Consider the following 57,671-nt stretch of genomic DNA (forward strand, 5'->3'; position numbering starts at 1 on the left):
AGCTTCTTTTGTGATCGTTGTCGTTCCTAAGGTCGGATCTGTTGTTGTTGGTTGTTCTACAGTTGCTCCAACAGTCATTCCCGTTTGACTTTCTATTGTTGATTCATTTGTTTGGTTTGATTTAGATTCTGTGGTACCTGCTGTTGTTAACATTTGTTGGTGTACCGATGTTCCTTCATCTTGCACTTGTATTTGAACTAATTCGTTCGGTTTGTCTGAGTCAGGTTCCTTTAGTTCAGGGTAATATGATGAGCTTTGTATTGATTCTAATGAATCGGAGACGATCTTGCCGTATTCTCTTGTTTCATCATTGAACCAGACATTGCCGTCCTTAGACCATCTATCTCCCTTATCATCAACTGCTCGGCTTTCACTTAAACGTGTAACATGATGACCATTGATTGTATCCGCATGAGCTTCCGCTGCAAACACTAGAATAAATCCCGCAGCTAAAGTAGTAGTTATAACTCTCTTTTTCATTATTTACTCTCCTATAAATTTCTAAATAAATGTTTCAGCTGAGCATCATTGTGATAAAAAACACAACCGAAAACATTTTTAAATTCATTCCTAATTTTCTGAAACTAATCTTGCAGTTTTCATTATAGTCTCCTTTAAATAAAATTTGCATTAGGTCTTATATTTGAGACCATCTTATTGGCCATATTTAAAATATCTTAAATATAGATCTTTTATAAATAATTCTGTTTATAAGTTATCCGTAAAAAGGGTCATAAACTATTAAGTTTCTGACCCCTTCCAAGATTTATCCTAATACTCATAAATCTAAATTTTCATTGAACAATGATTTAGTTACGAGTTTATGAACACAAAAATAGAGTGATACATATAAATTATAGTATTAAAAAAGAGTGTCCAGAAATTAGTCATTTTCTGAACACTCTTCTTAGCAGTTCAATAATGAATATTCTATCTATTCAAAGACTAATTTTGCTCAACATATCCGACCATCCAGAATGATTTATACATCACCTAAAAGAAAGGTCAACAATGTATACTCTGATGTCCTTTAAATGGAGATACTTTCTGACCTAATTAATTGAGCTGCTAAAAGAGCTATGAAATGAGGAATCAAAAAAGGATCAAAAACTTAAAAGTTTTTGATCATAGTTAAATTTCTAAATATACTTGCTTGTCCTTTTTTTGAATTAAATGGCACAAGTTTCATTTCGCTAATTTTATGTTCTGTTTTATTAAATCGGCTAATAAAGGCAGAGATCTACAGTACTTGCTCTAGGTCTCTTATTTGGCGTTTAAAGCAAATATCGTGGCGTAATATGATATTCTTTTTCTAATAAGTTTTTTATATACTAGATTCAAGATATATGAGGAGGAGATAGTATGACTAACCAAGTTGTTTTAATTACGGGAGCAACAAGTGGGATTGGATTTCAAACTGCAAAATTTTTAGCTGACCAAGGACATACAGTATATGGTGCTGGGCGAAGAGCTGACAAATTGGAGGTATTACAAAATTTAGGAGTCAAAAGTATAAATATGGATGTCACTAATGAAGAATCTATGCAAAATGTGGTGCACTACATTTTTAAACAAGAAGGAAAAATCGATGTATTGATTAATAATGCTGGTTATGGATCATATGGAGCAGTAGAAGATGTTACAATTGAAGAGGCAAAAAAACAATTTGAAGTTAATCTTTTCGGATTGGCCAGACTAACTCAACTTGTATTGCCTCATATGAGGTCTCAGAATTATGGGCGAATTATAAATGTTTCTTCAATGGGCGGACGTCTTACAAGCTTTATGGGCGCTTGGTATCATGCAACTAAATATGCACTCGAGGGATTTAGTGATGCGTTACGAATGGAAGTGAAACAATTCGGTATTGATGTTGTTCTAATTGAACCAGGAGGAATCAAAACGGATTGGGGATTTATTGCAGCAGATCATTTAGAGGAATCTGCAAAAAGTGGAGCTTACGCTGAAATAGCGAAAAAGACAGCTAAGGGAATGAGAAAGCAATATAGTGGGAATATGATGTCAAATCCGATAGTTATTTCAAAAGCAATTTCAAAAGCAATCAATAGTAACAAACCAAGAACAAGATATCTCATAGGATTTGGTGCTAAACCATTGGTTTTTCTGCACACCATTCTACCAGACCGAGTATTTGACTACATCATGATGCATGCGAGTTGATATCAAAAAGAAGGAATTTATATGAAACTAACAATCACAAAGCAGTTCCAGAATTTTATTAGTAGTCAAGGTTTATCTTTAGAGCATTTACTTCAACAAGCAAATATTCCAAATTTGTTATGGAGAGAAGAGTTGGCGGTAAATGAACAGCAGTATTACGATCTCTTACAAGTATTCAATCAATACATGTCAGATCAACAAATTTTGGCATTCAGTGAGATTGAGAATATAAATATGTTCATGCCACCCATCTATGCCGCGTTATCAGCTGAAAATGGAATGGAGGCTTTCAAGCGATTTATAAGCTATAAAAAATTGATCGGGCCAATCACTATAGGGATGGAGATAAGAGAAAATACGGTACAAATACGATTTTCCTTTGTCTTCCCAAATCAGGAATTGCCTCGTTTTGCGCTATTGAATGAACAATTACTTCTATTAAGTCTACTGAGAAGAGGAAGTGAAAAAGAAATCACTCCCTTGCTGATAGAGGGGCCTTTTGAATATGGAGAATCTATTAAAAAGTATTTGAATTGCAATCCAAGAAAAAGTCGAGAAAATTTATTGATTTTTAAACTTGAAGATTTAAAGTATCCATTTTACACACAAAATAATATTATGTGGGAATTTATTGAACCGGAGTTAAAAAATAGATTAGTAGCTGCTTCGACTCCGAAAACATTTGTAGAGACTATTCAAAAGGTACTATTTCAAGTAATTCCCAGTGGTAATTTTTCTTTACAAGATGTGTCTTTAAAAATTGGAATCAGTACACGAACCTTGCAGAGAAACCTACAAGCTGAAAATACAACATTTAATCGGCAACTCCAAGAAGTACAAAAGGTTTTAAGCTTAAACTTTCTTCAAAATAAGAATTTGAGAACTTCTGAAATAGCTTATTTAGTTGGATTTTCAGAAGTTAGTTCATTCTCACGAGCATTTAAAAAGTGGACAGGGAAAAATATCTCTCAATATAAACAAGATTTAGATAAAAATTATTAACTGGAAAGATTAACTTCTAATTCGAAGGGGCAAGTCCTCTAAGTAGCTTAAGCAGAAAAGTATTTTCACTTTAACATAATAAATAAAAAACAGTGTCCTTAAAATGACTCTGATATGCTCTCTATAAAGTAGACAAAGAAAAAACAAAAATTCCAAATCTACTTTATAGGGAGCACTTCATGACGAATTCTGGACACTCTTTTTAGATACTATAATTTATATGTATCACTCTATTTTTGTGTTCATAAACTCGTAAACAAATCATTGTTCATTTAAAATTTAGGTTTATGAATATTAGGAAAATTCTTAGAAAGGGTCAGAAACTTAAAAGTTTCTGACCCCTTCCATTATGAATTAAATCAATTTCAAAATTCGCTGGTAATATCTCTTGCTACGGCTGATAGTAGAATTCAAAATTATTTTAGATATTTCTAAAGTCTTGAAAATTCTCTGGTTTTCTATCTTTTAACATGTATAGCTCATCGCAAATATTTGCTACGGAAGCATCATGTATCACCATTACAAAGCTCGTATTATTCCATTCAATTCTTTGAAAAATATCTAATACCATTAATTCTGTCTCTGAGTCTAGTGAACCAGTTGGTTCATCTGCCAAAATAAGTTTTGGATCAGTAATCAGTGCTCGAGCAATTCCTACTCTTTGTTTTTCACCGCCAGATAAATAGCTAGGGTTCTCAAATAGTAATTGTGAAATATCTAACAAGCAGGATTATACATTGTGTTCGACAAAACAGGCACGCAATTATCATGTTACATCCCTGAAAACATGCTATTCTACCGTATTCGTCTTTCTATTTGTTGCCCCTCATCTTTTCATGGGAGGGACCCACTCTTCTAAAGATTCGACTTTTCCACCAGCCTCTTCGATCTATCTTTTTTGCTTTTGCACGATAAGGTTAACTATTTTAGTAATCCCTTGAAAATAAAAGGTCAGTATTCTGGTAATCTTCTTGATTTATAGGCTGATCGATTTCATCGTAAATTTTACCATAACTTAATACCGACTGAATAACTGAACTTAGATTTTGTTATGTGTTTCTGAACACAATAATTAAGACTAATGAATAAAACTGTAGTCTACGATAAATCACTTTCTTGATCAACTGGTAAACAAGTGATACGCCAAAGCGACCAATCGTTGCTCCCACCACTTAGGAGGACAAAAAAATAGACGTGCAATAGCACGTCTGTAGCGTCAATGATTGATATCTTACTGAAATCTTGCTATAATTACTGTGTAAAGAGGAGTTGCGTCAACAACTCCCCTACAGCACCGTTTAAGACGGTGGCAAGTTTTATATTATTTTAGTAATCAGTCAACTCGCCAAAGTTTAGTGACTGGTTACTTTTTTTTGTCGTTTTTTGCTGCAGTTAGGATGCCAAAGATAATCGTTGCGATTAAAGAACCGAAACTAATCATTAGCCCTAATGCTTCAGCTACAGACAAAAGGCTTCTCCTTTCTAAAGAGTTAGCACTTACTTTCATAAGCACCACCACCTTTCAAAAGATAGCCACCGTCACAAACTTTACTGTACTACTATTATACCAGAAACCCACGCTATAAACCGATAGTTATCAAGGTTTTTAGCGTTTTGTCATGCGATAAGAGCGGTCTAAGTAAAGGAAGCTTTTTCTCGTTTCATTGGTTAAAGGAACCATCCATTCGTCTTGTCCCGCATTGAAAGATCCCTTTTATTTCAACATCCGAAGAACACGCACCTGCACCATTTTTCTCTGACCTTACCTCAAGAAATCCCCACTCCTCACCTTTCCTCCTCCCAAGACAGCTCATCCAAGATCCTAATCAACTTTTGAACCTCTTGATTCAACATCGCACTCTTTAAATAGGCATATTGAATATAAAAAATTTCCTTATCTTCAGGGACTAGCGGTATTTTCACTAAGCCTTCCATTTCTTGAAACACAGGAAATTCCGTCATCAAGGTAATGCCGATATTGGAACTGACCAGCTGGCCAATCGTCTGGACGTCTGAAAAATAAAAGGGGACTTCCGGCTTCTTCTTTGATTTCTCACTTAAATTCTGAAAAGCGCGCATGTGGGTATAGCCTTTTTCCAATAGGATAAAGGGATATTCGGCAGCTTCTACAAATGAGATTTCCTTTTTCTTAGCTAATGGGTTTTCTTTTGACACAAAAATAAAGAATTCTTGCTGATGCAATAATTTCACCTGCAGATTCGGGTGGACGAGGGGATTGACACTGCCCAGCAAGCTAAAATCGATTTTTCCTGACAATAGTTTTGAAAGCAATTCATTGGATCCCCCAGATACCAAGTGAAATTTCGAAATAAAGCGGATGATCTCTTTTTCATCTAAGAGTTTTGAAAAGACTTTGGAACGAATGATCGGTGGCAGGCCGATGTGGGTGCGGTTGTTTTTGGCATGGTCGATGGCTCTGTCTAAGGTCACAAATTCATCTAAGATATATTGCGCATGAGCCTTCAAAATTTCCCCTTCCGTGGTCAATGAGATGGAGCGATGTGAGGCTTCTCGCACGATCAAATCACAGCCATAATGCTCTTCCAAGCGTTTGACAGCGTAGCTGACGGTTGGTTGACTGACCGCAAATTTATGCGCCACTTGGGTAAAAGAAAGCATATCTGCCAAAGCGTTAAAGTATTCTAAATCTCGTATATTCATCGTCTGATTCCTCCCTTAACCGGTTTAAACTAGCAGCGGTTTTGTTATAAATAATTTTTATTATACCACCGATAGTTGACTATAATTCTGTCCGAGGATTAAAGTAGCTAATGGAAATGAACGAGTACTCAAAATATATCCATTGGAGGAACATAATGAAAGCACATGACATTTTAAATAACCCATTTTTAAACAAAGGAACTGCGTTTACACAAGAAGAACGAAAAGAACTAGGGTTGATCGGTTTATTGCCCCCACACGTGCAAACGATCGAAGAACAAGCAGAACAAGCCTATTTGCAATATGTCACCAAAGAATCAGACATTGAAAAACGTCACTTTTTAATGGAGATCTTTAATACCAATCGGACATTGTTCTATTATTTGTTCAACCAACATATCGTTGAATTCAATCCGATCGTCTACGATCCAACGATTGCCGATACCATTGAAAATTACAGCCGCCTATTTGTGGATCCTCAATATGCAGCGTACTTAGATATCAATCATCCAGAGAATATCGAAGAAACGTTGAAAAATGCCGCTGGCGATCGAGACATTCGCTTGATCGTAGCCACTGACGCTGAAGGGATTCTTGGGATTGGTGACTGGGGTGTCCAAGGTGTCGATATTTCTGTCGGTAAATTGATGATTTATACAGCAGCTGCTGGGATCGACCCTGCTTCTGTTTTACCAATCGTGATCGATGCCGGTACCAACCGTAAAGAATTGTTAGAGGATCATTTGTATCTAGGCAATCGTCAAGAACGTGTCTACGGTGATGCCTACTACCAATTCATCGATCAATTTGTTCAAACGGCAGAATCATTGTTCCCTAAACTTTACTTGCATTGGGAAGACTTTGGCCGTTCAAATGCTGCAACGATTTTGGACAAATACAAACAAACAATTCCAACTTTTAACGATGACATCCAAGGAACGGGAATCGTTGTGCTGGGCGGTATCTTCGGTGCACTGGATATTACAGGTGAAAAATTAACGGATCAAGTCTACTTATGTTATGGCGGTGGTTCCGCTGGTGCCGGGATTGCCAGTCGAGTCCATTCGGAAATGGTCAGCGAAGGTCTTTCAGAAGAAGAAGCCTACAATCATTTCTTTATGGTTGACAAACAAGGGCTTTTGTTCGATGATATGTCCGATTTGACTCCTGCACAAAAACCATTTGCCAAAAAACGGGCTGACTTTGCCAATGCTGGCGATATGACGCAATTGATCAATGTCATTAAAGTCGCAAAACCAACGATTTTGGTCGGTACTTCAACCAATGCCGGTGCCTTTACCAAAGAAGTTGTGGAAGCGATGTGTGAAAACACTACTCGTCCAGTGATTTTCCCTATCTCGAATCCAACCAAAAAATTAGAAGCAACGGCTGAACAAGTAATCGAATGGTCTGATGGAAAAGCCTTTGTAGCAACCGGTGTCCCTTCAGGAACGATCCAATACAAAGGGGTCGACTACCAAATCGGTCAAGCAAACAACGCCTTGATCTATCCTGGTCTAGGGTTAGGTATGTTGGCTTCAGAAGCCTCTCTCTTGACCGACGAAATGATTGGTGCCGCTGCTCACTCATTAAGTGGTTTGGTTGATTTGAGCCAACCCGGTGCACCTGTTCTCCCACCATTTGAATACGTTGCGGACGTTTCTATCAAAGTGGCTGAAGCAGTTGCCAATAAAGCCAAAGAACAAGGACTAGCCCAAGCGCAAGAAACCGATATGGCAAAAGCTGTCCAAAATCTTAAATGGTATCCAACATACTAGGAAGGTCTGAAAAATGAATAAATTAAAAACGATGACGATTTCGGGAATTAGTCTTCCCTTGTATCTCTTTTTCATGGTTGTCATATTCAGTGCGATTGCCTTAGACAAGTTGCCATTAAATATGGTCGGGATCACCATTTTACTGGTTGCCTTAGGACACCTGCTGTATTTCATTGGGGAAAAACTCCCGATCATGAATTCTTATCTTGGCGGTGGGTCAGTTTTTACCCTGCTTGGTGCCACCCTTTTGGCCTCCTTCCATCTCGTTCCCACGAAAGTCATTGACGCGGTCAGTGACTTCATGGGGGGCGGTTTTGGTTTTCTTGATTTCTATATTGCTGCTTTGATTTGCGGCTCGATTTTAGGTATGAACCGCAATTTGTTGGTGAAGGCTTCTACGAAATTCATTCCTGTTGCTTTGATCACCATGGTAGTAGGCTTTTTCTCCGTCGGCCTTGTCGGTATGCTGCTAGGCAATGGCTTTGCTGATTCGGTGATGTATGTGTCTCTACCAATGATGTCTGGCGGGATGGGGGCGGGAATCACCCCACTTTCACAAATTTATGCTGATGGCTTGGCAAACGGCAATCAAGCCGCCATCTTTTCTCAATTAGCGCCAGCAGTTACTTTCGGGAATATTCTTGCCATTATTGGTGCTTTATTTATCGCAAAGGCCTTTGCTAAAACCAAATACAATGGCCATGGTACACTGATCAATGCCACGAAAGAAGAATTAGAAAAACCAAAAATAACGCTTGATGCCCAACAAATCGGGGTCGGGATGCTGTTTTCCTTCTCACTGTTGGTCGTTGGTGCGATTTTAAGCGACTTTTTCCCTAAAATTCACGAGTATGCCTTTATGATCGTGATTGTCTTTATTCTAAAAGCCTTGAACATTGTCCCTAAGAAACTCGAAGATTCTGTGGTGATGTTCAACAATGTTGTAATGACGAATTTGACCCACGCGGTTTTGGCGGGGATTGGTTTGGCATTGATCGATCTGTCAACACTGGCCTCTGCCTTTACTTGGCAATTTGTCGTGCTTTGCCTAACCAGTGTCGTATCTATGGGGGCTGCCAGCTGGTTCTTCGGGATGGTATTAGGGATGTATCCCGTTGAAACCGCAATTGGCGCCGGTATGATCAACAACTCGATGGGGGGAACAGGTAATATCGCTGTATTGTCTGCCTCTGATAGAATGGAAATGATTGCTTTTGCCCAAATGGCCAACCGTTTATGCGGTGCGATCGTGCTGATTCTAGGTGGAATCTTGATCCGTTTCTTCTATTCTTGATCTAAAACAAAAAACAGGTGCTGCTACGCATGATGCATAGCAGCACCTGTTTTTGCATTCCTCAAACGAATTCGTCCAATTGGTTGCACGAATCGAACAAAGATTCAGCCATTCACTCATAAAAGAGCCAAAAAGAGCAGTGCCTCCGCACTGCTCTTGCTTTCCTGATTCATTCAAGGGTTACAGCTTCTTAAACAAGGTTGGTGCTTGATCAGGAGACCAAGTGGTGTCTCCGTAATTTGAGTGGGTGTTAATCACGACATAATTGCTGCCTTTATGGCTCACGATTTCACCACTTGTATACACTTCTGGTGCAGAGAAAGTACCTAGTTTCCACACACGGTATTCTGACTCCCCGCCTCCAGGTGTTTCAGTTTCTTCTTTGGCATTGGTTTTCACGCTCAGCTGGTTACTGAAAGCGGATTGTTCGCCCGTTTTGCTGATTGCTTTGATTTGGTAATTGTAGGTTGTATCCGCTGCTAGATTCGTGTCTTCATAGGTTGTTCCTGTGGCCGTAGCAATTTTGACGCCATTGCGGTAAACATCATATCCAGCGATCCCATTTGTATGAGTCGATGCTTGCCACATTAAGGACACGCTGCTGTCTGTCACGCTCATTTGGTGCAGGTTGCCTGGTGTCGAAGGTGTTTCGACTTGATTGTCTGCTGAGGTAGTCACTTTCACTGCAGCACTTTTTTCTGAAACTAACGCAGTAAAGCCAACTGCTTCTACTTGATAGCTATAGGTTGTGTTGGCTTTTAATTGTGTGTCGGTAAAAGTTGGCTCAGTAGTCGTTGCCACTAAGGCACCATCGCGATACACGTTGTATTCTTTCGCATCGGTTTGACCGTTCCATGCTAAAGCCACCGTGCTGCTAGTCACTCGTTCTGAGCGGACATTTGCTGGTGCTGCTGGTTTTTCGGGAATGACCGTTGAGCCGGAAACGTTGACGTCGATCACGTTATAAAAGGCATTTGGCGTATCTGCAACATCCCAGACCGCTAAAATGACATGGTAACCGAGACGATTTTCTGGAATGGTAATGGTATGGCTTGGGCTATTGCTGGCAGCCGAACCATCGTGATTCACAGTAGCGATCAATTCCAAGCTATCTCTTGAAAGTGGCGCGTTTTGATCCCAACCTGGTTTCGTGATATAGTAATGCCATTTTGTGGTCTTGTGAGGCGCTGTATAATGCCAATTGACCCGCAATGGTCCTTGATTGATGTCTTGTTTGGTCCAACGATTGGTTCCTTGTTCATCAAGAACAAAGTCCCCGATTTGTCCGAGTCCACCATCTGCCGAAGCGATGCGACCATCTACTGGTCCTGCTTCTGGAAAGCCTTTTTTAGTTTCCAATGATTGTGGGTTTGAAATGACATTGCCATATTTCTCAAACGCAGCGCTCCACCCTAACGTATTGCGATCCAAAGACCCTTGATAGCCCCGACTGACCGGTGATTCCACATAACCATGAGCAAATACTTGTTTCCCTGTGAAGAACAAGGTCCCTCCAAGTAAGATTGCCACCCCGACCGACCATTTTACCAATGCGTTTTTCATACTCTGCCTCCTAAAATTTTTTATCATCGAATAAACCAATCCTATCCGTTTATTCCTTGATTCCGATTCATTGAAAAGCAAACCCTACATATATAAATAGTTTATTTATATATGTATGATAAACGACTTAATCATTATAAGATTATAATGACTAGTTTTCCGTCCTTTCAGTTAGAAATACAAAAAAACTTGAAACGATTCTCCTCCTAATCACTTAAGAGGATTCGTTCCAAGTTTCTTTCTTTATAGACGATCTTTTTTAGGAAAAAACAGCCGCTTATTTCCCATTTTCTTTCACATAGTCAGAGGATTGCGCGCCTGCTTGGCGACCAAAGACCATAATGTCGGCTACAGCATTGCCGCCGATTCGATTTTGTCCGTGGATACCGCCGGTCACTTCACCTGCTGCATACAAGCCAGTGATTGGTGTGCCATCTTCTTTCAACACTTGGGTCTTCGTATTGATCTTGACGCCGCCCATTGTATGGTGGATCCCAGGTGCAATTTGAATCGCATAGAATGGCCCTTCCGTCAAATCATAGTCCATCGCCGTTTCACGACCAAAATCTTTGTCGGCTTTGTCTGCCACTGCTTGGTTCCATGTATCTAAAGTTTTCTTCAAGGTTGCTGGATCGACATCGATTTTTTCAGCTAACGCTTCGATGGTGTCAGCTTCTACCACTACACCTTGTTCTTTGTAGTAATCGACTTGTTTGGCTCTACTTGCTAACGCATTGTCAAAAATCAAGTAGGCATAGCTTTCTGGCAGATCTGTGATGGCAGCTGAAACATTGTCGCGGGTTTCTAATTCATTGTAGAAACGTTCTCCTTGTTGGTTCACCAAAATGGCGCCTTCTCCACGAACGGTTTCACTGATCAACATACCTGTATCTTGAACCACTGTTGGATGGACTTGGATTTGATCCATATCAACCGTTGCGCCGCCTAATTCTTCGATCATCTTGATACCATCGCCTGTACTTCCTTCAGAAGTCGTGCTGACATAGCCTTTCAGATCTGGACGATATTTTTCGATCAGTTCTTTGTTGGAGCCAAAACCACCAGTAGTAACAACCACTGCATCACCAGCGATTTCTTTTTCTTCGCCATTGATTTTCACGTTGACGCCAGTGACTTTGCCGTCTGTTTCATTGATTTTTGTCACATCAGCATTTACAAATAAAGGAATTTCTTGCTCATGAATGTTTCTCAACAGGCCATCCACCAAATACGTACCGACTGCTGAACCGTCGTGAGGACGATGGATCCGTTTTACACTGGCACCGCCGCTGTAACTGATATTGTCTAAAGTGATCCCCATTGAATCCAACCAATCAATCGCTGAAGCAGAGTTGTCTACTAAATAATGTAGCAATGCTTGATCGTTGGTTCCTTTACCACCTTTAAGGGTATCTTCAAAAAATTGTTCATTCGAATCTTCAATGCCTTGGGCTTCTTGGAATTTGGTTTCTGATGCGTTCATTCCGCCAGAAGATTTCAAGGTATTTCCGCCTGCGATCGGCATTTTTTCTAAAATGACTGGATTCATTCCAGCATCTTTAGCCGACAAGGCTGCTGCCATCCCTGCACCGCCAGCACCAACGATGACGATATCATATTGATCTTTTAACTCTGCTGGATCGGTATACTCTTGTTGGGAAGCACCTGAAGTGACTTCACTTTCTGAAGAAGAGCTTGCCGCACTGCTGCTGGCTTTTGTTCCGCCATCGGCACCACATGCACTAAGCAACAATAATGAGGCTGCCCCAATCACCCATTTTGACCATCCACTTTTTTTCATTTGTTTCCCTCCGTTTTTCTTTTTGCCCTTTTCTCCTCACTGATCCCCGTCATAAATGATGAGAAAAGAAGCATTTTTCTTGCGAACCCCGCTTAACTTGTTACTTTATTAACAATGGTAAACATCTTGCGATCGGACTATTTTTCTATTCGATAGCGATAAAAACATTGTTTAAGCAACGTTTCAACAGCGTTCTATTTTATTTAACCATTGTAACAAAAAAAGAAACTAAGTGTCTCGTAATAATTTGTGTATATTTTAACTATCAATTCTCATCTTTTTCTAATTTTATCGGAAAAAGATACTATATTTTCCTCGCTACTTTCTGCTATTCAAAGCTGCCACAAAGGTCCCGCTCATAGAATGACCGTTAAGTTCGCGGTCAAAAAGATATTGCCGCGATTGTTCTTTCACTGTTCTTTTCCCTTTGTCCTGCGCCTTCTTTTGTATAATAAAAGAAAAAGCAGAAATGGAGTGACAAATGGAAAAATTGAACCGGATGTTCGAGCGAGTGATCAGTATCTGTATTGATAGCATGTTAGCGATCTTAGTCGTTGTCGTCTTGATTTTTATGGGAAAAGCGATTTTTATGATCAGCACGACGCTCTTTCCTTTAAGTGAAGCGCCCCACCTGTCCTTTTTGATTGAAGAAATTGCCACGTTATTCATTTTGTTAGAAATCATTTTGATGTTGCTGCGGTATATGAAGGACGGACACCATATTCCCGTCCGTTACTTGATTTTGATCAGTATTACTGCGATTTTGCGCGAGCTATTGTTAACGCAAGGCATGGCGAACGATGCCCTATTTTTTGCTCTAGCGATTTTTGTCTTGGTACTGGTCTTGCTAGTCCTGCAAAAAATCAATGCCTTCCAGCATGCCCAAGAAAAAGACCACTGAAACTAGCCCGTCGGATCAGTTGGGTTCAGTGGCTTTTTCGGGATCAGTTAGAGGAATACCAATATAAAAGGTGGTTCCTTTAGGCGTACTTGTAACATCGATCAACCAGTCGTTTTTTTCCACGATTGAAGAGACAGTGAAGAGTCCTAGACCAGTACCGCCAGTGGCACTCTTGGTCGTGAAAAAGCGGGTAAAGATTTTTTCTTGGATTGCTTCTGGTATGCCGGGACCGTTGTCGACGATTTCGATCAAAGCAAACTCCTGTTGTGCGGAGAAAGCTTTCTTACGAAACGGAAAGGTGGCGCTCTCTGTCGAAGTGTGACTCAATCGAATGCTGCAATCGGCATTTGCTTGGTACACATTCATCAACAAATTGTAAATAATGACTTGCAGATCGATCTTCTCGTAGACGGCATATCCTACTTCTTGGATATCATACGTAAGGGAAAAGGCTTTTGGCAACAGTGCGCGCATAGTATCGATGGCTTCTGTCAAGGTAGTAGCGATCGACTGCACAGTTTTATCGGCACTTTCGAGTTTCGAAAAACGTAGCACATTGCTGGATAACTCTTTGCCTTTTTCCGCCGCTTTGCAGACTTCTTGCAAGTCCTCCACTAAGACTTCATCGTGTTGGTTTTCCTCGATCAGCAATTGCAGATGACCAATCATAGGCGTCAAAAAGTTGTTTAGGTCATGGACGATTGAGGTCGTTAGCAAGCCAATGGTTTCCAGTTTTGATTCTTGCAAAATGTTTTTTTCGATTTCGTGCTTTTCTTTTAACAGCCGTTGTCGTTCTTTCAGTGCTTGGTTTTCGACATAGGCTTGATTGCGTTTCATGTAGTTTTTGATCAGGACGGTCAATAAAATCATAATGACAAACAACAAACCCAGTAGGCCAATCAAAATCAAGTTGTCTTGTAAAAAGAGACCGCTTTGCTCCAAAAAATCGGCATTGCTGGCGACGATCAGCCGACTGTCGCCGATGGTGATCCATTGATAAGCAGCCAATTTCAGCACTTTTTGCAGTGTTTCTTCGTTCCACCAATAAGAATAATAGACGGAGGTGCCTTCTTCATTGTCGATTTGTTCTTGCTCCAAGCGCTCAAGATCGGTGAAATCCAGCTCTGGAAATTCTTTTTTGCGGCTCTCAACGATGGAAAAACCAATTTGTTCGTCCGATGGGTGCATAACGATCCGCATATCGGCGTTTTTGACCATCGTATAGCCGGAGACATTGCGATCGGTGGTAAATTCATGATGATACATGCGCTGCAGATTCAAAGGCATCACAAGAACCGCTTCTTTGTCGTCAAGGGTTAGGGACTGATACACATTTAAATAGGCCTCTTTACCATCGAAATAGACTTGCCCATTTTGTACCTGCCGACCCGCCAATACTTTGTCTAAGGATGGATCTTTGAATAACAATTCTTGCACCGGCGGGTCTTCTGGTTTATTGACCGCCGTTGCGGTATTTTGGGCGATGACCTGACCTTGTTGGTCGATCAAAAACAATCCGACCATGGCATTGTTCGCGGAATTGATCACTGGTAACGTTAAGGGACGCTGCAAATCAGCCAAGGCGGCGCCTTCAAGGTGGTCATCGGCATAATTGGCAAGAGCCATGTGGTACGATTCGATACTACGGCTGATCAGCTTGATCGCCGCTTGGTTGACCGTTTCTAACTGCCGCAACCCGACGGTTTCAGCTTGTCTTTGTGCGCTTTTATAACTTGTAAAGGTAAAAATAAGTCCAATCAATGTAATGAATAAGGTAGCGACCACGCTTAAATACAGCCAAAACTTTGATGGCGGTTTCATTGTAAACCCCTTTCATATTTACTATAATACTATTGATACAGGAGGCGGATATTTTGCGAGATGAAAAAATTTTAATCGTTGATGATGACCCTGCTATTCGGCGGCTGATTTGGAAATCTTTACAATCGACGGGCATTTTGATCTACCAGACTGATTCCGTTGAAAAAACGATTGCGATCAATTCTCGTGTCAGCTTTGATCTTTTTTTACTGGATATCAGTTTGGAGCATGAAAATGACGGCTATCATTTGGCACAACTGATTCGAGAAGAAAACCCCACGGTGCCGATCGTCTTTTTGAGCGGTAAAAGTGACGAAAAAGATATGATCAACGGCTATGAGATCGGTGCCGATCACTACATTACGAAGCCTTTTTCACCAGCACTCTTAAAAGCACAAATCGTTTCGATTCTTGATCGCCGCAACGTGCTGCGAGAAAAAGGGATCGCCAAACCGGAAGGGGATCTGTGCAGCGGCATGTTTCGTTTTGACCAAAAACGCTATCAGTTTTTCAAAAATGACCAGCCCATCAAGTTGTCTTCAAAAGAAATCATGCTGATGCGCTTTTTCATGGAAAATCCGGATCAAGTGTTCTCGAAAGAACAGATTTACAGCAATGTTTGGCAAGATGGCCAATTCGATGCCAATACCGTGATGGTTTTTATCAATCATCTGCGAAACAAAATTGAAGATGATCCGAAGCAAGCCCGTTTTTTGAAAACCGTTTGGGGGATCGGCTATACCTTTTTACCAGAAGGAGACGCCTTCTAGCTGCAAGAAATAAAGGGCCAAGGCTAAAAGATCCGCCGACCCGCCAGGACTCAAATGGCGTGCGATCAACAATTGATCATAGGTCGTTAATTCACGAAGCAAGTCTGTATCCGACAGATTGGCTTGGTGAATTTTTTGCATTTCCTGCTGCACGGTCTTCATCGCCTCGTAGCCGCCTCGGTGGACGAGGTTGCTGTCTTCGGTTTCACTCATTAGATAGACCAACCCTCGCAACAAGGAAAAGGAGGTTTTTTGTGGTTGCTGCCGTAAGTACTCCAGCAATTTTTTAACCGTTGGATAACCAGCTGCGGCTTCTCCACGAATCCCCATCGTGCCGTAGGTCAAATAATTTTTTTCTCCGTAAGACAACTGGTCTTTGTGGGTGATTTGCTGCAGGTCTTGCTTGACCAAATGCTGGCAGATGTTGGCGGCAAGCTGCAGGATCTGATTAGTATCTTCAGCCGTCAGCACAGCCTTGTCATGCTGTTGATAATAGACTCCTGTCGCCCCCAACAAAACTGCAAAGGAAAAGTTCGCCCCTTTGTGGGTATTGATGCCTTTGGTTGCCTGAAGCATCGCTTCTTCTGCTTCTTGACCGATCCCACGTAACTGGTCAAACAGCTGGATCAGGGCGCCTGTATGGGCAAAGCCAGCTTGGCTATAGCGCTGAAAAAAAGGCGCCAAACAAGTGATACTGTTGATAAAGGTAAACACATTCATGTCCTGATGCGCACCAGAGGAGCAAGGATCTACTAAACCAGGCTTGGGTGCTAACGCTACCTCATAATGCAGCGCATTGACTGCATAGCTGCTGGCGATAAAAAGACGGGAATCAGTCAATTTTTCTTCGCTCCATTTCAGCAAGAATAAATTGCAGGGAGTGATCCAAATGTTCATGGGTCAACAACGTGATCTGTTCCGTGTCATTGGTTCTCATGCCGCGATAAATCAGCCAATGTTCCGCCAATGCCGCATCCCTTCTTCTAGAAGAGCGAATCGCAATGTCACGAAAATACACGAGGTACGCTTGCAGATCCAGCACGATACTTTTTAACCGCAGCATCTGGCTTTTTTCGTAAATAAACGCATTGAAGTCAGAAAAGTTTTTCAAGACCCCATCCACATCATCCTCACGATTCAGCTGTTCGCCATGTTCTAACAAGCAGCGCATCTCCCGGAAATCTTCCTCACTCATCAAGGCCATTGCTTTGATAGTCGCCAATGTATCCAATGATTTGCGGATATCGTAAATCTCATAAGCATCTTTGATACTGATCCCTTTTACGACGATGCCGATTTTTGGTACGTGTTCCACCAGTTTTTCAGCCACCAGCTGAGTCATGGCGTAACGAATTGGGGTCCGGCTGATGTTTAACGTATCGGAAAATTCTTTCTCATTGATGCGAGAGCCTGCGGGAATGTCTCCTAAAATGATGGTTTTTTTGAACGCTTCATAGATCAAATCTTTTAATGGTTTATTTTTGGTCAGATCCAGATTTTTATTTACTGCATCAATAATTGGATTCATGATTTACTCCTATCATACTAAAAACAAATGAGATTTTTGGGAAAAAATAGATATATCGATAAACAAGGAAAACTACCGAGCAAAATGGCAGCCTGCTCGATAGTTTCTTTATGAAGTTACTGTGGAATATAAAACGGCATATGACCTAATAGTACGATCGTAACGACAAAGATCACGAAAATCCCCAGTGCGTATTTCGCCGCTTCTTTTTGCCATTGCCCCATATCTAAGCCAGTCAAGCGCAATAGCAAGTAGATGAAGGCAACCAATGGACTTAACAAGTGGAACGCTTGGCCCATTAAGGACGCCAAGGCCATCTGCATATTGGTGAAGCCATACGAACGACCCGCTTCTGCTAAGACCGGTAGAACCCCAAAGTAAAACCCATCATTGGAAATAAAGAAAGTCCCAGGTGCAGAGATCAGGGCGATAACTATGCCCCAGAAACCAGCCAATTGTTTAGGAATGATTTGCGTGAAACTATTCGCTAAGGCAGTAGCCATCCCAGAGCCTTGGAACAAGCCCATGAAGACGCCTGCTGCAAAAACTAAAATTACTACTTGAACAGCATCGCCGCCGTTGGCACCGATCCGTGACGATTGATCTTTCAAAATTGGGTAGTTGACCATCAATGCGATACAAGTACCTACAAGGAATAACAAGATTGGTGGTAAAGCGATACTAGAAATAAAGGAGCTTGCTACTAACCAGCCAATCAAGACGATCGTTAAGATACCATTGAAGACAAAGTTTTTCGGACGACGGATCGCTAATGTATCAGGATCAGTCACAGTCGTCATTTCTAATATCTCATCGTTCGTCAGTTCCGTAACCCCTAAACGTTTCCGTTCTTGGATCCCCATTCTGCGAGCCACGAAGAAAATCACATATAACAGAGACAAAATCATTCCTGGCAACAAATAAGAAAGAATATCCGCATCAACTTCCAGCACGGCCATTGCTCGGGCAGTCGGTCCGCCCCATGGCAATAAGTTCATGATGGTGTTTTGCAAAATGATCAAGACACCAAGGTTCATCATTTTCATATTCAGCTTCTTGTAGATGGGAATAAACGCAGAACAACAAATCAAGGTAGTGGTCGTTCCATCACCGTTCAAAGAGACCGCAGCGGCAACGACTGCCGTTGCCATCAAGACTTTCATCGGATCGCCTTTAGCAAAATAAATCATTTTTTTCGTGATTGGATCAAACAAACCGGCATCCAACATAATGGAAAAGTACAAAATCGCAAACAGCAACATGATTCCTGTGTTGGCTGTTGTCGAGATGCCCTCAAGGACAAAATCACCGATGTTGCCTTTTTCGGAAACACCAGCAACCATCGCAACGAGGGTAAATAGTAATGGGATAATTACTAAGGATGTAAAGGGTGACATTTTTTTCTTCATGATGACAAACATGAAGACAATAATCATGGCATAGGACAAAATTGTTAAGAACATTTTCTTCTTCCTTTCATGCATCGAAATGTGTAAGCGTTATCAAAAAACATTTTAAAAAAATTACAGGCCCGTAATTTGTTAGCGACAAGCGTCACTAGTTTGTGAATATTTTTCTTTTCTTAAAGGAAATAATGTTATTGAATGCTTTACACGTCTAAGAATAAACAATCAAGAAATAGAAAAAAAGACCCGTTTAAAAAAAGAACAGCAAAAAAACAATTTCTCTTTTCAAATCTTATTTTTCGTTTAAAAAGTTCTTAACAGAATATTAACGCAAGAAAAACCTTGATAAATCAACGTTTATATCGATTTTTCACTCTTTTCTCAAAAAAGGAACACTGAAAAAACAATTTTCAGCCGAAATAAATCTCGCTGATTGAACGGGAGTTTCTATAATGAAAGGGAACGAATCATTGAGAAAGGAGAAACCCATGAATCTTATTAAAAGATTGTTCAAAAAAACGCATGATGAACCAGATGCGCCTGTCAGTCCTCCTCTGAAGCCAAGGGAAATGATAGCGGACCCACCCGCGTCTGATTGGCAAGAAGTGTCGGGCTATCAGCCGGCGCCTGCAGAAGATTATCCGTTAGTCAGTCTGATAGCCGCCGCACTAGGTGCCGAGTGTTCCCCTGAAAGTCAGTTTGTCATTCGAAGAATTGAGAAACGCAATCCTGAATTTAAGCGAGTCACCCTGATTGCCGCCAGTATTGCCGCAGGAGAGCTGCCTGATTCTCAGTTCACAATCAAAAAAATAGCCAAAAAAAATGAAAACAAGTGAGGGAAAAACATGTTACGTAAATTTAAAATAGCGATCGATGGGCAAGAATACCTTGTCGAAATGGAAGAAATCGGTGCCCCGCAACCTACCGCTCCTGCCCCAGCAGTGCCAACACCGGCTCCAGCAGCGGCACCCGCTCAACCAGAACCAGTCAGCACACCAGAACCAGAAGTAGCACCACAGCCAGCGCCAGGTACGCTTCCTGCTGACGGCGAGCCGATTCATTCTCCAATGCCGGGAACGATTTTACGTCTCTTGGTCAATGTGGGGGATACTGTGCAAGAAAACCAATCATTGATGATTTTAGAAGCCATGAAAATGGAAAATGAAATCGTGGCACCAAAAGCAGGAACCGTTGTTGCCATTGCAGTCAATGCGGGCGACATGGTCAACCCAGGAGAACTGCTGATTACGATCGGCTAATTTATTGAAAAGGAAGTGACGTAGTGGAAACGTTAATTGAAGGTGTAGTCGGGTTAGGATCGGAGCCGGGACGGATCGTTATGATGCTCATCGGTGGTCTATTGATGTATTTGGGGATCAAGAAAGAATATGAACCAACCTTGTTGGTCCCTATGGGATTGGGCACGTTGTTAGTGAACTTCCCGAACTCAGGTGTGTTAAGTGCTGGTGGAGAAGCTGGCCCGTTCCAAGTATTGTTTGATATGGGGATCTCAACTGAATTGTTCCCTTTGCTTTTGTTTATCGGGATTGGTGCGATGATCGACTTCGGTCCATTGCTGCAAAATCCATTTCTTTTATTGTTTGGTGCCGCTGCGCAATTCGGGATCTTCTTTACGATCATCGTTGCCGTGCTGCTTGGTTTTGATTTAAACGACGCAGCTTCCATCGGGATCATCGGTGCCGCTGACGGACCAACGTCGATTTTTGTCGCAAATACGCTGAACTCGAAATATATGGGTGCGATCATGGTAGCAGCTTACTCTTACATGGCGCTAGTACCGATCATTCAACCGGTAGCCATCAAAGCTGTGACGACCAAGCACGAACGAAAAATCCGCATGACGTATCGTGCCGGTGAAGTTTCGCAAACGGCAAAAATTTTGTTCCCGATCGTGATCTCGATCGTAGCAGGGTTGATTGCTCCTGTTTCATTGCCATTGGTCGGATTTTTGATGTTCGGAAATCTCTTGCGGGAATGTGGTGTCTTAGATCGTTTGTCCATCACCGCTCAAAACGAACTGGTGAATATCATCAGTATCCTCCTAGGTTTATCAATTTCTGTGAAAATGCAATATGAAGAATTTTTACAAGTCGATACATTGATGGTTATTGGTTTAGGGCTGGTTGCCTTCATTATGGACTCGGTCGGCGGGGTGTTGTTTGCGAAAGTACTGAACTTGTTCCGTAAAGAAAAAATCAATCCAATGATCGGCGCAGCCGGAATCTCTGCGTTTCCAATGTCTAGTCGGGTCATCCAAAAAATGGCGACAGATGAAGATCCGCAAAACTTTATCTTAATGCATGCAGCCGGTGCCAACGTTTCAGGACAGATTGCTTCGGTCATCGCCGGTGGCTTACTGCTGGCACTGATTGCTTAGGTTACTAGAAAGGAGAGGAAAATTATGAGTCAAGATTTACTGACTTCATTTGAATTGTTGTTATTCGGTTGGGGCGGCGTCTTTGTCGTGATCCTGATCATCTACTTCGCATCCTTGCTTTTGTCGAAGCTCTTCCCAGTAAAAAAATAAAGAAGGCATTGTATGTATACCCTAAAAAGAATCTGGCTGCAAAAAGATCCGGAAGTCTTTTTGCAATGGCAAAAATTGATCACCCGTACTGGCTTAGCCGTCGGTGAAGAAGTAGCCTATACCGTCGGCATTTTTGACCAGCAAACCTTGATTGCTACTGCTTCTTGCTATGCCAATATCATCAAGTATGTGGTGGTCTGTGAAAAAAAACGCTCCGAACAGCTGTTGACGCAATTGATTTCGCACCTTAGCGATCATATCAAAGACGAGGGCTATACCAAGTCCTTCGTCTATACAGCACCGAAAAATCGTCTGTTTTTTGAATCTCTCGGGTTTCGTGAAGTGCTGGCAGCACAAGACATCTTGTTCATGGAACAAGGCGTTCCTTCTTATGAAAGCTATGCCCAACAACTGCAACGACAGCGAATCGGACAAAACAACGGCGCGATCGTGATGAACGCCAATCCTTTTACCAAGGGACATTTGTACTTAGTCGAAACGGCTGCGAGTCAAAAAGAACAGGTTTATGTGTTCGTTTTATCAGAAGACCGCTCGCAATTTTCTGCCAGTGAACGGCTGCAGATGGTGACGGATGGCGTGGCTCACCTGCCAAATGTAACGGTGCTGCCGACCAACAACTATCTCGTCTCTTCAGCGGTCTTTCCCAGTTATTTCTTAAAAGAGCAAGCACCTGAGGCGATTGCCAAAAAACAAGCCGCCTTTGATGCAACCCTCTTCAAAGAAAAAATTGCCCCGCTGTTGGCGATCACCACGCGTTTTGTAGGCTCAGAGCCTTACTCACCCGTGACCCAACTCTACAATGAGGCAATGGCTGCCGTTTTTTCTCCCGAGCTTGAACTGATCGTGATCGACCGTCTGAAGATCAACCAATCAACCGTTTCGGCTACAAACGTTCGGAAAGCGATTGCAGAAAAAGATATACCTTCCTTGCAGCAATTTTTGCCAGAAACAACGTTCTCATTTTTAATGCAGCATAACTATATTTAGAGGTGATAATAAGTGGAAATCAAAAAAAGTGCGGTTGCCGGCTCCGTTGAATCCAGTGATATCTTGATCGCGATCGAGCCCACCACAACCCAAACCATCGAGCTGACCCTCGATAGCAGTGTCGAAAAACAATTCGGCAAACAAATTCGCGCCGTCATCCTTGAGACGCTGAACCATCTAGGCGTGACACAGGCCAAAATCACCGCCACCGATAAAGGCGCCTTGGACTGTACCATCAAAGCCCGAACTCTGACCGCCGTTCATCGGGCCGCCGAACAAGAACAGTATGCTTGGAAGGAGATCGACACATGGAACGTTTAAGAAGAACGATGATGTTTGTACCAGGAGCCAATGCTGCCATGCTACGGGATGCACCATTGTATGGCGCCGATTCCGTTATGTTTGATTTAGAAGATGCAGTCTCCTTGAATGAAAAAGACTCCGCTCGGACACTGGTGCATTTTGCCTTAAAAACCTTTGACTATTCTGCCATCGAAACCGTCGTACGCATCAACGGCCTCGATACGGTGGGTGCCCTTGATATTGAAGCGATGGTCCTAGCGGGGGTCAACGTCATTCGTCTACCGAAAACCGAAACCGCCCAAGACATCATTGCCGTTGCCGCTGTGATCACACAAGTAGAAGAAGAAAACGATCTACCTGTAGGAACCACCAAAATGATGGCTGCCATCGAGTCGGCCGAAGGCGTTTTAAATGCCCGAGACATCGCCACAGCTTCCGAGCGCTTGATCGGGATCGCTTTAGGGGCAGAAGATTATGTCACCAATATGAAGACTCGTCGCTACCCAGATGGGCAAGAGTTGTTGTTTGCCCGCAGTATGATTTTGCATGCAGCTAGAGCTGCGGGGATCGCCGCCATCGATACCGTCTTTTCTGATATCAATGACACAGATGGCTTTATCGCTGAAACGACCCGCATCAAGCAGCTTGGTTTTGACGGAAAATCAGTGATTAATCCACGGCAGATTCCCCTAGTCAATGGGATCTATGCGCCTTCAAAAGCCGAGATCCAACAGGCCAAAGAAGTGATCTGGGCCATTCGCGAAGCCGAAAGCAAAGGATCTGGTGTGATCTCCTTGAATGGCAAAATGGTCGATAAACCAATCGTTGAGCGAGCGGAACGCGTGATCGCCCTTGCCAAAGCAGCGAAATTGATTACCGAGGAGGAAGTGTAATTATGGTGTTAAACAAAGCAGGAAAAGACATCCCTGAATGCTATGCCAACCAATACGGGGTCTTTGAAAATGAAACGGCCAATATCCATGCCTACAAAGAAGCGAGTCGCAAGATCGAGCCAGTCCTGCCAGGCAAAAGTAAGGTCTTAGGCAGTATCCGTGAAGCCATTGAAAAAACAGGGCTAACGGACGGCATGACGATCTCCTTCCACCATCATTTTCGCGAAGGGGACTTTATCATGAATCTCGTTTTGGACGAGATCGCAAAAATGGGCATCAAGAATCTTGCGATTGCCCCTAGTTCCATCGCGAATGTCCATGAACCATTGATCGGACATATCAAATCTGGCGTCGTGACCAATATCACCTCCAGCGGACTGCGGGACAAAGTCGGTGCCGCAATCTCCGAAGGCATTATGGATGCACCGGTCATTATCCGTTCTCATGGCGGTCGGGCTCGTGCGATTGCCGCCGGCGATATCCACATCGATGTCGCTTTCTTAGGGGCGCCTAGCTCAGATGCGTATGGCAATGCTAATGGCACCGTCGGAAAAGCAACCTGCGGCTCATTGGGCTATGCGATGGTCGATGCAAAATACGCCGACAAAGTCGTGATCATCACCGACACCCTTGTGCCGTTTCCAAATACCCCAATCAGCATTCCCCAAACGGATGTCGATTATGTCGTGGAAGTCGACGCCATCGGTGATCCTGCAGGGATCGCAAAAGGTGCGACCCGCTTTACCAAAAATCCAAAGGAATTACTGATTGCTGAGTATGCAGCCAAGGTCATCACCAGCTCGCCTTACTACCAACAAGGCTTCTCCTTCCAAACTGGAACGGGCGGTGCCGCATTAGCCGTCTCTCGTTTTTTACGCGAAGCAATGATCAAAGATGAGATCAAAGCCAGCTTTGCCCTCGGCGGCATTACCAATGCCATGGTGGAACTGTTAGAAGAAGGATTAGTAGAAAAACTGATCGATGTCCAAGACTTTGATCACCCTTCCGCACAATCGCTAGGAAAGAACGCCAATCATTACGAGATCGATGCCAATATGTATGCCTCACCATTAAGCAAAGGGGCGTTTATCAATCAATTGGATACCGCCATTCTTTCCGCACTGGAAGTCGACACGGATTTCAACATCAATGTCATCACCGGTTCTGACGGTGTGATCCGAGGTGCTTCTGGCGGACACTCAGATACTAGTATGGCGTGCAAAATGAGCTTAGTGATCGCTCCTCTCGTGCGGGGACGAATCCCAACGATCGTCGATACCGTCAACACGATCGTCACTCCGGGTGCCAGTATTGATGTCGTCGTCACGGAAATCGGGATCGCCATCAATCCTGCTCGCAAAGACTTGATCAGCCATTTTGAAGCATTGGATATTCCCCAGTACACCATTGAAGAATTAAAAGAAAAAGCCTACAGCATTGTCGGTCAACCCGAACCAATCAAGTACGGGGAAAAAACCGTCGCTTTGATCGAATACCGCGATGGCACGATCATTGATGTGGTCAAAAATGTCTGATGCCCTATTTTCAGGAACCCCTGTGACGCTAACCGATATGCTGCAGGCGCGAGAAAATAGAAGCTCCCTTCAACGGGAGCTTCTCGCTGCGGATGAAAAAGCGACATTGCTTGTTGCCACCATGAATATTCCCGGTCCCGTGAAAAATTCTGTCCCATTGACCGCCGTTTTTGAAGAACTCATTACGGAAATCGAAGAGGCCGTCAAGGAACTGATTCCACTGGCAAACCTCTACCGTAGTTTGGAAACTGGACCGGAATATTATCTCGTACTGCCCACAGATCCTTATGAACTAAAACGAATGATGGTTCAGATTGAGACCCATCATCCTTATGGTCGATTGGTGGATCTGGATGTCTTAGCCAAAACCCAAGACCAGCTTTTACCTATCAGCCGCACCGAAATCGGACTGCCGACAAGAAGCTGCTACGTCTGTGAACAAGATGCCAAAGTTTGTGGCCGTTCTAGAACTCATAGCGTAGCAGATATGCAGCAGCAGATCCGTAAAATCATTCAGGAAAGAGTGAAAGAATGAAAAAAATCCAATTTACCGAAACCGTCTTGCGGGACGGCCAACAAAGTCTGATCGCTACACGAATGCCTACCAGCGATATGCTACCGATTTTAAAAACCATGGATCAAGCGGGCTATCATGCCTTGGAAATGTGGGGCGGCGCAACCTTCGATGCTTGTCTGCGTTTTTTAAATGAAGACCCATGGGAAAGATTGCGCGCAATCCGCAAAGAAGTGAAAAAGACCAAACTACAAATGCTCTTACGGGGGCAAAATCTCTTAGGGTACAAAAACTATGCCGATGACGTCGTTGCTGACTTTGTGACCAAATCGGTTGAAAACGGCATCGACATTCTTCGTTTGTTTGATGCCTTAAATGATGTCCGCAATTTAGAAACCGCCATCCGCGCCACAAAAGCAGCCGGCGGACACTGTCAAACAGCAATCTCTTATACTACTAGCCAAATCCATACGGTGGATTACTTCGTCGACCTTGCCCATAAAATGGCAAACCTCGGCGCCGATTCCATCTGTATCAAAGATATGGCAGGCGTTTTGACACCGCAAACTGGCTACGAGCTGGTCAGCCGAATCAAAGATGCCGTCGATCTACCGCTAGAAGTCCATACCCATGCCACCAGCGGCATCGCTGAGATGACTTACTTAAAAGTTGCGGAAGCCGGTGCAGACATCATTGATACCGCCATCTCCTCCTTTGCTGGCGGCACCAGTCAGCCAGCAACCGAATCTGTGGCGATCGCCTTAGAAGATTGCGGCTTTGCTACGGGACTTGATTTGCAGAAAGTCGCTGAGATTGCTGAACATTTCAATCCCGTTCGTGATCGCTTCCGTGAAGAAGGACTGCTGAATCCAAAAGTCAAAGATATTGAACCTAAAACCTTGATCTATCAAGTACCTGGTGGCATGTTGTCAAACCTACTCAGCCAATTGACGGAACAAGGATTGCAAGACAAGTATGAAGAAGTCCTAGCAGAAGTACCAAAAGTCAGAGCAGACTTGGGCTATCCGCCACTAGTGACCCCATTGTCGCAAATGGTCGGTACCCAAGCCTTGATGAATGTGATTTCAGGAGAACGTTACAAACTTGTCCCAAGTGAGATCAAAGATTACGTCAAAGGACTTTACGGTCAATCGCCAGCACCCATCACCGACGAAATCAAAGAAACAATCATCGGAGATGCTGAAGTGATCACCGTCAGACCAGCTGATCTACTGGCACCACAACTGCCAGTCTTTCGGGAAGAAATCGCTGAGTATGCCAAAAGCGAAGAAGACGTGCTGATGTACGCCCTCTTCCCTCAGCAAGCCCAAGACTTTTTAGGCCGACGAGAAGATCCCTTTTATGATGTCCCCGTACAGACCGTGTCTGTGAGGATTGCGGTGGATTAGCAACGAAGCCAGAAACAGAGAAAACGACTTAAAGTGACCCTCACAAATTCGCTTGCTTGAGCAAATTTGTGAGGGTTGTTAGCATTTACGGATATTTTCATCTTCATTTTTACTAAACCGCCAAGCTCGAAAGCCCCGCGCTGTATCCACCTCGCCAATAATCTCGTATTAGTCGCTTCTCGCTCACGTATTTTGGGTAGCTGAGAAGCCAGGATTGTACTTCCGCTCCATCCATTCTATAATCAGCTAAAAGAAGGGGTTTAAAGGAGGGGTTATCCATGCAACGATACATCGCTTTATTAAGAGGCATCAATGTCGGTGGAAAGAACAAAATTTCTATGAAAGAATTGAAAGCCGGTTTTGAAGAATTGGGGTTTAGCAATGTGGTCACTTATTTGAATAGCGGCAATGTGATTTTTTCCAGTAAAGGGGATGATCCACAAGCCCTTGCCGAAACGATTAAAGCAATGGTCAAACGCGACTTTTCCTTTGATATCGCTATTTATATCATTCGCCAATCAGAGCTGCAGGAACGCTTGACCCATATGCCCGACTGGTCAGGAACGGAAGATAAAACCATCTATGACAACCTGATCTTTTTGATGCCTTCGCTGACCTACGAGGTGTTATCTGAAAAACTCGGGGCTCCGAATGCCACCCTTGAACAGGTTTTTCCTTACAAAGACGTCGTCTTCTGGTCCTACCTCCGCAAAGACTATCAAAAAACCAATTGGTGGAAAAAAACAGCCAGCACTAGCGTCGGCAAGCAGATTACGATTCGGACCATCAATACCGTAAGGAAGATTGCGGAGCTGTGACGACATTCTAAAAATATTCCCCTCTCAACTTATAAGAAAAACCGTCAGAAGGAGTCCCTCTGACGGTTTTTCTTTGACTATCGAATCGTCTTTTTCGCTTGATGGATTTCAATAAAAAGAGCAAGCAGAAACGTGAAGGTTACGATCCAAATTGAATATTTTTTTAAAACAAGACTGACAAAGGCTAGTAAACAAGCACCAATGACAAATGAGAGCACGACGATCGTATAGTTATGGGCATTGCGTCTTTGAAGCGACGTTTTATTCCGTGAGGTCAGATAAAGATACCATTCATTTAGCATTTTCCGATAATTGCCTGAGGTCATCATGATCGTATAAGGATTTCCTTCGATTTGCGTTCCAGTGAACGTCAGCATCAGCAAGCCACTGCCAAAAGCAAGCAGACCAATTTTAAAAAGGTGCAAGTTTTGAGACAACAATGGAATGATCAAGCTCGATAAAATAACAGGTAGCATGGTGTAACTGCGCCAATAATGACTGAAATTGCTGCGCTTTAGAAGAATACCTAATAAAAATCCTACCGTAAACAAAATGATCTATACGATCTTAGGCAGCATTTGCTGCCAATTATATTGGGATAAATTCGAAGCCATCAAAATAATGTTCCCCGTCTGAGTAGCAACTAATCCATGAAAGTAATTATGAGAATAGACATCTAATGCCCCACCTGAAAAAGCCATTAAAATCGCAAACAGACGACTGTTATTCGAGACAGCGACAACTTTATAAATTTTTTTTGCATAGTAGATTCCTCAATCGCTTGATAATTTTGCTAATAGCATTTGTTTTAGACGCTTTTCTTCTATTGATACATGAAAAAGATCGTTTATCCTTGAAATGGAGTTTTTTTCAATAGTAAGTATAACAGAATCAACATCTCCTCTTACTTTAACGAAAAGGAAATATATAGCAAGTAAAGAAGCCCAACAAAGCAAACTTCGTTGGGCTTTCCTTATAGGACGTTCGAAAAGAAACCTTTCGTTTTCCTTTCTTCCATAAACAAATATTCCGAATGTATCTGATTCATATACGTTGTTGGTTTTGCATGGCGGGCAGGTCATCCTTATTTAGTTTATTTAGATAAGGAATCATCATTAAGACACCCGCAACAAACGCGATACCTTCTGTAATCGTCATTGACCAAATCAATCCATCCAATCCATAGAAATGATGCAGCACTAAAACGATTGGAATAAAGAATGTTCCTTGAATCGTGGACATCACTCCGGTCTGAGCACCTAGTCCAGATGCCTGGAAGATGCCCGTGAATAAACCAGAGAAACCATTAAAGATCGAAGAAATCAACTGTGCTCCCAAAATCGTTAAGCCAACTTGGATCACACGTGGATCACTTGTGAATAATCCCAGCACCGGCACTCGCAACCAATACACAATCAAGGCAAAAAGGATGGAGATCCCACCTATCCACAAAGATACTTCTTTTAGTGCTTCTTTCACTCGTTTCGTGTTATGGGCAGAGAAACTGTAAGCAAATAACGGTATGACACCCAAAAATAGACCCATTGTTAAAAATTCCGGTAATTGCGTGATTCGAACAGCGATACCAAAGCTAGCCACAACATTGTCCCCATACTCAGCAGAAAAATTGTTCAACAATAATGTGGTGACGATCATGAAAGCTGATTTAAACAGCTCGGATACCCCTATTTTATAAACTTCTAGCTGATCTTTGATTGAAAGTTTCATGCTTTTTAAAAAACCCTTCAATGTCTCGCTTTTCGTTTCTAGGAACCAGACATAATACGTTGTTGAAGCGATATTCGCAATCACCAGTGATAGCCCTGCTCCGATCACATGTAGGTTAAAGACCAGAATCAATAATGCATCAAGCAGGATACTCACTGCAACACTGACAAACATGCCATACATTGATTCTTTTGATGCCCCTTCTGAACGCACCAACTGTTCCAAAGCAAAATTTAAAATGAACGATGCTCCACCAACAAACAAAATCAGTGAATATTGTTTTGTATACAAAAATGTCTGCCCACCTGCTCCTAGTAAATGAATAAATGGATCCATGAAAATTACTGCGACAATCCCTATGATTACACCGAGCAGGATGCTCGAGTAAAACGCATAGCCGGCAACTTTCTTGCCCTTTTGAGTGTCTCCATTGCCTAGTAGTCGTGTGATATAGCTTCCTCCACCAACACCCAGCATGTTCCCAACGGCCATCAACAGAATCGTAATGGGCATCGCCAAGGTAATCGCCGACATCATATTGGTATCATGGATCAATCCAATAAAATAGGCATTAATCAAATTATAGATCGTCGTGGTTGAAATACCAACCATCATCGGGATCGATAAATGGGCAATTGCCTTTCGCACCGGACTTTCGCTTAAGTAGTAAATATTGGATTCATTCATTGTGACTTCTTCCATGATGATTCCTCCTTCTATTAGATAGTTAACTGTTAGAATTCTAACTTTAAGGCAATAAGCAGTGATTGACTGCTTATTGCTCATAGACTTTGATCGATTTTTCTTAACAAACGAGTCAGTTCTTCGACTTCTTCTGCATTCAGTGCTTGGACCAGTTCTTTTTCTGCCGCATAAAAAGCTTCATTGGTTTGATCAATCAACGCTTTTCCTTTAGGTAAAACGTATATATTTTTTTGCCGCTCATTATTTTTTGGGATGCGGCGTTCGATATACCCTTTTTTTTCTAACCCTTGAAGCATACTTGTGATGCTGGCATCACGACGTTGAAACACTTGGGCCAAATCCTTCTGAATCAAGCCTTTGTCTTCATTTTGTGCGATATACGCAATCATTCTTCCTTGCTGTTGACTGATATTCAGGTCTTTTATACGCATTTCCATCGATTCCCGTGACTTATTCATAATGGAACGCATCAAATTCGATACGATCAGTTCCTCCAAAACGACTCCCCCTTTGCCAAATGTTAGATATCTAACTATTCGAAAAGAATATACACCGGTTAAAAAGGAAAGTCAATAAAAAGATTCGCTATCTAATAATTAGACCTCTAATTATTTTCAAATTCAATAATGATAGTAAGGCTCAGGGAGTTCCACACTGTGGAAAAGTTACTGACAAAAGCAGACAACAAGGGACTTTTTATTGCATTTTTAGTAAACGTGTATAAAAGAGCCCCTGGGTTCATCGATTTTTTCCCTCATGGTATCACAGCCAATTAGAAAAGTAGGCTTTATTTTCCGCTCTTGCTAGCGAAAAAAGAAAGCTTATCCAGAAATCTTTTTCTGAATAAGCTTAAACTGATTTATCGATCTAATTAAAAAAATTTTCGTCAACTAAGATCGGCTTCAATACTGTAGTAGGTATTATGAACTCTTGTGTCCCCATGTATCCAGCCGAAACTTCATATTTATCAAACGAAATAACTAGTTCATGATTTTCATTAATATAAAAATTCGGATCATTCTCCAACCAATTTGTATCATTATAGTCTAAAACCCAATATTTGATATCGCTATTTACTCTCATCCGCTCTTTCATTTGGTGCTCAATTTCCTGAGCCAGCACCTCTAAATAGTTTTCCGTTTTAAATAACATCTTTAATGATAATAAGACCTCGTTCTTTTTATCGAATGTATCAAATCGATGTTCGACATTGGTGCTCCCCACTGTCTCTTCAAATGTACGGTCGATTACTAAAAATCGATTATCATTGACTTTCACATCATAGGTACCACTGACATACATTTGTTTTTCGTACACCTTATTTATTACGTCTATATAACTTTGATATGCTCGTTGTCCTTCACGGAGATATTTTTCATTTAATTGCGAATACACTCGATTTTCTTCTGTTATCTTAGGCACATCAATAGTGATTTCTGCTTCCTCTTGACTGAACAGAAGCGTTTCCCCAGTTATAATTGATACCAAATCCCCCAAAATAGGTATTTCTGATGCAAAACCTCTAAAGGTAGTATTTTGAAGCATAATCAAAAAACTAAAAACCACCAAGATCACGCTTTCGACGCCTCTTCTAAGTACTTTTCGCTTCTTTTCTTCGTATACCTTTGCCTTTTCTATTTGAAAACGCGCAACTATTTCACGCTTTAATTGTTCCTGGTTTTCTCCATCAAACGTGTGCTGTTTCATTTCGCTCATTCTCCTTTTCATATCTTGTTTTTTTAATTTAAAAGATGCTTAAATTGAACAAGAGAACGGTACATCTTCGTTTTCACCGTATTCTCATTTAAATTAAGTATTTGAGCAATTTCCTGCAAGGTAAATCCATCAAAATATTTTAAAATGATGATATCTCTTTCCGGACTAGGCGTTCTCTCTAGAATTTCCTTTAGTTCAAGAAATTCACTTTGATCGAAACGAAAATGTCTTAGTTCTATGGTTTCTTCAAAGGCTAATCCAAATGGTCTTAGTCTCTTCACTCGCCATTGATCAATCGCGGTTCTTACTAAAATTTTATAGAACCATGCTTGAAAATTATCAATTTCTACTGTGTTTCTAAAGCTTTTTAACGCCTTTTGAAAGCTATCTTGCAGGACATCTAAAGCATCTTCATGATCATAAACATAACTGTAGGCAATTCGATACATTTGATCATATTTACCTTCTATCAGTTCTTCTAGTAGATGCTCATAATAGCGCACTTTTTTTGTTTGACTTCTATTCTTAAAAATAAAGATCACTCCTTCCACAACTCTCCAATGGACTAGAAAAGACTGCTATTTAATTTCTCTTTGGTCAGCTAAACCAAAATACTGATTTAGTGGTTTTTGTCCATAAGAGAGCAATTCGCTTATAGTCACAAACTCATAGCCTCTTTTTCTTAGTTGACTTACCATTTCTGGAATGGATTCTACGGAACGTTCATGGATATCATGAATCAAAATGATTGATCCATTTTCCACAGTATCAATTACCTTATTTACAATCAAATCTTTATTTTTGACTTGCCAATCTTCAGAGTCTACATTCCATTGAATAATAGGCAATCCGATGGTTTTGGCAACGGCGCCGTTTACTGCTCCGTAAGGTGGTCGAAAGAGTTTTGGCAATACCCCTGTAGCATGAAATATTGCCTTATCAGTCTTCAGTACTTCTTCTTTGACTTTATCCAGGGTTACTTGAGTTAAGTCTGGGTGAGTGTATGAATGACTGCCAATTTCATGCCCCTCTCCCACTATTTTTTTCGCGACCTCTGGGTTCTTATCAACCATCTGACCTAAAACAAAAAAAGTCGCTTTGATCTTTTCTTTTTTTAACTCTCCTAGTAATTTTTTAGTAGACGTATCGTTAGGTCCATCATCAAAGGTGAGCGCGACATAGTTTCTTTTTTGGTCTAAGGATTTTTTTGGCAGATTATTATCAGAAACGATTGCTGGATCAATAAAAGGCAGAATTTTTTCAGTGTCGACATTCATCTTTGTCACCCCTAAGACCTCTTTATCAAAAGCGATTTGTATTGAGTGAGGGAGAAGGGTTATCTTACTATCCTTGCTTAAAAAGTCATTTGTTAACACTTGATCTAATTCTTCCTCATCAATTGTCGATTTTAATTTAGTTCGAGTACTAAGTAGCTGTTCTTGTACAATTCTGTTTATCGCAAGCAAGTCTGATTCATCGTTGACAATATCTTTTAATCGAGGCTCATTTCGATTTTTGGATAAGAGTATTTCAGATAATTCTTTTAATTCACCTAAATATTTCAAAGACTTTGTTTTATCATCCCAAATATATTCCTTTGTTACTAATTGTCGATTAATAAGGGCATCATTCACCTTTTCCTCATTGACATAAGAAAGCACCATTGACCGAGAATCCTTCAATTGTTTCGAAGCAACCTGAGTTTGAGCTTCCAATTGTTTTATAATATTTTTATTTTCAGTCGCAGAATAGTACAGGTAATATTTGTTGTATTGATTATCGCCACTCTTTGATTCTTCAATCTGAGTGATATCACGATCAAAAAATTCAGTTTTAATTGTTTTTTCGACTTGCATTTCAAAATTTGTTTGTTCTTCTCCATACACTTGACTCATTAGGTACTTATACATGGCACCCACTACTAACGTAAGAATCAGTGCACAGAATATAGCTATTAACAATAATTTTTTTCTCATAGTATTTCCTCTCTTTCGTTGTTCTATAGGGTATGACGAAAGAACAGGTCAAATAGTTTCATTTATTAGCAAGTTTTTATCAATCGTGAACTTTCTTAATCGTGATTCCTTTATCTCCATAATGTTGCTGTCTAAATTCATTAGCGAAAAATAGTAACTTCCAAATTATTCGTTTTTTCCTGTCTTTTCCTTTAAGGTTTAGCTTTGACATCAGACCTTTACGTTTTCCCTTAACTATGTCATTAGACAATAGCGTTAGTTCTTAATCTTAATACTTGCGGAAAACAAAAAAAGGCTTCAAAAAATTTTTTTTGAAGCCTTTTTTAAGATAATTTGTATTTATGCAAACTCTATGACACATTGAATACGATAGAATTCTTCTTTTCTACACTTAGATCATAACCACAGATTTCTTTGAAATATGTCTTGATTTGTTTGATATTTCCTTTAACTATTGGTGGCATGACGCTTAGTTTCTCTTTTAATTCTTTGTTCGTCATGGCTTGACTTTCTTTTGAATGAACCAGGATCATACACGAACTATTCATCTTTTTTCGAACCAATCTAGCGGTCTCATTAATAAATGGCAGAAAAAGGAAAAAAGAAATTTCTCTTTTAATTGTCAGGAATAGCATTCAATTCCCATATCAGGGTTGTGGAATAGCTTGTGGCTTCAGGATTTGAACCTTTCGGTACGTTGAGCGTAACACTTTCCCTTGCGGTATGCTCATCTCCAAAACGATAGATCCATGTGCCTGTTCCTTCAGTATCTTCCGCACGAATCAGTGCTCGCTTGTTTCCTGGTACCAACGTTAACGGGTTGGCTGTCTGTAAGGAAGGGGTATTGCCACCTTGAGCGGTCACTAATTGTTGATTTGAGAAAGTAATACTCGCACCTGTAAGCTGTTGATTTTTTAATCCTTCAAATTGTTTCGTCTGGGTAACCGATAGCTGCCAGCCGTTACGCTCAGTAGCTGACCGACGATCGCTGATCTGAATATAGTTAGGACGTTCTTCCATCTCATTTACAGTTCCGTCTTCATCCAATAAACGTTGTGGTTGCGCGTAATAGATTTGGTCATGAACTGAAATAGGTTGTGAGCCAAAGTTAAAGGAGGAAATGAAGTCAATACTCAGAAGCCCTTGATTTTCTGGCAGCTCTGGTTTATTTTCTGGGTTCACTTCTATTTCAGGATCCAATGGATCTACTGGTGGCATAGAGCCCTGTAAGATATAAACGAGCCAATAATTTTGTTGCTCTCGAGTAAATACCGTATTCAATAATTGATTGTCTCTTTCAAATAAAAACTTGTAGTTTTCTATTTCTTTAATCGTTACTTCTAGCTCCTCATTCACATAACCAATGATTGTATCAGATGGCGAAATAACTGTCCCGGCATCATCAATGTAATGAATTGTCACCTCGGACTCAGCACGATTAAAAAAGTAAGTAACATTCCGACGCTCAGCCTCTGGTTTTATGGTATTGTTTGTTTCATCGAAATAAAGTGCATCTGTCTCAACATGACTATAGTCATAACCAAGAAGGTACGGTTCATCATCAATCCCTGAATTTGGATTAAGAACTGCCTCTGATTTAAAAGGAATTTCTAACAATTGACTAGGTATTATTTCTTCATTTGTAGCTGCATCACGATAACTGACTTCAACTTCTCCTGTCCCTATTACATAGTCCATCTGTTCAAATATAAAGCTATGAACATTGTTTCTTGCACCTGTACTTCCTGAGATTAAAAAAGATAATGCAGTAGTATCGATTCCTTGCCAATCGGATATATCTCGTTCCCAAGTTTCTCCTTTATAGTTAATACGGAAAATGTTTGCTTCTTCACTTGGCAGATACTCAATGACTATATCATCGTAAGCGCCATTCAATGTACCTGTTCGCTTTGCTGGAGCATCGCTTCCCATATAAGTAGTCAATAAACCATTCGTCTCATGATAAACGTATCCAGCAAAAGGAGCCCCACCTAAAGCAGCCGGATCTCTAGCTGCACCCGCTCCCTGAGTTGTATTAAAATTTGAATCCAATTTGAATCCAAAGCCTCCTGTTAGGCCAGCAATCCCCATACCGTTTCCACTATTTCCAACAGCAGAATTTTCAGATCTATGGAAACCAAAAGCCATACCATCTGCACCATTCGTATTAGAACCAATATTTGCCTTCCCTGTCAAAACAAATGGATAATTTACACTTAATTTTTCCTTCAATGTAACATTTCCAACTTGATTATTACTAGCTGTAGTTAAGGTTACTTCCCCTGTTTCTGAATCATACGTTGCAGAACCCTGTAAGTCAAAATGCTGCAAAAAATTATCTTTTGTGACGGTAGCATTTGAACTGTATTCATTATCTAAACTTTGCGATGGCTGCTCCTTCATTTGATTCTCTTCTATTGCATTCTCTTTCGCTTCCAGATCCGCTTGTACTGTTTGAGCATCATCAGAAGCTTCTATTCCTTCAGTAGGGTTCTCCATATTACTATCTTCTTGTTCACTGATTTCAAGATAAGCCGTTGCTCCTCCCACAGACAGTTCATAGCGTCCTGCTTGTTCAAATACTAAAGGAAGAACAAACGTATTTTGCGCCCGTTTTGACTGAACCAGCCATTCCTGAGACTGCTCTATCTGTTCGACTGATCCCCCTGCCGGTAACTGCTCGTTGATAAGCGTTGCTTCTTCAGGTAAAAATACTCGTGCCTCTGAAACTTCTTGATCAGAAAAGAAGGTTACTTGTATGGGTTCTTCTACCGTCCCTTGCATCCGCGCCTGAGTAAAGAAAAAGCGCGCATCACTAGCCTGTTCTTCTTTTTGAAGGTTTTTTATGGATGGGTGTTCTACCTGTTTTTGTTCCTCAGTGTCCATCGTTGTCTCAGCGTAGACCATGCCAATCGATAGAATTAATGCTTGCATCATTAGAATAGACGCCCCTAATAGAAGCAGCGGTCTTCTTAATCTCGTGGTCATTCCATTCACTCCTTTTTACTACTCTTGTTCGCTTCGGTTTGCTTTCTTTTTTTGAATAAGTAGATAAAGAATGACCCCCAGTAAAAGAACAAGTAAAATGATTGCGCCAATCATCCACCAATTCATACTTGAATCAATGGTCACATCTGCTTGATTCAATGCCCTGGCTTCATCTGCTTTAATTGTGAAGGGTCTCTCCCATACCCACTCATCTTCACCAGATATTGCTCTTAATTTCAATACATAGTCGCCACTTTGAAAGCGATCGCCTTCTAACGAGATTGGAAAATCAAAATTAGAATTAGGCGCCATTTGCATCATTTCTTCACTCGCTTCATAAAGAACCTCGTTTTCTCCTGCTCGTTGTACTGTCGCTTCCACCGCCATTCGATTGACAAAGGTAGGCGTGAAGTTTTGGATCGTTGCACTAATCACATTCCGATAATTCAACTGATCTGCAAAAACAGCTAATAAATCGAGATCCGGTTGAACTGAATCCCGAGAATTGCTGACAACAATCCCAATCACATAGGCAAATTCATTTTTGATCGCTACGCCTTCTTCATTGATTGCCGTTTCTTCTTGCTCCTCTTTGACTTCCGAAATCCGTAGACCTCCCGCTAAAAATCCCTCAAACGATTCTTCTGGCATATGTAAAGGAACACTAATTGTTTGGGTTTCATTTCCTGCCAGTTCAATGACGCCAGATGAGTCAATCAATTCGTCCAATGAATAAGTAAGGCTACTATCTGGTTCTTGGGCATCTTTTCCGTACTCAACGACTCCATGAACATTGGTATACGCTGTATGAGGGGTTACTTGCACTTGAATTGGGTCACTACTAACATTTTGCAGTTTCAATGCTAAGGTTTCTGTTGCTCCAGCTGCTAGATTCAAATCGAAATAACTATTTGATCCTTCTACCTGGCTTTCAGGAAATTCAGGCGTGACATAAAATGACAGTGCTTCCTCCGCTTGAGCTACTGATGGAAAAATTCCAAAAAGAAGAAAAAGAAGCGTAAGTCCCCACCAAGAGGCTCTTTTAGTACGATGAGCTAAAGTTGTTTGTTTCAAGGTTACGTCTCCTTTCTTAGAAAAACAGCGTCACAAATTTACTGTGACGCTGCCGAGAGTTTCAAAACAAATAGTTACAAGGCTTTTATAGTTCGTCTCCAGGTGTTAAGTTTAATTCCCAAGTTAGCGTTGACGTATACGTTGTCGCATCTTTGGCTGTTGAACCTGGAATCGACAATTGTATTGCGTTGTTTTCTACAACGTCTGTCTCAGGATTAAAGTCCTCTGCTTCAAATTGGGCAGTCAAGTCTGCTTGGTCTCCCCAGATAACTGAAGAAGCTCCTGCACCTTGTCCTTGTGCCGCAGTCATCACTGAACGCGCTGCACCATTAGGAAGTAATGTTAGTCCAGCCTGGTGCACTGTAGGTTCGTTATCAGTATTGCTACCTTCATAATTTAACTGAGCATTAGCAAAGGTGATTTGCGCTCCCGTTAGAATTTTATTTTGTGCTTCTGGAGCTTCAAAATCACTTAAGCTCACTTTTAGATCCCATCCAGCATTGGTTCCACGAACGTCTTGTACTTGAGCAAAACTAATATATGGAACGTCAGTAGGCCCACCTTCTTCTGGATTAGCGAGTTCAGCAGTCTCTGCAACCATATTATATGTTTGATCTTGGTTGGAGATGACCTGAGTACCAAAGTTCATTGTAGGTGCCTGTACGATAGACAATGGACCTGTAACTGGATCGATAATCGGTGGAATAATCACATCCGGATCAGGTACAGGAGGGATGACTTCCAGATCACCGTCTTCATCCGCTGTAAACTGGATTTGACCTTCGGTTGTTACTTCTCTCATTTCATCGGCAAAAACAGAAGCTGCTCCTCCTGCTAAAATAGTAGTTGATAGTGCGGCAATTGTTGCTAAACGAATAAATTTCATTTGGTTATTCCTGCTTTCTTATTGTTTTAGATTTTTATTATGATTTCTTTTTTGTTTCCATAAGAGGAAGACGAAACTGATTAGAAAAACGCCTAGCCAAGCGTGCCATGAATGTCCTATTTCGTTTGTTTGTGGCAACGTACCATCTGGTTTGGCCACTTCGGTAATTGGTGGTCTGACAATACTTTCGGGCGGCGCTGGATCAGGTGTACCAATGGGTTCATAGACACCAGTAAATCCAATGGTCCCATTTGTTTCAACTTGCTGGACTTCTGCAGCGTTTACCAACGGTAATGATAAAACTGAGAGTATTCCCATAAATATTATCCACCTTTTTGTTTTCTCAATCATGATCCTCCCCTTTGTTGTATCTCAAAATTCTTCGTTTTTGGGTTGACGACAAAAAAAGACATTCGATCGGATCGAATGTCTTGGAAAAGTTATTAGATTAGGTTTTCTATTTTAGAGAATACATAACAAATATCTATTCTAAAAAACGAAGGTTTTTGATACTTTTATTTGTAAGTTTGTATGCATACCTTTTCCTTACATGATTAAGGTTACCTGATTTTTTGGTCAAATTGGAATCAATATTTTCATATACGGATGAAATAAATGAAAAAAAACACTCGTTAATACTTTTAACGAGTGTACGGGGATTAGAGAAATGGTTTTCGATACGGATCAATTTTTCTTTCCAGATTCCGCCAGTCATGCTCATCTGGGACAGCTTTCAATAACAAGTAATCTGTTTCAATAATATAGTCTAAGAGGTACCGATTATAGTTTGTGACAATCAAATCAATATGATCGGCATTTAATATTTCTTGTGTCAGATGTTGCAATGGCAAAAAGGTCAACGTGTGCTTTGTACCAAACTGTTGCATTGCACGAGTTCGAATCTGTTGGCAGATGAAGTGATCACCTTCTAGAAGAAAATAAATTCTTTTTGTTGGTGAATAAAAATCAAAAATCAAATCACTGTAGATCGTTAAACTCACACAAATATCTTCAAGATATGGTGCAGCCAAAAAGTCTTTTCTTTGATGCTTCTTTAAAAATCGTAAATTCCGTTGATAGTTTTCATTGTCAGAACGCATGAGAGATTCTTTGATGTCCTGTGCCTCTTTGTTCAGTGCAGGAGCTAACGCATAGTTCACTTTTCTAGACAAAAAGAAGGATTGCAAGAAGATTTTTATCTTGGCATAACTCTCATTTGTGAGCTCAAACTCTTGTAAGTAAGCCTCTGTAAGTTTGGCAATTTCTGATCCTTGATGAAACTGCTGGTAGAACTTTTCCTCCGATGCTTCTCGATCTAAGGTACGTTTACAAATAGTAACTAAATAAATCCATGCAAATTCTTCCTTCGCTAGTTCTACGCCGTAAAGCTTGTTGATTCCGTCTTTTAAAGAATACAGGAGGGAGAAGCTATTTCCTTTGTAGGCTAATTCAATCAAGTATTTCGGGACTGTTATCGGAAAACCAAGGCTCGCCCGTTTGATTGCAATAAAAAAAGTATAGTAAAAAGCAGCTGGTGTTGTTCCAGAGCCAATATCATATTGTCCTAGTTTGTTGTTTAACTGGGTTAAGACCAACTCATGCAATGCGGGGTCGGGAACAAGGGTATGGGCAGTATCAATCCCTTCGTAATAAAAGTCTTTGAAGAATTTCCGTAAATCCGCTTCGCTCCCTTCAATTGTCAATGGATTCGACACCCATTTTAACCGATAGCTGCTCAATATTTTGTTCGATTGACCCAACAACCGTCGAAACGTGCTCTCAGAAAAATGATAATGATGGGCCAACTCGTCAATATCCATCAATTCCCCTTGAAAAATATGACCGATGATTTCAAATAAACACTCATTTTCTAGCAAATCTTGTTTCTTTTCTTGGTACACGGAAGGTTTTTTCTCTTCAAAAAGAAAGCCACTATTCCCCGAAATTAGGGTGATACAATCACCAAAATAGTCTTTCACATACTTGAGATCATTTGCAATTGTGCGTTGTGTGACTTGCATCTTTTCTGCCATTTCACCAATTGTAAATAAACGATCTCGTTCCATCACACTCAAAACTCGAAATAAGCGCTTAGTTGTGCGATTACTGATAAATGCTAACTGTAAGTCTCTCATATTCTCCGCCTCATATCTCACTACGTCTTTTGTCTAGATGTTACATACATAACACAACAACAAAAAATGAGCAACACACGGCTCTTAACCACTTCATAAAAAAATAAGCTGCTTCTAAACACAAAAAGGCTCAAACGCTCTTATGCTTTTCCATTATTATCTATTTGCTTACAGAACATTCTAATCTCCTTGGCGATGGTGGAGAAAAGGAATGTTCTCGAGCTTCTTTCATTGCAAAAATCTCCTTTAAATGGTTTAATGGTTTAAACTTTTAAACGATAATGGAGAGACAATTATGATAGATTATGCCAATCTGCAACAAGATTTTTCTGAATTAAGTGATTTTTTAATCGCGCTAGGTGACAAAAAAAGACAAGCTATCATCATTCGGTTGCTAGAAGTGGAAAATTGTGCTGGCTTACAGGTCACTTCCTTATTAGAGGCCACCAATTTATCTAGACCCGCCATTTCACATCATTTGAAAATCTTGAAAGAAGCCAAAATCGTGAATTTCAGGCAAGAAGGAACAAAAAATTATTACTATCTCGATCATGAGCAAACAGAAATAAAAAAACTCCAATCCTTTTTAACGAAAGTCCTTCACATTATGAACGAGAGGGACCATTCATGAAGAAAGTATTAGTTGTTGAAACAAACATTCAAAAATATGCTGGCACGAACGAGGCTACCGGACTTTGGTTAGGAGAAAGTGCCGAGTTTCTAGATGAAGTCTATCAACAAGGGATTGATGTTGATTTCGTAAGTCCATTAGGAGGCTTTGTTCCTCTAGATCCAAGAAGCATGAAATATATAGATCAAGCCATTATGAACATTTATCTGGAAGAAAATTTCATTCAAAACGGCTTGATTCAAACGAAAAAACCCGCAGAAGTAAATCCAAATGACTACCATGCGATTTATTTTACCGGAGGGCATGGTGTCATGTGGGATTTTCCTCATAATAAAGAGCTGCAAGAACTCGCTTTAGTCATTTATGAAAACAATGGGTATATTTTATCTGTTTGCCACGGAATCGCTGGTTTACTAAATATAAAAGATAGAGAAGGAAGCTTTTTGATTTCTGGAAAAAAAATCACAGGATTTACGAAAACAGAAGAATTTCTCGCCGGGAAAATGAACAAAGTTCCTTTCTTTAATCAAACCGCCGCAAAAGAAAGAAACGCTCAATTCAAAAAAAGACGCTTTTATAAAGCATTTGCCCTAAAAGATGGGCGGATCATCACTGGCCAAAATCCTTTTTCTGTACGTGCTGTAGCAAAACTATATCTTGAGGAGGTACAGTCATGCAAACAATTTTAGGAAGCAATGGACAAATCGGCTATGAACTAGCAAAAGAACTATACAAAAATTACACAAATGAGCTTCGGCTAGTTAGCCGGAAGCCTCAAAAAATCAATCCTACAGATCAGATCGTTTCCGCAGATTTGATGGACTTTTCGCAAACGAAAAAAGCGATTGAACATAGTGAGATTGTTTACTTCACTGTTGGGTTACCGATGGATGCTGAGCTGTGGGAAACCAATTTTATGAAAATCACAGAAAATGTCATTCGCGCTTGCCAAGAAGCACAGAGCAAACTGGTTTTTTTTGATAATACTTATATGTATCCAAAGGATCGTACACCCCAAAAGGAAGACACGCCATTTTCTCCAGCAGGTAGGAAGTCCCTCGTACGCTCTAAAATGGCTCAATTGGTTTTATCCGAGATGGAAAGTGGCCGTTTAGATGCGGTGATTTGTCGAGCCCCCGAGTTTTACGGCCCAGGCAAGACCCAGAGCATTACTAATACACTCGTCTTAAACAATATAGTCCACAATGCTCCCGTCAAAATACCTGTCAATAAGGACACTTTACGCACACTTATATGGACACCTGATGCTAGCCGAGCGATGGCCCTTATCGGAAATACGCCTAGTGCCTATGGCCAAACTTGGCATTTGCCCTGTGATACACCTCATAGTTTCCAAGACATGATCGATCTCGCCGAAAAAATTGAAGACAAACCATTGAAATACCGCGTCATTCCTTTGTGGCAATTTAAACTTGCTAAGCTATTCAGTAAAAACGCGCGCGAACTAAGTGAGTTATTACCTAGATACACGATGGATAATCTTTTTGTCTCTGATAAATTCAAAAAGGCATTCCCTTATTTTAAGATCACAACGTTTGAAGAAGGCATTAGGAAGGTACTTGTTGAGAATAGGGCAGGATGACTGACAACACTTTATTAACCCCAATGAAGAGAATGACTGATGAGAAGCTACCCAGCTTTTAGTAAATCAAATTCAAAGGATGTTCGCGTTTGTAGAAAGTTGAATCTTTACCGTTAGCAAAACCGTTCATTACACCGTCACTATTATTAATAAAAAGGATATTCATCCCACCCAAACACAATTAGCACAGGAATATAGAAAGCCAATTAGGCGTAGGCCTAATTGGCTTTAATAAGACATTCTGTTTCCTTTTTCTTTGCTCGGGCTAATAGAAAAAAAACAAGCACTAAGAAGTAATTTTGAGGCAGCTAGACAACAATATAACTGAAGACGAGAACGAAAGAAAAAATTCTTATTTGCGACATTCGATTACGCAAAAAATATATATGAACATCTATTATTAGCCATCCTTTTTTCTAACTCACATTTTAGTTAACCTTTTTATCTATCCCAACTGCTATAAAAACTCTCTCACACGTTCTTTAACATGCTGCTATTGTTCCAACTTCTTTATTGCTAAAGCTAAGCAGCCAATCAAACCTGCATCGTCAGCAAGCATTGGAGTTAGTAAGTATTCTTCAAGAGCAGGGGTATCCACATAGGAACCCATTTTTTCTTTAAACGCTTGGCGAATCAACTCGAGTAGTTGCGGCTGTTTCATTACACCCCCACCTAAAATTATTACTTCCGGTGCATATAGTAACGTTGTGTTATACACACACTGAGCAAGATAATCTGCCTCAATCGCCCAATAAGGATGATCAAATGAAATGGTCTGGGCTTTTCTTCCAAAGCGTTTTTCAATCGCGGGGCCTGAGGCTAACCCTTCCAAACAATCATGATGAAAAGGACAGATTCCTTCAAATTGATCTTCATTATGACGTTGTAAGAGCATATGTCCCATTTCAGGATGACTGAAACCTGTGACTATTTTTCCATCGACTACAGCACCACCACCAACACCAGTACCAACGGTGTAATAAAGAACACTATTTTTACCTTTTCCATACCCTGCCATATATTCTCCATAACAAGCAGCATTTACATCGGTAGTCCAATAGATGGGAACCGACAAGGCGTTTTCCAAAGCTCCGACAAAATGATAATTTTGCCAAGCTACCTTCGGAGTGTTGGTGATATATCCGTAAGTTCTTGATTCGATTTGAATATCAATTGGCCCAAATGCTCCTACACCAATTGATGCGATATTTCCTTTGTACTTATCAAAGAAATCAAACACTTGCTTCATCGTTTCTTCTGGTGTTGTGGTAGGAAAACTTTTCCGTTCTATCACTTGTAATTGTTCATTACCAATCCCACAGACAAACTTTGTTCCACCAGCTTCAATTCCACCATATAACATTTTATCTACACCTTTCATTCACTTATCTTCAAAAAAAGAAACGTATTTGCACTAAGCAAAATCGTTTCTCACTAAAGGTTTCGTTGTGCCACCTTCGCCAAATTCAATCGGCAATACGGTACGTTTTTCTACTGTCTCTCCATTAATGACAGCAATTAATTTTGCCACTGCCACTTCCGCCATTTGCTTTGTAGGTTGGGCAATTGTTGAGACGAGATAAGGGTCTCCTTCTGTCATCTTTTGACCATCAAATCCGATAACTTGGACATCCTCTGGTACGTTTTTCCCTATTTTTTCAAGCATACCAATGACAGCTAATGCCATCGGATCGTTGATCGTAAAAATCCCATCGATATCAGGATTCTCTAACAAAAAATTTGTTACACGTTCTGAGAGATGGTCTAAAGGTTCTAACATATCTAACGCTTTATAGGAAATCCCCAGTTGACGGCACTCGATCTCAAAATATTTTCGACGACTCTTCGTTTCATTCGGTGTTTCTTGGTACCCACCGATATATGCTACATTCTGACATCCTCGGCGATAAAGTTCATTTGCAGCCAAACGTCCACCGGCCGCATTGTCAGCGGTCACATAAATCACCTCTTCAGTGAAATAACGGTCAATACTAACAAAAGGCAGATTACTCGAAATGTATTCATCGATATCTGAATAAGTAATTCCAATGATGCCGTCTACTTTATTTTGGCTGACCATCTGGATATATTCTTGTTCTTTTTCACTATTCCCACTGGAGTTACACAAATAAAGCTTGTAGTTTTGTCTTTCTAATGCTGTTTCTACATGGTAGGCAAATTCGCCAAAAAATGGATGCCATACAGTGGGTAGAATCAAAGCAACCGTATTCGTATGCTTCATCTTTAACCCCCGGGCATAAAAATCTGGTTGATAGTTTAACTCTGTCATTGCTGCTTCAACTTTTTCTCTAGTAGAAGCTTTAACAGAGCCGTTATTCAATACCCGGGAAACAGTTCCTACTCCGACACCTGCTAATTTTGCGACATCTTTCATTGTTGCTTTCATAGTTGATCCCTCACATTTCTGCACAAGTTTAGTATAATGAATTTTGTCATAAATTACTAATTTTTTCAAAATACTAATAGCAAAGCCATGGGAAATCTAGCTATCTGTTCTTTTCTAAAAAATTATCCTTCAAAACCTATTAAATAATTGATTCATCGCCTAAGCAATCAAACATTTATTTCACACTCGCTGTTTCAAAAGCTTGAATACGACTTTCTCCGATCGAATGAAATAAGATATCTCGAGCTTTTTCCAGCTCATAGAAAGTAGCCGTCATAACTTCTAAACCATTAATAAAGACTTCAACTGATGAGGTATCTCTAAAAATCTCAAGAACGAGCTGATTATCAATCAAAGGTATTTCAACTTTTCGGACATTCAGAGGGTCTTCTTCCGCCCCTGTAAGCTCTCTTCCTAGTTTCTGACGATCCAATTCAAAAACCTGTTTAGCAGTGTCATAAGTTAGTTTGAGACAATCCGTCTTAGACCGCAGTAATTCAATTGTAAAAACTTCTGCTTTCTCCAAATCTGCGACTAGATGTAAATATGAAGAATCAGACAGCGCGTTTCGAAATACGACTGATGTGTCAGTCACTGCAATATTTTCACTGCCTTGTTGATAAACTAAATGACTATATACAGTTGAGATGGGTTTTTGTACCAATCGATTTTTTTTCACTCTTAACTCTCGGGGCAAACTCATAGAGCCTGCCCAAAGATGGCCTAACTCATGTGTAGGCAATGTACGATCCCACATCTGCATCCAAGCAATCATCACCCGTCCACCATTAGGATCTGTTGTTGTTTGTGGTGCATAAAAATCCATTCCAAAATCCATTTCATGGAAATTATCAACTATCATCTGACCTGTTTCCCAGTCTACCTCACCAATACAAGCCATGGTAGAACTGATATTATGATATTCCAGTCCGTTCTTCTTAATTTGTATCGGTGACATGATTAAGACATCTCGTCCGTCTAAATGGAATAAGTCAGGACATTCCCACATTATTCCTTGCTCTGAAGTCCCTTCTAGCAACACAGAGTAAAAGTGCCAAGTATACAAATCTGACGATTGAAACATCACTATTCTACCAGTAGACTGTGTAGATTTAGTAGCTACTACCATATAGTAAGCATCGTTGTGAACAATTACTTTAGGATCACGAAATTCTTGTATCAGCCCATTCTCACCTAGCTGTTTTTCTGCTACCACAGGATTACCACTGTATTTGCTAAAATGAATACCATCTTCAGAGACCGCCAAACATTGATGCTGATGGCTAATACCATCAATTTCTTGACAGCCTGTATAAAATAAATATAGTTTTCCGTCTCTTTCAATTGCACTTCCTGAGAAACACCCGCCGCTGTCATAAGGTTGATCTGGGGCTAACGCTACTGGTAGATCTTCCCAATGGACCAAATCACTACTGCGCGCATGCCCCCAATGCATGGGCCCCCATCGACTATCGTAAGGATAGTATTGATAGAAGAGATGGTAATGCCCTTTGTAATATATAAACCCATTGGGGTCATTTATCCACCCGATGGGTGCGGAAAAATGATAGTTTTGTCGATACTGAGGGTTAACTTTTCCTCGCATCATTTCAATAAATCGATTTGCTTTATCCAAAATCGCCGTTTCTTCTACTAACACTTATTGTGCTCCCTTCAAAAAATTATCATAGCCAGTTTGTTTTATTTGAATCCATTCTTCCAAACCTACACGTTCCAATTCAGCAAGGTATTCTTCCCATTCTTCATCGATTTTACCGCCGGTGATCCACTCTGCTCTTTTGCGATAGATGTAATCCCACATATCTGTTTCAATTTTTGCTAATCGATCTGTTTCTTCTTTTTCTAAAAAGACACGTGGATAGATATTGTCTTCTGTAATATATGGCAAATACGTGTCATGCATCAAATCTAAACGCCACTTCGCATCATCTGGCATAGTAGTGACTGTGCCGTAATAAGAATCAAGAACTGCTAATGGTCCTCCAGCTTCGGTCTTTTGTCTTAGTTCTCCCGGTGCTGTCCCCTCTAAAGGCAAATGTTTTAACATACCATCCTTTAATTCAAAAATATTCGCCTGTGCTTCATCACCGTAGGTTCCCCAGTTATTTTGGACAGACTGTAACGGTTCATACATTTTATCTATCCACCTAGCTGTAAGTTCCAAGTTTTTATTCGCACTAGTAATTACGAAACGATCTCTTGAGAAACCCATGCCATTCGTACGAGTAACGTGTTTCGTTCCATCTGGTCCCGCTAAGACTGGCAAGACGTCATAACTATCATCTGCACCCGTGATATTTGCTTTATCCCAAGTAAAGTACACGCCATACTTATGTTCTTTCCCTTTGGCAACATAAGTATTCCAATCTTGTTCGAAAGCCTCTTTATCAATAAGACCTTTATTATTCATTTCATTGAAATATTTGATGGCTTCTTTATACCCTTCTTTGTTAGCAGTAAATTGTACCTGGCCATCGTTATCAACGACTAAGTGGTCATCATTATCACCTAGACCGAATGCCCCCATTAAAAATTTTAAGTCTTCGTTTCCTCCATTGTTAATAAAGCTAAAAGGAATTTCATCTGCTTCACCATTACCATTTGGATCTTGCGTCTTGAAAGCCTCCAACACAGTCATCAACTGATCAGTGGTTTGCGGCATTTCAAGACCCAAATTATCCAACCACTCCTTGTTGATCCAAGCCATCCCATTTACTGTATGAATCGACTCTTTTCCTTCGCCTAATTCTTCAATCCAAGGCATAGAGTAAATGTGACCATCAGGCGCAGTAGACATTTGTCGGTATTCGGGGTTTTCATCAAAAATTTTCTTCAGATTTGGCATATAATCTTCGATCAAATCTTCAATCGGTACAATAACACCACTTTCCGCCCAGTTTAATAAATCATAGTCACCTGCAGCGGCGTTGAAGATGGCATCTGGTAAATCACCACTAGCGATATCCAAATTTCTTTTTTCGGCAAAATCACTACTGTAGTTTGTCCAATCAATATGGAGATTGGTCTCTTCTTCTAATCGTTGGAAAATCAATTTGTCATTAGGATCATTGGGAGCCAAAGGGGCACTTTGAGACATCATTTTTAAAGATACTTTTTCTTTCAATGGAAAAGAGACATTTTCTAGTTCATAATCAGGGCTTGATTTACTCTTTTCTTTTGAGCCTCCACAAGCCCCCAAAATTAGTACGGAAGTAAAAACGATTGGCAGCATCCATTTTGCTTTCATCTTAAAATCTCCTTTATAATTTTTATTCATACAAATAGTGAACAATTCTTACCCTTTAACAGAACCAACTAAAACACCTTTATCAAAATATTTTTGGAAGAAAGGATACATTATGATTAATGGCAGACTAGAAATGACGATCGTTGCGTATTTGATCAACTCAGCAATTTGTTTCATTTCTGCCATGGCAGTATTGGCTCCCACCATGTCTTGTGAGGGTTGGTTTTGGATCAAAATATTTCTTAATACGAGTTGCAACGGCTGTAAGTCGGGATCTTTGATGTAAATCATGGCATCAAAATATGAGTTCCATTGCCCAACAAAGGCATATAAAAACAATACGAACATAATTGGTTTAGCTAATGGAAGCATGACTTTGAACAGTATTTGCAAGTCATTGGCGCCATCGATAGTAGCAGCTTCAGAAAGTTCTTTTGGCAAAGCACTAAAATAGGTACGGGCTAAGATAATATTCCACACATTTATAGCACCTGGTACGATAATCGCCCATACACTATCTAACATGCCCAAGTTCTTTACCAATAAATAGGTAGGTATCAAGCCGCCACCCACGAACATTGTAATGACAAAAAAAGTCATAATGATCTTTTTCCCCGCCAAGTTAGGTCGAGACAAAGGATACGCAGTGATCATCGTAATAAATACAGTCAATAAGCTGAAGCTAAAAGAGTAAAACAACGAATTTACAAAACCGCGTAAAATGGAATCATCTGCAAATACCCGTTGATATCCTTGTATTGTCCAATCTTTCGGATTGAAGCTTATACCTTTATTGATCAAAGTAGCTGGGTCCATAAAAGAAGCTACCAGTACATAAATCAGCGGAACAATGGTGATGACGACTAAAAAAGTTACAATCACTCGATTCAACCATAAGATTTGACGGTCGATTTTTGATAAAGCACTATTCATAATTTTCTCCTTTCATTACAAGCCTTGACCATCGTTTAGCCGCTTGGTTATATTGTTGACAATCAGTAATAAAACGACATTAATAATCATATTGAACAGACCAACAGCAGCAGAGTAGGCATAATCACCTGATTGCAAGCCGACTTTGTATACATAAGTGGAAATGATTTCTGAGGCAGGGATGTTCATTGAAGTTTGCATCAAGTAGGCTTTTTCATATCCTACATTCATAATACCGCCGGCGGCCAAGATGAAGCTGATCACCATCACAGGCCTCAATGCAGGCAAATCGATATGCCAAATCTTTTGTAAAATATTTGCCCCATCGATATTTGCTGCCTCATATAAATCGGTACTGACTCCCGCCAGCGTCGCGGTGTAAAGAATGGATGACCAGCCGATTCCTTGCCAAATTCCCGATAAAATATAAATCGTTCTGAAATAAGCTGGATTAGACATGAACATAATTGGTTGCCCCGTAACCTTTTCTACTAACCCATTAATGGGTCCATTTGCGGATAGGAACAAAAACAGCATCCCCACGATAATAACTACTGAGATAAAATTCGGCGCATATAGAATCAACTGGATTTTCTGTTTTATTTTTTTATTGATAATTTGATTCAAGCTCAGTGCTAAAATAATTGGTGGAAAAAAACCTAACAATAAACCATAAATGCTAATTTTTAATGTGTTGCTCAGCAAAAGCGTAAAATTTGGTGAACTGATAAATTCCCTAAAGTGATCTAGTCCTACCCAAGGACTTTCCAAAATTCCTAGCATAGGATTATAGTCTTTAAATGCAATCACAGCACCGTACATTGGCACATACTTAAAGATAAACGTCATGATGATACCTGGTAAGAGCAACACGTACATCCACTTATCACGACGCAACTGTTTCTTTAATTTTTCCCACTTCGAGATATTTTTTTTATCCCGTTGTACCGCCCTTATCTCACCACCTGGTCCCAATGTCTTTTCCAATTCAATCTCCTCCCAATACATTTTAGAAACGTTTCCATTTTCGTTTAAAAAAATAAAAATTTAACGAAGATGCATTTTGGAAACGTTCCCACTATTTTCGTTTATAGATTACCATAGCCATTTTTTTAAGTCAATATTTTTTTGTAATTATTCTTTCACCCACACTAAGCTTCCTTCAATTCATTTATGGTTTTCGAAAATTGTTAAAAAATAAGGATCTCGATTATTTCATTAATCCTATTTTTCTCTACTTTTCTAGCATTCTTCTTTTATGAGTTTACTTATCACAACTCGCATCCTCTAATCTCTTTTCTACCAATCATTCACTATTTAACCGTTCCAATCGGAAGATTATCTGGTTAATTATTTAAAAATAGCTCGGATTCACATTTATTTTTTGCTTTTTAACTAACTAAAAGCGAAAAGATAAGAGTTAGATATGTAAATGTATATAAGGTTAGGAGCTGGTAGATGAGCTTTTTAGGGGAATCTTGGAAAACTAAGGTCGCCAATCAAAATTAAAAAAAAGTGTAGCACCTAAGAGTATTCACTTTTTCATCCGCCAACTGAAAGAGATTAGCGAAAAAGAGTAAACTCACAAAAAATGAGTTTACTCTAGATCAATATAATAATTAACTGCGCCCTTCCTCATCCATCTCTCGATAATCAAATTCGCTAAACACAGCTTTTGTGTCATAGCCTGCATAGTCAACCGCTGCTAGTCCGACAAATGCTCCGGTGAAGAAGCCGCCGCAAGTTTGTAACACATAATCATCCGAGAGAATAGCAGAATCAAATTCGATTGGTAAATCATGCCATGTTTCTCCATCAAAGGAATAGGCATATCTATAGGTCTGCTTGCGGACTTTTGTTTTGAACCAGACAAAATCCACAGCATCTGGAATGGCAATCGTATTTTCTCTTAAGTAGGACGTATAGGTTCCTTGATTGTTTTCAGCTACTTCAATTACTTTTCCATTTTCTTCATTCCAAGTGATAAAAATGAAGGACCAGTGTTGGTCATTATAGTAATTGGTTAGTCCTGCCATTTGTTGGTAAGAAAATGGATCAAACTTTACTTTTGTTGTTGCATCAAAATAAAAGGTTTGCCAACGGCGTGCGATCATTGAAAGATCATGACGATTTGTTAAGCTTCCTTTTCCAATTAGTTCTAGTTTCCCATCGCCTACATTGCCCATCTCTGCTGAAAATGGTACACGAAGGGTCTGCCAGTTTTTATTTAGCTGCTTCTCACTAAAGTCATCATAATGAGAGCGGCTACTCAAAACTTCGGTAGTTGCTGCATCTTTAGGTGCCTCCACGCTTGTCTGTCCCCCATGTCCACCAACGATTCTTGGCCAGTCTTCAGAATCCCATTCAACTTTTTGAATGGCGGTCTCACGTCCTAAAGTTGACCATCCGCGAGGATTTGTCACCGACTCGTTTTCTCGATGTAAGGGTCTGGCACATAGTGATGCATAGTACCATTCGCCTGAAGGAGTAGACACAAGCGCCCCATGTCCTTGCTTTTGCAAGTATAAATGAGGCGTATCGTAATTGGTTAGAAACGGACCATGAGGATCGGTTTCGAACGAATCAGCTCCCAGTGAAGAGGATCTAGCTACGACTTCTTGATGGGTAAAGACAGTTCCACCTTCTGCCACAAATAAATAGTAACGCCCATTTATTTTGTATAGATGCGGCCCTTCAACTAATCCTACATCCGTTCCTTCATAAATCATTCGAGCAGTTTCTGGTTTCAACTGCATGGTTTCTACATCAAATTCGGTCAGTGTAATGCCATTGAAAGGATTCTTATACTCTCGATGATCCCACGTCTGTTGCACGAGGTATTTTCTGCCATCCTCATCATGAAACAGAGAGGGATCAAAGCCAACACCATTCAATCGAATCGGTGTAGTCCACGGTCCATGGATATTCGTTGCGGTAGTCAAATAGTTGGTCATGTCCTTAAATGCCCCATCCACAACTTTGACGTCGGTAAACACCAACCAAAATTTATTGTCTGCATAGGATAAATCTGGTGCCCATATTCCACCAGACGACGGATTACCCTTCATGTCTAGCATCTCTACTGAATCGAGAGGAGCATCCAGCAGTTTCCAATGGACCAAATCTTTTGATTCGTGCAAACGAATCCCAGGGAACCATTCGAACGTTGAATTAGCTAGATAGTACGTATCTCCTACTCGGATGATGGACGGATCAGGATGAAAGCCGGATAAGACAGGATTTTTTATTTTCATAGGAACACCTCTTTTTTTAAATTTAAGCTACAGTTTTTGATTAGTATTCATTTCAAGCCGTTCGCCCTTGTTGCCCCCACTCCTCAAAAAACAAATCAAGTGAAAATCGTCGAATCAAATTACGATACACGCCGTAATTGATTACACCACTAAGAAAACAAAGATACGCCAAAGAGAAATACTGCATTAAGAAAATTGAAAGTCCAATAAATGCACTATTATAAACAGTGACTGAAGGCAATCGGTAGCTTATCAGCAATGACCATTCTATTTTCTTCTTAAATGGGATTTGAGCGACGCGAGAATCGCTTGAGATCAGTAAGACAAAGAGCATACTGCTTAATAAAAAACAGCTCGTAAGGACAAATGGCAAAAACATAACAGAGCGTTGATATAATATCAGTATTTTCAGTCCAAAGAGGATCAAGAGAATCATCAGAGAATACAAGAAATATAATCCCCAGTTTTTCTTCAAGCATTCTCGATAGTACTGAAAATAGTTCTTTGTATTCGATAAATGCTCTGGGTTGTTAAATAAGCCGAATTGAGCGGACAGACTTGCAATTAAAAATATTAGGGGTACCCAAAAGAAGACAATATTATTCAGAGTCAATCGAAGAAAAAACAAGTGCATCAGGAGTAAACTATTCGACAGGATGAAATACAGCTGATAAACCAAAAGCCGATAGGCTGAGTGGACAATGGCAACGGTCCACTCAGAAATAGCGTGAAAGAAAGGATTCATACTTACCTCCTATCCTTTGATACCCGAACTTGTGACGCCTTCGACAAAATACTTTTGCGCGCTGAAGAATAAGATGATTGCTGGCAACAATGAGATCACCGACATTGCAAACACTTGATTCCATGGGGTATTAGTAGATGGGTCAACGTTGAGCCGCAACGCAAGAGATACCGGGAATTTGTCTTGTGAAGTGATATAAATCAATGGACCTAAGAAATCACTGAAACTCCAAACGAATTGAAAAATCACACAAGAAATCAGGGCAGGTTTTAATGCCGGAATCAGGACACGCCAGAGAACACCGAAAGAAGAACAACCGTCAACGATCGCTGCTTCATCGAGATCCCGTGGAATTGAACGCATAAACTGGATCATCATGAACACGAAGAAGGGTTCTTGTCCTAAAAATGAATTGGCCAGTAACGGAACATACGTATCTAATAGATCCAAGCGATTCCAGAAGAGATACAAGGGGATTCTGGTTACTACTTGAGGTAAAAACATCGTTGCCATTAACAACGAGAACATGATTTTCTTGAATGGAAAGTCAAACCGAGCAAATCCATAGGATGTAAGAGTCGCCGAGACAACAGTAAAAAGAATCTTTGGAATGACGTATTTAAAGGTATTGATAAAATACAAGGTGAACGTATAATCGCCCTTGGTGTTCCAACCATCAATATATGCTTGGAAATCAATCGTTGAAGGAATGAAGCCGATTGATGTGAAAATCTCTGTGTTCGTTTTGAAGGACGCTCCAACCATCCAAATAATTGGATACAGCATAATCAGTGCAACGACCGTCAACAAAACATAGCGAATCAGTGCTTGACCATGCTTATTCGAGTGCTTCTTTTTTGCAGATGCTACAGGGGTTGCCTCCATTTATTTCCCACCTCCATCAGAATAATAGACCCATCGTTTTTGGCTCGTGAAAAGAAGAACCGTTGAACAAACAATCAACGCAAACAACACCCAACTTGCCGCACTTGCGTAGCCCATATCAAATTCTTTAAATGCTTTATCATAAATAAACATCGAGGACAGATACGTGGCATTGAGGGGACCACGACCGGTGACAATAAAAGGACCGTTAAATTCTTGAAAGGCATTGTTCAGTTGCATCACTAAGTTGAAAAAAATGGTTGGTGTGATCAAAGGAATCGTAATTTTGAAAAACTGGGTCACCCTTGATGCGCCGTCCAAACTCGAAGACTCATACAAATCCTGGGGGATTTCCTTCAATGCAGCTAAGAAAATCAACATTGAGGAACCAAATTGCCACACTTTCAAGAGAATCAAGACGACCATTGCGCCTGTAGGTGTCGATAACCAGTTAATTGGCTCGATGCCAACGGTTCCTAGAAAAATATTCACCAAACCTTCTGGTTGAAACATTGATCGCCAAAGCACACCAACGGCCACATTTCCCCCTAGAATCGAGGGAATATAATACGCCGTCCGATAGAAATTGATGGCTTTTAATTTGAAATTCAGAATAAACGCAACGAACAATGCAAACCCTAGTTGAAAAGGCACAGTAAACACCGTATAAATCAGTGTCGCCCGCATCGAATCAAGAAACGTTTGATCCTTAAAGAGATTCACATAATTTTGAATGCCTAAAAATGCAGGTGTCTGTCCGACACGAGCCAAAGAATAATCGGTCAGTGAGTAATAAAATGAGGACAAGATCGGCCAAGCGGTCAACAGTAAAAAGCCAATCAGCCAAGGGGTTACATAGATCAAGCCCACTTTTTCCTTTTTCATAAAATCCCTCCAATCTTTTTGACAACGATTCACGACACTTCATGGAAGCAAACAAAAGCCATTCACTCCCATAAAGCATGCGGATAGTTGTCTATTGCAATTTATAGTCTTTCGCAAGCTTTTCGGCTTGTTCTTTTGTTTTCGTGTAAACGTTGCGAGCAGCTGTTTCTAAATCCGTTCGTCCTAATTCGACAGCTTCCATTTCTGCAGTGTAAATAGTCGTTAAGGTACCATCTTCATAGAACGGTGTTTGGTTGATTTTTGCGACACTTTGAGCGTACTCAAAGCCTTCTTTCATCACACCTGATAATTGTCCATCTTCCATCAACGTTTCGATCGCTTTGCTTGAAGCAGGAATCCCTCTGGAAAGACCCAAAATTTTATTTGCTTCCTCGCCATTTAAAAATTCATTTAGAAATGTGCCTACTTCTTCTGGATGCTCGACATTTTTCCGAACGGCAAAAAGGAGTGAAGGTTTTGACATTAAATTCACCTCGGTGCCGCCTTCTGCGATTGGGTAGTCAACGACGACCATTTCATCCCCTACTTCTTTCAATGCTTCATAATTAGAAGACATACTGGCATTCCAATCGATGCCGCCCGCATATTGTCCTTCAATCCACTTTTTGTTGGTGGCTAAGGATACCGGTTCTGAGCCGACATTTTCTAAATAATCTTGTCTTGAAACGAAGACCCCAGCATCTGCCATTTCCTTATACCAAGTCATCGCTTCTAAATAGTCTTGTTCTGTCCAATTCATATTTCCTTGTTCATCAAACTCAGACGTTCCAGTCTTTTGTTGCAACCAAATGGTTACTGGAAAACGCCAAGTTGGGGATACGACACAAAAGGTCCCTTCTGGTAACTTCTTAGCGGCTTCCACATAATCGTCCCACGTCTTCAACGTAGTGACATCAATACCATGTCTTTCATATTCGGATTTGTTTAAATACATAACTAAAGTATTTTCCCCATAAGGAACGGCAACCTGCTTTCCATCAACTTGTCCGAATGCCAAAAAATCAGGATCATAGGTGGACAGATCCAAACTATCGATTGTATTAAGATCATAAAACCCGTCATTTTGCCCGAATTGCGGCACCCAATTGTAGAGTAAAGTCGTGATATCCGCCAAAGTATTGCCAGCATACCTCGTCGTGAAGGCTTGATCCAAATCGCCAAAGCCGCTCGGCTCTCCCTTTACTGCAATTTCAGGATGCTCCTTTTCAAAATGAGCGATCATTTCCTGGGTTACCTGATGACGATCATCATTTCCCCACCAACTAAAGCTGATTTCTACTCGATCACCACTCCCCGTTGTCTCAGTCTTTTTCCTCCCAGCATTGCATCCAGCCAACACCAACGATATCGAAAGCAAAGAACCTACCACTATCCATTGTTTTTTCCATTTTTTCATCACTTTTCCTCCTGATTCTTTTTTAGTAAGTTGGATAAACTAACTTATATGACAAAAAATTTTGCCTCTAGTTGAAATCTTTTTTCTCAGTGATCTAAACGAGCTATTTCTTCTTTGAAACCTAGCACCTGATTCTCTTTCTACGCATAAATTTGACGTCCATATGCATCCGGAATGCCGCTTTTACGATAAAAATACGTGTTGATTTGATCCCGCCAATCTCTAGCAGAACGAACTTGATCTTGCAATCGTTCGGCGACGTTTTGATAACTTTCTTCATCGATTTGTCCCTGTAAGGAAGCCCACTCGGTAACATATTCCTCTACTTTTTCATAGCCTTCGAAATGCGTGTCATAGATGTGTTGAATGATCGTTTTGCCGCTTTGTAAGACATAGTCGTATGGCAGATGGTGGAAAAATAAGACAAGTTCATCTGGGCAAGTTTCTACATTTTCGTATGTTTCACACCAAGCATCCGCGTACTGCCTTACATAGCCGGTGCCGTCTTTTAACGTTCGATTGACGCCAATGCCCTTTCTATCTGCAAAGTGATACGTCCCCCATCTATCATATTCGTAGCCATCGACATCAGGCCCATAGTGATGATTGGGACGAACCATAAAACCGATACCTAGTGGGGCAGTATAATTTTCATAGGTCTGATAGGACGTAGCGAGGAT

The 57,671-nt window shown here is 40.6% G+C and carries 52 protein-coding genes and 1 pseudogene (1 of these 53 cut by a window edge); 20 read left to right on the forward strand and 33 right to left on the reverse strand.

Annotated elements, in window-relative coordinates; all coding sequences use genetic code 11:
- Window positions 1–480, reverse strand: a 480-nt coding sequence (locus A5882_RS19720) for a hypothetical protein (protein WP_176462002.1), incomplete at its 3' end; no start/stop codon positions are given.
- Between the two features lie 882 nt (window positions 481–1,362).
- Between A5882_RS19720 and A5882_RS03880 the strand changes: the two genes are divergently transcribed.
- Window positions 1,363–2,181, forward strand: coding sequence for an oxidoreductase (locus tag A5882_RS03880; protein WP_086372441.1), 819 nt, complete (start codon window positions 1,363–1,365; stop codon window positions 2,179–2,181).
- Between the two features lie 21 nt (window positions 2,182–2,202).
- Window positions 2,203–3,183 carry an AraC family transcriptional regulator gene (locus tag A5882_RS03885; protein ID WP_086372442.1) on the forward strand — a complete coding sequence of 327 codons (981 nt, stop codon included), beginning with the start codon at window positions 2,203–2,205 and terminating at the stop codon, window positions 3,181–3,183.
- 421 nt (window positions 3,184–3,604) lie between these two features.
- Here A5882_RS03885 and A5882_RS03890 read toward each other — a convergent pair whose 3' ends face one another.
- The 3 genes from A5882_RS03890 to A5882_RS03900 form a co-directional block, all read right to left on the reverse strand.
- Window positions 3,605–3,907: an ATP-binding cassette domain-containing protein gene (locus A5882_RS03890; RefSeq protein ID WP_086372443.1), complete on the reverse strand. Its 303-nt coding sequence runs from the start codon at window positions 3,905–3,907 to the stop codon at window positions 3,605–3,607.
- Between the two features lie 639 nt (window positions 3,908–4,546).
- The gene (locus A5882_RS03895) at window positions 4,547–4,690 is read right to left on the reverse strand and encodes a putative holin-like toxin (protein ID WP_086298857.1); all 144 of its coding nucleotides are present in this window, start codon (window positions 4,688–4,690) and stop codon (window positions 4,547–4,549) included.
- Between the two features lie 278 nt (window positions 4,691–4,968).
- Entirely contained in the window at window positions 4,969–5,865 is an 897-nt protein-coding gene (locus tag A5882_RS03900) for a LysR family transcriptional regulator (RefSeq protein ID WP_086372444.1), read from the reverse strand.
- Between the two features lie 116 nt (window positions 5,866–5,981).
- On the opposite strand from A5882_RS03900, the gene A5882_RS03905 reads away from it, so the two are divergent.
- Together A5882_RS03905 and A5882_RS03910 are read left to right on the forward strand one after the other, a co-directional pair.
- Window positions 5,982–7,643, forward strand: coding sequence for a malolactic enzyme (locus A5882_RS03905; RefSeq protein WP_303393760.1), 1,662 nt, complete (start codon window positions 5,982–5,984; stop codon window positions 7,641–7,643).
- Between the two features lie 13 nt (window positions 7,644–7,656).
- Window positions 7,657–8,937, forward strand: a complete 1,281-nt coding sequence (locus A5882_RS03910; RefSeq protein WP_005230514.1) for a 2-hydroxycarboxylate transporter family protein — start codon at window positions 7,657–7,659, stop codon at window positions 8,935–8,937.
- 180 nt (window positions 8,938–9,117) lie between these two features.
- Here A5882_RS03910 and A5882_RS03920 read toward each other — a convergent pair whose 3' ends face one another.
- Entirely contained in the window at window positions 9,118–10,500 is a 1,383-nt protein-coding gene (locus A5882_RS03920) for a lytic polysaccharide monooxygenase (protein ID WP_176257016.1), read from the reverse strand.
- Between the two features lie 277 nt (window positions 10,501–10,777).
- On the reverse strand, window positions 10,778–12,301 hold the full coding sequence (locus A5882_RS03925; RefSeq protein ID WP_086372446.1) for a flavocytochrome c: 1,524 nt from the start codon (window positions 12,299–12,301) through the stop codon (window positions 10,778–10,780).
- Window positions 12,302–12,782: 481 nt separating this feature from the next.
- On the opposite strand from A5882_RS03925, the gene A5882_RS03930 reads away from it, so the two are divergent.
- The gene (locus A5882_RS03930; RefSeq protein WP_086316670.1) at window positions 12,783–13,202 is read left to right on the forward strand and encodes a phosphate-starvation-inducible PsiE family protein; all 420 of its coding nucleotides are present in this window, start codon (window positions 12,783–12,785) and stop codon (window positions 13,200–13,202) included.
- A 15-nt stretch (window positions 13,203–13,217) separates the two neighbouring features.
- Here A5882_RS03930 and A5882_RS03935 read toward each other — a convergent pair whose 3' ends face one another.
- A complete protein-coding gene (locus A5882_RS03935; RefSeq protein ID WP_086316671.1) occupies window positions 13,218–15,023 on the reverse strand; it encodes a sensor histidine kinase in 1,806 nt (601 codons plus the stop codon).
- A 53-nt stretch (window positions 15,024–15,076) separates the two neighbouring features.
- Between A5882_RS03935 and A5882_RS03940 the strand changes: the two genes are divergently transcribed.
- Entirely contained in the window at window positions 15,077–15,793 is a 717-nt protein-coding gene (locus A5882_RS03940; RefSeq protein ID WP_086372447.1) for a response regulator transcription factor, read from the forward strand.
- On the opposite strand, the gene citG is transcribed toward A5882_RS03940, so the two are convergent.
- The 3 genes from citG to A5882_RS03955 all read right to left on the reverse strand — a co-directional run bounded on the left by citG (window position 15,770) and on the right by A5882_RS03955 (window position 18,784).
- Window positions 15,770–16,633, reverse strand: a complete 864-nt coding sequence (citG, locus tag A5882_RS03945) for a triphosphoribosyl-dephospho-CoA synthase CitG (RefSeq protein ID WP_254908458.1) — start codon at window positions 16,631–16,633, stop codon at window positions 15,770–15,772. The genes A5882_RS03940 and citG overlap by 24 nt on opposite strands.
- Window positions 16,626–17,321 carry a GntR family transcriptional regulator gene (locus A5882_RS03950; RefSeq protein WP_005233081.1) on the reverse strand — a complete coding sequence of 232 codons (696 nt, stop codon included), beginning with the start codon at window positions 17,319–17,321 and terminating at the stop codon, window positions 16,626–16,628. The genes citG and A5882_RS03950 overlap by 8 nt, the downstream gene beginning before the upstream one ends.
- Before the next feature lie 116 nt (window positions 17,322–17,437).
- The gene (locus tag A5882_RS03955) at window positions 17,438–18,784 is read right to left on the reverse strand and encodes a CitMHS family transporter (protein WP_008381841.1); all 1,347 of its coding nucleotides are present in this window, start codon (window positions 18,782–18,784) and stop codon (window positions 17,438–17,440) included.
- Between the two features lie 395 nt (window positions 18,785–19,179).
- Between A5882_RS03955 and A5882_RS03960 the strand changes: the two genes are divergently transcribed.
- From A5882_RS03960 to A5882_RS04010, 11 genes are all read left to right on the forward strand, one after another.
- Window positions 19,180–19,563 carry a hypothetical protein gene (locus tag A5882_RS03960; RefSeq protein WP_005233076.1) on the forward strand — a complete coding sequence of 128 codons (384 nt, stop codon included), beginning with the start codon at window positions 19,180–19,182 and terminating at the stop codon, window positions 19,561–19,563.
- 9 nt (window positions 19,564–19,572) lie between these two features.
- Window positions 19,573–19,986, forward strand: a complete 414-nt coding sequence (locus tag A5882_RS03965) for an acetyl-CoA carboxylase biotin carboxyl carrier protein subunit (protein WP_005233074.1) — start codon at window positions 19,573–19,575, stop codon at window positions 19,984–19,986.
- A gap of 23 nt (window positions 19,987–20,009) precedes the next feature.
- The gene (locus tag A5882_RS03970) at window positions 20,010–21,125 is read left to right on the forward strand and encodes a sodium ion-translocating decarboxylase subunit beta (RefSeq protein ID WP_005233072.1); all 1,116 of its coding nucleotides are present in this window, start codon (window positions 20,010–20,012) and stop codon (window positions 21,123–21,125) included.
- A 24-nt stretch (window positions 21,126–21,149) separates the two neighbouring features.
- Entirely contained in the window at window positions 21,150–21,275 is a 126-nt protein-coding gene (locus A5882_RS20075; RefSeq protein WP_008381833.1) for an OadG-related small transporter subunit, read from the forward strand.
- A gap of 12 nt (window positions 21,276–21,287) precedes the next feature.
- Window positions 21,288–22,283 carry a [citrate (pro-3S)-lyase] ligase gene (citC, locus tag A5882_RS03980; protein WP_086372449.1) on the forward strand — a complete coding sequence of 332 codons (996 nt, stop codon included), beginning with the start codon at window positions 21,288–21,290 and terminating at the stop codon, window positions 22,281–22,283.
- Window positions 22,284–22,295: 12 nt separating this feature from the next.
- Window positions 22,296–22,604, forward strand: coding sequence for a citrate lyase acyl carrier protein (gene citD / locus A5882_RS03985; protein ID WP_005230465.1), 309 nt, complete (start codon window positions 22,296–22,298; stop codon window positions 22,602–22,604).
- Window positions 22,592–23,479, forward strand: coding sequence for a citrate (pro-3S)-lyase subunit beta (gene citE / locus A5882_RS03990; protein ID WP_086372450.1), 888 nt, complete (start codon window positions 22,592–22,594; stop codon window positions 23,477–23,479). The genes citD and citE overlap by 13 nt, the downstream gene beginning before the upstream one ends.
- A gap of 2 nt (window positions 23,480–23,481) precedes the next feature.
- On the forward strand, window positions 23,482–25,014 hold the full coding sequence (gene citF / locus A5882_RS03995) for a citrate lyase subunit alpha (protein WP_086372451.1): 1,533 nt from the start codon (window positions 23,482–23,484) through the stop codon (window positions 25,012–25,014).
- A complete protein-coding gene (gene citX / locus A5882_RS04000; RefSeq protein WP_254908459.1) occupies window positions 25,007–25,549 on the forward strand; it encodes a citrate lyase holo-[acyl-carrier protein] synthase in 543 nt (180 codons plus the stop codon). The genes citF and citX overlap by 8 nt, the downstream gene beginning before the upstream one ends.
- Window positions 25,546–26,937 (forward strand): oxaloacetate decarboxylase subunit alpha, encoded by a 1,392-nt coding sequence (locus A5882_RS04005; protein ID WP_016613721.1) that lies wholly within the window; start codon window positions 25,546–25,548, stop codon window positions 26,935–26,937. Before citX ends, A5882_RS04005 begins: the two co-directional genes overlap by 4 nt.
- A 278-nt stretch (window positions 26,938–27,215) precedes the next feature.
- Window positions 27,216–27,755, forward strand: coding sequence for a DUF1697 domain-containing protein (locus A5882_RS04010; RefSeq protein ID WP_086372453.1), 540 nt, complete (start codon window positions 27,216–27,218; stop codon window positions 27,753–27,755).
- Window positions 27,756–27,832: 77 nt separating this feature from the next.
- Here A5882_RS04010 and A5882_RS04015 read toward each other — a convergent pair.
- The 11 genes and pseudogenes from A5882_RS04015 to A5882_RS04075 form a co-directional block, all read right to left on the reverse strand.
- Window positions 27,833–28,456: pseudogene (locus tag A5882_RS04015) on the reverse strand (YoaK family protein).
- A gap of 343 nt (window positions 28,457–28,799) precedes the next feature.
- Entirely contained in the window at window positions 28,800–30,185 is a 1,386-nt protein-coding gene (locus A5882_RS04020; protein WP_086298867.1) for an MATE family efflux transporter, read from the reverse strand.
- 80 nt (window positions 30,186–30,265) lie between these two features.
- Complete coding sequence (locus A5882_RS04025) at window positions 30,266–30,685, reverse strand: MarR family winged helix-turn-helix transcriptional regulator (protein ID WP_042890809.1); 420 nt, start codon at window positions 30,683–30,685, stop codon at window positions 30,266–30,268.
- 370 nt (window positions 30,686–31,055) lie between these two features.
- Window positions 31,056–31,895, reverse strand: a complete 840-nt coding sequence (locus A5882_RS04035) for an RsiV family protein (RefSeq protein ID WP_254908460.1) — start codon at window positions 31,893–31,895, stop codon at window positions 31,056–31,058.
- A gap of 32 nt (window positions 31,896–31,927) precedes the next feature.
- A complete protein-coding gene (locus A5882_RS04040; RefSeq protein ID WP_008381818.1) occupies window positions 31,928–32,446 on the reverse strand; it encodes an RNA polymerase sigma factor in 519 nt (172 codons plus the stop codon).
- Between the two features lie 36 nt (window positions 32,447–32,482).
- Entirely contained in the window at window positions 32,483–33,880 is a 1,398-nt protein-coding gene (locus A5882_RS04045; protein WP_086372455.1) for a polysaccharide deacetylase family protein, read from the reverse strand.
- Between the two features lie 615 nt (window positions 33,881–34,495).
- Window positions 34,496–36,868 (reverse strand): WxL domain-containing protein, encoded by a 2,373-nt coding sequence (locus A5882_RS04055; RefSeq protein WP_086298871.1) that lies wholly within the window; start codon window positions 36,866–36,868, stop codon window positions 34,496–34,498.
- 18 nt (window positions 36,869–36,886) lie between these two features.
- Window positions 36,887–37,942: a DUF916 and DUF3324 domain-containing protein gene (locus tag A5882_RS04060; RefSeq protein WP_086298872.1), complete on the reverse strand. Its 1,056-nt coding sequence runs from the start codon at window positions 37,940–37,942 to the stop codon at window positions 36,887–36,889.
- An 85-nt stretch (window positions 37,943–38,027) separates the two neighbouring features.
- Window positions 38,028–38,828 carry a WxL domain-containing protein gene (locus A5882_RS04065; protein ID WP_061053445.1) on the reverse strand — a complete coding sequence of 267 codons (801 nt, stop codon included), beginning with the start codon at window positions 38,826–38,828 and terminating at the stop codon, window positions 38,028–38,030.
- Window positions 38,829–38,846: 18 nt separating this feature from the next.
- Complete coding sequence (locus A5882_RS04070; protein WP_086372948.1) at window positions 38,847–39,146, reverse strand: LPXTG cell wall anchor domain-containing protein; 300 nt, start codon at window positions 39,144–39,146, stop codon at window positions 38,847–38,849.
- A 341-nt stretch (window positions 39,147–39,487) separates the two neighbouring features.
- Window positions 39,488–40,963 (reverse strand): helix-turn-helix domain-containing protein, encoded by a 1,476-nt coding sequence (locus A5882_RS04075; protein WP_008381810.1) that lies wholly within the window; start codon window positions 40,961–40,963, stop codon window positions 39,488–39,490.
- A gap of 295 nt (window positions 40,964–41,258) precedes the next feature.
- Here A5882_RS04075 and A5882_RS04080 point away from each other — a divergent pair, with 295 nt between their 5' ends.
- The 3 genes from A5882_RS04080 to A5882_RS04090 are packed head-to-tail and all read left to right on the forward strand — an operon-like array spanning window position 41,259 to window position 43,197.
- A complete protein-coding gene (locus tag A5882_RS04080; protein ID WP_086372456.1) occupies window positions 41,259–41,594 on the forward strand; it encodes a helix-turn-helix transcriptional regulator in 336 nt (111 codons plus the stop codon).
- Window positions 41,591–42,283 (forward strand): type 1 glutamine amidotransferase domain-containing protein, encoded by a 693-nt coding sequence (locus A5882_RS04085; RefSeq protein WP_086372457.1) that lies wholly within the window; start codon window positions 41,591–41,593, stop codon window positions 42,281–42,283. The genes A5882_RS04080 and A5882_RS04085 overlap by 4 nt, the downstream gene beginning before the upstream one ends.
- Window positions 42,268–43,197 carry an NAD-dependent epimerase/dehydratase family protein gene (locus tag A5882_RS04090; protein ID WP_086372458.1) on the forward strand — a complete coding sequence of 310 codons (930 nt, stop codon included), beginning with the start codon at window positions 42,268–42,270 and terminating at the stop codon, window positions 43,195–43,197. Before A5882_RS04085 ends, A5882_RS04090 begins: the two co-directional genes overlap by 16 nt.
- 493 nt (window positions 43,198–43,690) lie before the next feature.
- Here the strand turns inward: A5882_RS04090 and A5882_RS04095 are convergent, their stop codons facing one another.
- The 12 genes from A5882_RS04095 to A5882_RS04150 all read right to left on the reverse strand — a co-directional run.
- Window positions 43,691–44,560: an ROK family protein gene (locus A5882_RS04095; protein ID WP_061053450.1), complete on the reverse strand. Its 870-nt coding sequence runs from the start codon at window positions 44,558–44,560 to the stop codon at window positions 43,691–43,693.
- A gap of 51 nt (window positions 44,561–44,611) precedes the next feature.
- Complete coding sequence (locus tag A5882_RS04100) at window positions 44,612–45,604, reverse strand: LacI family DNA-binding transcriptional regulator (protein ID WP_002323463.1); 993 nt, start codon at window positions 45,602–45,604, stop codon at window positions 44,612–44,614.
- Between the two features lie 175 nt (window positions 45,605–45,779).
- On the reverse strand, window positions 45,780–47,264 hold the full coding sequence (locus A5882_RS04105) for a glycoside hydrolase family 32 protein (RefSeq protein ID WP_002323464.1): 1,485 nt from the start codon (window positions 47,262–47,264) through the stop codon (window positions 45,780–45,782).
- Complete coding sequence (locus A5882_RS04110) at window positions 47,265–48,872, reverse strand: ABC transporter substrate-binding protein (RefSeq protein ID WP_010729375.1); 1,608 nt, start codon at window positions 48,870–48,872, stop codon at window positions 47,265–47,267. It abuts the gene before it with no gap.
- Window positions 48,873–48,920: 48 nt separating this feature from the next.
- On the reverse strand, window positions 48,921–49,805 hold the full coding sequence (locus tag A5882_RS04115) for a carbohydrate ABC transporter permease (RefSeq protein WP_005230433.1): 885 nt from the start codon (window positions 49,803–49,805) through the stop codon (window positions 48,921–48,923).
- Window positions 49,806–49,820: 15 nt separating this feature from the next.
- Entirely contained in the window at window positions 49,821–50,813 is a 993-nt protein-coding gene (locus A5882_RS04120) for a sugar ABC transporter permease (RefSeq protein ID WP_086372459.1), read from the reverse strand.
- Window positions 50,814–51,424: 611 nt separating this feature from the next.
- Complete coding sequence (locus A5882_RS04125) at window positions 51,425–53,059, reverse strand: glycoside hydrolase family 43 protein (protein WP_086372460.1); 1,635 nt, start codon at window positions 53,057–53,059, stop codon at window positions 51,425–51,427.
- Between the two features lie 52 nt (window positions 53,060–53,111).
- Window positions 53,112–53,804, reverse strand: coding sequence for a hypothetical protein (locus A5882_RS04130; RefSeq protein WP_254908461.1), 693 nt, complete (start codon window positions 53,802–53,804; stop codon window positions 53,112–53,114).
- 9 nt (window positions 53,805–53,813) lie between these two features.
- Window positions 53,814–54,689 (reverse strand): carbohydrate ABC transporter permease, encoded by an 876-nt coding sequence (locus A5882_RS04135; protein WP_086372461.1) that lies wholly within the window; start codon window positions 54,687–54,689, stop codon window positions 53,814–53,816.
- Complete coding sequence (locus A5882_RS04140; RefSeq protein WP_016621141.1) at window positions 54,690–55,574, reverse strand: carbohydrate ABC transporter permease; 885 nt, start codon at window positions 55,572–55,574, stop codon at window positions 54,690–54,692.
- A 91-nt stretch (window positions 55,575–55,665) separates the two neighbouring features.
- On the reverse strand, window positions 55,666–56,991 hold the full coding sequence (locus tag A5882_RS04145; RefSeq protein ID WP_086372462.1) for an ABC transporter substrate-binding protein: 1,326 nt from the start codon (window positions 56,989–56,991) through the stop codon (window positions 55,666–55,668).
- Window positions 56,992–57,131: 140 nt separating this feature from the next.
- Window positions 57,132–57,671, reverse strand: the end of a protein-coding gene (locus A5882_RS04150) for an alpha-glucuronidase (RefSeq protein ID WP_086372949.1). The gene runs 1,419 nt beyond the window's last position; the window shows 540 of its 1,959 coding nt (coding positions 1,420–1,959); the start codon falls outside the window, past its right edge; the stop codon is at window positions 57,132–57,134.

Source organism: Enterococcus sp. 4E1_DIV0656 (assembly GCF_002140695.1).
Lineage (GTDB): Bacteria > Bacillota > Bacilli > Lactobacillales > Enterococcaceae > Enterococcus_D > Enterococcus_D entomosocium.

Bases quoted from the DNA above. Each gene is read 5' to 3' on its own strand.
- A5882_RS03935 (WP_086316671.1), bottom strand. From the start codon at position 15,023: ATGAAACCGCCATCAAAGTTTTGGCTGTATTTAAGCGTGGTCGCTACC.
- A5882_RS03930 (WP_086316670.1), top strand. From the start codon at position 12,783: ATGGAAAAATTGAACCGGATGTTCGAGCGAGTGATCAGTATCTGTATT.
- A5882_RS04035 (WP_254908460.1), bottom strand. From the start codon at position 31,895: ATGAAACAGCACACGTTTGATGGAGAAAACCAGGAACAATTAAAGCGT.
- A5882_RS04090 (WP_086372458.1), top strand. From the start codon at position 42,268: ATGCAAACAATTTTAGGAAGCAATGGACAAATCGGCTATGAACTAGCA.
- A5882_RS04055 (WP_086298871.1), bottom strand. From the start codon at position 36,868: ATGACCACGAGATTAAGAAGACCGCTGCTTCTATTAGGGGCGTCTATT.
- A5882_RS04085 (WP_086372457.1), top strand. From the start codon at position 41,591: ATGAAGAAAGTATTAGTTGTTGAAACAAACATTCAAAAATATGCTGGC.
- A5882_RS04020 (WP_086298867.1), bottom strand. From the start codon at position 30,185: ATGGAAGAAGTCACAATGAATGAATCCAATATTTACTACTTAAGCGAA.
- A5882_RS03885 (WP_086372442.1), top strand. From the start codon at position 2,203: ATGAAACTAACAATCACAAAGCAGTTCCAGAATTTTATTAGTAGTCAA.
- A5882_RS04110 (WP_010729375.1), bottom strand. From the start codon at position 48,872: ATGAAAGCAAAATGGATGCTGCCAATCGTTTTTACTTCCGTACTAATT.
- A5882_RS03950 (WP_005233081.1), bottom strand. From the start codon at position 17,321: ATGAATCCAATTATTGATGCAGTAAATAAAAATCTGGATCTGACCAAA.
- A5882_RS04120 (WP_086372459.1), bottom strand. From the start codon at position 50,813: ATGTATTGGGAGGAGATTGAATTGGAAAAGACATTGGGACCAGGTGGT.
- A5882_RS03955 (WP_008381841.1), bottom strand. From the start codon at position 18,784: ATGTTCTTAACAATTTTGTCCTATGCCATGATTATTGTCTTCATGTTT.
- A5882_RS03910 (WP_005230514.1), top strand. From the start codon at position 7,657: ATGAATAAATTAAAAACGATGACGATTTCGGGAATTAGTCTTCCCTTG.
- A5882_RS20075 (WP_008381833.1), top strand. From the start codon at position 21,150: ATGAGTCAAGATTTACTGACTTCATTTGAATTGTTGTTATTCGGTTGG.
- A5882_RS03905 (WP_303393760.1), top strand. From the start codon at position 5,982: ATGAACGAGTACTCAAAATATATCCATTGGAGGAACATAATGAAAGCA.
- A5882_RS04075 (WP_008381810.1), bottom strand. From the start codon at position 40,963: ATGAGAGACTTACAGTTAGCATTTATCAGTAATCGCACAACTAAGCGC.
- A5882_RS04145 (WP_086372462.1), bottom strand. From the start codon at position 56,991: ATGAAAAAATGGAAAAAACAATGGATAGTGGTAGGTTCTTTGCTTTCG.
- A5882_RS04005 (WP_016613721.1), top strand. From the start codon at position 25,546: ATGAAAAAAATCCAATTTACCGAAACCGTCTTGCGGGACGGCCAACAA.
- citX (WP_254908459.1), top strand. From the start codon at position 25,007: ATGTCTGATGCCCTATTTTCAGGAACCCCTGTGACGCTAACCGATATG.
- A5882_RS04080 (WP_086372456.1), top strand. From the start codon at position 41,259: ATGATAGATTATGCCAATCTGCAACAAGATTTTTCTGAATTAAGTGAT.
- A5882_RS04115 (WP_005230433.1), bottom strand. From the start codon at position 49,805: ATGAATAGTGCTTTATCAAAAATCGACCGTCAAATCTTATGGTTGAAT.
- A5882_RS04135 (WP_086372461.1), bottom strand. From the start codon at position 54,689: ATGGAGGCAACCCCTGTAGCATCTGCAAAAAAGAAGCACTCGAATAAG.
- A5882_RS04045 (WP_086372455.1), bottom strand. From the start codon at position 33,880: ATGAGAAAAAAATTATTGTTAATAGCTATATTCTGTGCACTGATTCTT.
- citE (WP_086372450.1), top strand. From the start codon at position 22,592: ATGGAACGTTTAAGAAGAACGATGATGTTTGTACCAGGAGCCAATGCT.
- A5882_RS03920 (WP_176257016.1), bottom strand. From the start codon at position 10,500: ATGAAAAACGCATTGGTAAAATGGTCGGTCGGGGTGGCAATCTTACTT.
- A5882_RS03960 (WP_005233076.1), top strand. From the start codon at position 19,180: ATGAAAGGGAACGAATCATTGAGAAAGGAGAAACCCATGAATCTTATT.
- A5882_RS04140 (WP_016621141.1), bottom strand. From the start codon at position 55,574: ATGAAAAAGGAAAAAGTGGGCTTGATCTATGTAACCCCTTGGCTGATT.
- A5882_RS03895 (WP_086298857.1), bottom strand. From the start codon at position 4,690: ATGAAAGTAAGTGCTAACTCTTTAGAAAGGAGAAGCCTTTTGTCTGTA.
- A5882_RS04065 (WP_061053445.1), bottom strand. From the start codon at position 38,828: ATGAAATTTATTCGTTTAGCAACAATTGCCGCACTATCAACTACTATT.
- A5882_RS03925 (WP_086372446.1), bottom strand. From the start codon at position 12,301: ATGAAAAAAAGTGGATGGTCAAAATGGGTGATTGGGGCAGCCTCATTA.
- A5882_RS03900 (WP_086372444.1), bottom strand. From the start codon at position 5,865: ATGAATATACGAGATTTAGAATACTTTAACGCTTTGGCAGATATGCTT.
- A5882_RS04130 (WP_254908461.1), bottom strand. From the start codon at position 53,804: ATGAATCCTTTCTTTCACGCTATTTCTGAGTGGACCGTTGCCATTGTC.
- A5882_RS03880 (WP_086372441.1), top strand. From the start codon at position 1,363: ATGACTAACCAAGTTGTTTTAATTACGGGAGCAACAAGTGGGATTGGA.
- A5882_RS03965 (WP_005233074.1), top strand. From the start codon at position 19,573: ATGTTACGTAAATTTAAAATAGCGATCGATGGGCAAGAATACCTTGTC.
- A5882_RS04095 (WP_061053450.1), bottom strand. From the start codon at position 44,560: ATGTTATATGGTGGAATTGAAGCTGGTGGAACAAAGTTTGTCTGTGGG.
- A5882_RS04100 (WP_002323463.1), bottom strand. From the start codon at position 45,604: ATGAAAGCAACAATGAAAGATGTCGCAAAATTAGCAGGTGTCGGAGTA.
- A5882_RS04070 (WP_086372948.1), bottom strand. From the start codon at position 39,146: ATGGGAATACTCTCAGTTTTATCATTACCGTTGGTAAACGCTGCAGAA.
- citC (WP_086372449.1), top strand. From the start codon at position 21,288: ATGTATACCCTAAAAAGAATCTGGCTGCAAAAAGATCCGGAAGTCTTT.
- citF (WP_086372451.1), top strand. From the start codon at position 23,482: ATGGTGTTAAACAAAGCAGGAAAAGACATCCCTGAATGCTATGCCAAC.
- A5882_RS04010 (WP_086372453.1), top strand. From the start codon at position 27,216: ATGCAACGATACATCGCTTTATTAAGAGGCATCAATGTCGGTGGAAAG.
- A5882_RS04125 (WP_086372460.1), bottom strand. From the start codon at position 53,059: ATGAAAATAAAAAATCCTGTCTTATCCGGCTTTCATCCTGATCCGTCC.